The organism is Nonomuraea sp. MG754425, from assembly GCF_021699195.1.
GTDB lineage: Bacteria > Actinomycetota > Actinomycetes > Streptosporangiales > Streptosporangiaceae > Nonomuraea.
On the sequence record NZ_SSXE01000075.1, the window covers coordinates 1 to 41,938 of the forward strand.

Annotated in this window: 44 protein-coding genes, 1 tRNA gene and 1 pseudogene; 21 read left to right on the top strand and 25 right to left on the bottom strand. The window is 70.9% G+C overall.

What is annotated here, in order from left to right; all coding sequences use genetic code 11:
* Positions 1–7: 7 nt before the first annotated feature.
* A complete protein-coding gene (locus FAF44_RS25150; RefSeq protein WP_237105713.1) occupies positions 8–859 on the bottom strand; it encodes a serine/threonine-protein kinase in 852 nt (283 codons plus the stop codon).
* Between the two features lie 29 nt (positions 860–888).
* Positions 889–1,782, bottom strand: a complete 894-nt coding sequence (locus FAF44_RS25155) for a carbohydrate kinase family protein (RefSeq protein ID WP_237105714.1) — start codon at positions 1,780–1,782, stop codon at positions 889–891.
* 181 nt (positions 1,783–1,963) lie between these two features.
* On the opposite strand from FAF44_RS25155, the gene FAF44_RS25160 reads away from it, so the two are divergent.
* The 4 genes from FAF44_RS25160 to FAF44_RS25175 all read left to right on the top strand — a co-directional run bounded on the left by FAF44_RS25160 (position 1,964) and on the right by FAF44_RS25175 (position 7,357).
* Entirely contained in the window at positions 1,964–4,636 is a 2,673-nt protein-coding gene (locus FAF44_RS25160) for a bifunctional GNAT family N-acetyltransferase/acetate--CoA ligase family protein (RefSeq protein WP_237105715.1), read from the top strand.
* 122 nt (positions 4,637–4,758) lie between these two features.
* The gene (locus FAF44_RS25165) at positions 4,759–5,349 is read left to right on the top strand and encodes a DUF5998 family protein (protein ID WP_237105716.1); all 591 of its coding nucleotides are present in this window, start codon (positions 4,759–4,761) and stop codon (positions 5,347–5,349) included.
* A gap of 77 nt (positions 5,350–5,426) precedes the next feature.
* Complete coding sequence (locus tag FAF44_RS25170) at positions 5,427–6,539, top strand: alkaline phosphatase family protein (protein ID WP_237105717.1); 1,113 nt, start codon at positions 5,427–5,429, stop codon at positions 6,537–6,539.
* Entirely contained in the window at positions 6,536–7,357 is an 822-nt protein-coding gene (locus FAF44_RS25175; RefSeq protein WP_237105718.1) for a sulfurtransferase, read from the top strand. The genes FAF44_RS25170 and FAF44_RS25175 overlap by 4 nt, the downstream gene beginning before the upstream one ends.
* Positions 7,358–7,400: 43 nt before the next feature.
* Here the strand turns inward: FAF44_RS25175 and FAF44_RS55920 are convergent, their stop codons facing one another.
* The 4 genes from FAF44_RS55920 to FAF44_RS25195 all read right to left on the bottom strand — a co-directional run bounded on the left by FAF44_RS55920 (position 7,401) and on the right by FAF44_RS25195 (position 11,998).
* On the bottom strand, positions 7,401–9,869 hold the full coding sequence (locus FAF44_RS55920; RefSeq protein ID WP_237105719.1) for a CHAT domain-containing protein: 2,469 nt from the start codon (positions 9,867–9,869) through the stop codon (positions 7,401–7,403).
* A gap of 76 nt (positions 9,870–9,945) precedes the next feature.
* A complete protein-coding gene (locus tag FAF44_RS25185; protein ID WP_237105720.1) occupies positions 9,946–10,389 on the bottom strand; it encodes a hypothetical protein in 444 nt (147 codons plus the stop codon).
* Positions 10,386–10,913, bottom strand: a complete 528-nt coding sequence (locus FAF44_RS25190) for an RNA polymerase sigma factor (protein ID WP_237105721.1) — start codon at positions 10,911–10,913, stop codon at positions 10,386–10,388. The genes FAF44_RS25185 and FAF44_RS25190 overlap by 4 nt, the downstream gene beginning before the upstream one ends.
* Positions 10,914–10,984: 71 nt before the next feature.
* Positions 10,985–11,998, bottom strand: coding sequence for a S8/S53 family peptidase (locus tag FAF44_RS25195; RefSeq protein ID WP_237105722.1), 1,014 nt, complete (start codon positions 11,996–11,998; stop codon positions 10,985–10,987).
* Between the two features lie 175 nt (positions 11,999–12,173).
* On the opposite strand from FAF44_RS25195, the gene FAF44_RS25200 reads away from it, so the two are divergent.
* Entirely contained in the window at positions 12,174–12,668 is a 495-nt protein-coding gene (locus tag FAF44_RS25200; RefSeq protein ID WP_237105723.1) for a DUF3145 domain-containing protein, read from the top strand.
* Positions 12,669–12,981: 313 nt separating this feature from the next.
* Here FAF44_RS25200 and FAF44_RS25205 read toward each other — a convergent pair whose 3' ends face one another.
* The 9 genes from FAF44_RS25205 to FAF44_RS25245 form a co-directional block, all read right to left on the bottom strand.
* The gene (locus FAF44_RS25205; RefSeq protein ID WP_237105724.1) at positions 12,982–14,406 is read right to left on the bottom strand and encodes an acyl-CoA carboxylase subunit beta; all 1,425 of its coding nucleotides are present in this window, start codon (positions 14,404–14,406) and stop codon (positions 12,982–12,984) included.
* Positions 14,407–15,639, bottom strand: coding sequence for a beta-ketoacyl-ACP synthase II (gene fabF / locus FAF44_RS25210; RefSeq protein WP_237105725.1), 1,233 nt, complete (start codon positions 15,637–15,639; stop codon positions 14,407–14,409).
* A gap of 50 nt (positions 15,640–15,689) precedes the next feature.
* Positions 15,690–15,929, bottom strand: a complete 240-nt coding sequence (locus FAF44_RS25215) for an acyl carrier protein (RefSeq protein WP_237105726.1) — start codon at positions 15,927–15,929, stop codon at positions 15,690–15,692.
* 110 nt (positions 15,930–16,039) lie between these two features.
* The gene (locus FAF44_RS25220) at positions 16,040–16,996 is read right to left on the bottom strand and encodes a beta-ketoacyl-ACP synthase III (RefSeq protein ID WP_237105727.1); all 957 of its coding nucleotides are present in this window, start codon (positions 16,994–16,996) and stop codon (positions 16,040–16,042) included.
* Positions 16,993–17,889 (bottom strand): ACP S-malonyltransferase, encoded by an 897-nt coding sequence (locus tag FAF44_RS25225; protein ID WP_237105728.1) that lies wholly within the window; start codon positions 17,887–17,889, stop codon positions 16,993–16,995. The genes FAF44_RS25220 and FAF44_RS25225 overlap by 4 nt, the downstream gene beginning before the upstream one ends.
* A gap of 103 nt (positions 17,890–17,992) precedes the next feature.
* Positions 17,993–19,117 (bottom strand): CdaR family transcriptional regulator, encoded by a 1,125-nt coding sequence (locus tag FAF44_RS25230; protein ID WP_237105754.1) that lies wholly within the window; start codon positions 19,115–19,117, stop codon positions 17,993–17,995.
* Between the two features lie 128 nt (positions 19,118–19,245).
* Positions 19,246–19,677: a DUF350 domain-containing protein gene (locus FAF44_RS25235; protein WP_237105729.1), complete on the bottom strand. Its 432-nt coding sequence runs from the start codon at positions 19,675–19,677 to the stop codon at positions 19,246–19,248.
* Positions 19,678–19,707: 30 nt separating this feature from the next.
* On the bottom strand, positions 19,708–20,853 hold the full coding sequence (locus FAF44_RS25240; protein WP_237105730.1) for a glutathionylspermidine synthase family protein: 1,146 nt from the start codon (positions 20,851–20,853) through the stop codon (positions 19,708–19,710).
* Between the two features lie 2 nt (positions 20,854–20,855).
* A complete protein-coding gene (locus FAF44_RS25245; protein ID WP_237105731.1) occupies positions 20,856–21,335 on the bottom strand; it encodes a hypothetical protein in 480 nt (159 codons plus the stop codon).
* 185 nt (positions 21,336–21,520) lie between these two features.
* On the opposite strand from FAF44_RS25245, the gene FAF44_RS25250 reads away from it, so the two are divergent.
* From FAF44_RS25250 to FAF44_RS25260, 3 genes are all read left to right on the top strand, one after another.
* On the top strand, positions 21,521–22,555 hold the full coding sequence (locus FAF44_RS25250) for a PHP domain-containing protein (RefSeq protein WP_237105732.1): 1,035 nt from the start codon (positions 21,521–21,523) through the stop codon (positions 22,553–22,555).
* Between the two features lie 225 nt (positions 22,556–22,780).
* Positions 22,781–23,509: a YafY family protein gene (locus tag FAF44_RS25255; RefSeq protein WP_237105733.1), complete on the top strand. Its 729-nt coding sequence runs from the start codon at positions 22,781–22,783 to the stop codon at positions 23,507–23,509.
* A gap of 76 nt (positions 23,510–23,585) precedes the next feature.
* Complete coding sequence (locus tag FAF44_RS25260) at positions 23,586–23,789, top strand: VOC family protein (RefSeq protein ID WP_237105734.1); 204 nt, start codon at positions 23,586–23,588, stop codon at positions 23,787–23,789.
* A gap of 193 nt (positions 23,790–23,982) precedes the next feature.
* Here the strand turns inward: FAF44_RS25260 and FAF44_RS25265 are convergent, their stop codons facing one another.
* The 3 genes from FAF44_RS25265 to aceE form a co-directional block, all read right to left on the bottom strand.
* Positions 23,983–24,720: a maleylpyruvate isomerase family mycothiol-dependent enzyme gene (locus FAF44_RS25265; protein ID WP_237105735.1), complete on the bottom strand. Its 738-nt coding sequence runs from the start codon at positions 24,718–24,720 to the stop codon at positions 23,983–23,985.
* Positions 24,721–24,730: 10 nt separating this feature from the next.
* The gene (locus tag FAF44_RS25270) at positions 24,731–26,242 is read right to left on the bottom strand and encodes an alpha/beta hydrolase (protein ID WP_237105736.1); all 1,512 of its coding nucleotides are present in this window, start codon (positions 26,240–26,242) and stop codon (positions 24,731–24,733) included.
* Positions 26,243–26,409: 167 nt separating this feature from the next.
* The gene (aceE, locus tag FAF44_RS25275; protein WP_368857771.1) at positions 26,410–29,157 is read right to left on the bottom strand and encodes a pyruvate dehydrogenase (acetyl-transferring), homodimeric type; all 2,748 of its coding nucleotides are present in this window, start codon (positions 29,155–29,157) and stop codon (positions 26,410–26,412) included.
* Positions 29,158–29,938: 781 nt separating this feature from the next.
* On the opposite strand from aceE, the gene FAF44_RS25280 reads away from it, so the two are divergent.
* The 7 genes from FAF44_RS25280 to FAF44_RS25310 all read left to right on the top strand — a co-directional run bounded on the left by FAF44_RS25280 (position 29,939) and on the right by FAF44_RS25310 (position 33,161).
* Positions 29,939–30,121: a DUF1918 domain-containing protein gene (locus FAF44_RS25280; RefSeq protein WP_237105737.1), complete on the top strand. Its 183-nt coding sequence runs from the start codon at positions 29,939–29,941 to the stop codon at positions 30,119–30,121.
* A 9-nt stretch (positions 30,122–30,130) separates the two neighbouring features.
* On the top strand, positions 30,131–30,538 hold the full coding sequence (locus FAF44_RS25285; protein ID WP_237105738.1) for a secondary thiamine-phosphate synthase enzyme YjbQ: 408 nt from the start codon (positions 30,131–30,133) through the stop codon (positions 30,536–30,538).
* A gap of 117 nt (positions 30,539–30,655) precedes the next feature.
* The gene (locus FAF44_RS25290) at positions 30,656–31,084 is read left to right on the top strand and encodes a DUF3052 domain-containing protein (RefSeq protein WP_237105739.1); all 429 of its coding nucleotides are present in this window, start codon (positions 30,656–30,658) and stop codon (positions 31,082–31,084) included.
* Positions 31,085–31,122: 38 nt separating this feature from the next.
* Positions 31,123–31,578 (top strand): peroxiredoxin, encoded by a 456-nt coding sequence (locus FAF44_RS25295; RefSeq protein WP_237105740.1) that lies wholly within the window; start codon positions 31,123–31,125, stop codon positions 31,576–31,578.
* A gap of 32 nt (positions 31,579–31,610) precedes the next feature.
* Positions 31,611–31,928 (top strand): hypothetical protein, encoded by a 318-nt coding sequence (locus FAF44_RS25300; RefSeq protein ID WP_237105741.1) that lies wholly within the window; start codon positions 31,611–31,613, stop codon positions 31,926–31,928.
* 202 nt (positions 31,929–32,130) lie between these two features.
* Positions 32,131–33,072: an ROK family protein gene (locus FAF44_RS25305; RefSeq protein ID WP_237105742.1), complete on the top strand. Its 942-nt coding sequence runs from the start codon at positions 32,131–32,133 to the stop codon at positions 33,070–33,072.
* 17 nt (positions 33,073–33,089) lie between these two features.
* Positions 33,090–33,161, top strand: a tRNA-Val gene (locus FAF44_RS25310).
* 59 nt (positions 33,162–33,220) lie between these two features.
* On the opposite strand, the gene FAF44_RS54945 is transcribed toward FAF44_RS25310, so the two are convergent.
* From FAF44_RS54945 to FAF44_RS25320, 3 genes are all read right to left on the bottom strand, one after another.
* Entirely contained in the window at positions 33,221–33,469 is a 249-nt protein-coding gene (locus tag FAF44_RS54945; RefSeq protein WP_368857773.1) for a tyrosine-type recombinase/integrase, read from the bottom strand.
* A gap of 286 nt (positions 33,470–33,755) precedes the next feature.
* The gene (locus tag FAF44_RS56425) at positions 33,756–34,454 is read right to left on the bottom strand and encodes a tyrosine-type recombinase/integrase (RefSeq protein ID WP_368857772.1); all 699 of its coding nucleotides are present in this window, start codon (positions 34,452–34,454) and stop codon (positions 33,756–33,758) included.
* Between the two features lie 220 nt (positions 34,455–34,674).
* Positions 34,675–34,860 carry a hypothetical protein gene (locus FAF44_RS25320; protein ID WP_237105744.1) on the bottom strand — a complete coding sequence of 62 codons (186 nt, stop codon included), beginning with the start codon at positions 34,858–34,860 and terminating at the stop codon, positions 34,675–34,677.
* 269 nt (positions 34,861–35,129) lie between these two features.
* Here FAF44_RS25320 and FAF44_RS25325 point away from each other — a divergent pair, with 269 nt between their 5' ends.
* Together FAF44_RS25325 and FAF44_RS25330 are read left to right on the top strand one after the other, a co-directional pair.
* A complete protein-coding gene (locus FAF44_RS25325; RefSeq protein WP_237105745.1) occupies positions 35,130–36,353 on the top strand; it encodes a helix-turn-helix domain-containing protein in 1,224 nt (407 codons plus the stop codon).
* 30 nt (positions 36,354–36,383) lie between these two features.
* The gene (locus FAF44_RS25330; RefSeq protein WP_237105746.1) at positions 36,384–36,860 is read left to right on the top strand and encodes an NUDIX hydrolase; all 477 of its coding nucleotides are present in this window, start codon (positions 36,384–36,386) and stop codon (positions 36,858–36,860) included.
* A gap of 424 nt (positions 36,861–37,284) precedes the next feature.
* Here FAF44_RS25330 and FAF44_RS25335 read toward each other — a convergent pair whose 3' ends face one another.
* The 3 genes from FAF44_RS25335 to FAF44_RS25345 all read right to left on the bottom strand — a co-directional run bounded on the left by FAF44_RS25335 (position 37,285) and on the right by FAF44_RS25345 (position 38,778).
* Positions 37,285–37,746: a hypothetical protein gene (locus FAF44_RS25335; protein WP_237105747.1), complete on the bottom strand. Its 462-nt coding sequence runs from the start codon at positions 37,744–37,746 to the stop codon at positions 37,285–37,287.
* A 97-nt stretch (positions 37,747–37,843) separates the two neighbouring features.
* Positions 37,844–38,053 carry a hypothetical protein gene (locus tag FAF44_RS25340; protein ID WP_237105748.1) on the bottom strand — a complete coding sequence of 70 codons (210 nt, stop codon included), beginning with the start codon at positions 38,051–38,053 and terminating at the stop codon, positions 37,844–37,846.
* A gap of 236 nt (positions 38,054–38,289) precedes the next feature.
* Positions 38,290–38,778, bottom strand: a complete 489-nt coding sequence (locus FAF44_RS25345) for a DUF1579 family protein (protein WP_237105749.1) — start codon at positions 38,776–38,778, stop codon at positions 38,290–38,292.
* 87 nt (positions 38,779–38,865) lie between these two features.
* On the opposite strand from FAF44_RS25345, the gene FAF44_RS25350 reads away from it, so the two are divergent.
* The 3 genes from FAF44_RS25350 to FAF44_RS25360 all read left to right on the top strand — a co-directional run bounded on the left by FAF44_RS25350 (position 38,866) and on the right by FAF44_RS25360 (position 40,876).
* Complete coding sequence (locus FAF44_RS25350) at positions 38,866–39,204, top strand: helix-turn-helix transcriptional regulator (protein WP_237105750.1); 339 nt, start codon at positions 38,866–38,868, stop codon at positions 39,202–39,204.
* The gene (locus FAF44_RS25355; RefSeq protein WP_237105751.1) at positions 39,201–39,626 is read left to right on the top strand and encodes an SRPBCC domain-containing protein; all 426 of its coding nucleotides are present in this window, start codon (positions 39,201–39,203) and stop codon (positions 39,624–39,626) included. Before FAF44_RS25350 ends, FAF44_RS25355 begins: the two co-directional genes overlap by 4 nt.
* 446 nt (positions 39,627–40,072) lie before the next feature.
* Positions 40,073–40,876 (top strand): hypothetical protein, encoded by an 804-nt coding sequence (locus FAF44_RS25360; RefSeq protein WP_237105752.1) that lies wholly within the window; start codon positions 40,073–40,075, stop codon positions 40,874–40,876.
* Positions 40,877–40,986: 110 nt separating this feature from the next.
* On the opposite strand, the gene FAF44_RS25365 is transcribed toward FAF44_RS25360, so the two are convergent.
* The gene (locus tag FAF44_RS25365; RefSeq protein ID WP_237105753.1) at positions 40,987–41,586 is read right to left on the bottom strand and encodes a hypothetical protein; all 600 of its coding nucleotides are present in this window, start codon (positions 41,584–41,586) and stop codon (positions 40,987–40,989) included.
* Between the two features lie 112 nt (positions 41,587–41,698).
* Here FAF44_RS25365 and FAF44_RS25370 point away from each other — a divergent pair.
* Positions 41,699–41,938 (top strand): annotated as a pseudogene (locus FAF44_RS25370) (hypothetical protein); the annotation flags it as partial.

Here is a 41,938-nt window from a genome sequence, read left to right on the forward strand (position 1 = left end):
CCGCCGATCAGCTCCTGCACGACCTCATCCGCCCCTCCGGCCCGGGTGGCGGGCCGGAGGTGCGGATGAGGTCGTGCAGGAGCTGATCGGCGGTGGGCCGCCGGCGCGGGTCCTTGGCCAGGCAGGCGCGCAACAACGCGGCGATCCCCTCGGGGACCCCCGACAGGTCCGGCTCCCCGTTCATGATCCGGTGCATCACCACCGGCAGCGCCCCGAACCCGAACGCCCCCCGCCCCGTCGCCGCGAACACCATGGTCCCGGCCCAGGCGAACACGTCACTGGCCGGCTGCGGCTCCCCGAGGAACTGCTCCGGGGCCATGAACGCGGGCGTGCCCACCACGCTCGTGCTCACGCTCTGGCTGACGTCGAGCGCCCGCGCGATCCCGAAGTCGATCACCCGTGGCCCGTCGGGCCCGAGCAGCACGTTGCCGGGCTTGAGATCCCGGTGGATCACCCCGGCCTTGTGGATGGCGGCCAGCGCGGTGGCGGTGGCCACGGCCAGCCGCGTCAGCGCCGCCCCGCGCAGCGGCCCTTCCGCGGTGACCTGCCGTTGCAGCGAGGGACCGTCGACGTACTCGCCGACGATGTACGGCCGCCCGTCGGCCTCGCCCACGTCCAGCACCCGGGCCGTGCAGAACTCCGCCACCCGCCGCGCGGAGTCGGCCTCCCGCAGGAAGCGCCGCACGGCCCGCTCGTCCTCGGCGAACCTCGTGTGCAGCAGCTTGACCGCGACCTGCTCCCCGGACGGCGCGACCCCCAGGTAGACGCTGCCCTGCCCGCCTTCCCCCAGGAATCCGGTGAGCCGGTAGGAGCCGATGGAGGGCGGATCACCGGGCCGCGGCGGGCGCACGTCGGGCATCGGGCTCCTCAGCTAGGCGCCGGACGGACCTAGAACGGCGGCCGCGCACCCAGATGCATGATCGCCTTGGCCGCCAGCCGGCACCCGGACGACAGCGCCTCGGCCGGCGGCTTGCCCTCCAGCCAGTCGGGCAGGAACCCGGCGCAGAACGCGTCACCCGCGCCCGTGCCGTCGACGATCTTGTCGACGGGGTCGGCGGCCACGTGCACGCTGTCGGGACGGCCGTTGCTGAACCACAGCGCGCCCTCGGAGTTCATCTTGATCACGACCTGCGGGAACCACGCGGTCAGCACCTTGGCGGCGGCCTCGGCGTCGTCGCGGCCGGTCAGCACCTTCGCCTGGTCGATGTTGGCGAACAGCAGCTTGGCGCCGTTGGTCCACTCGAGGAACGGCTCGGCGCCGGTGCGGTCGAGCGGCGCGGACGACGCGCAGTCGACCGAGATCGACATCCCGGAGCGCCTGGCCATGTCGAGCGCGGCGAGCCCGGCGTCGCGCGAGCCCTCGTTGATCAGCGTGTAGCCCGACAGGTGGAGGTGGCTGCCCGAAGTGAACAGGTCGCGCGGCAGGTCTTCCGGCGACAGCGCGGCGTTGGCGCCGGGGTCGGAGAGCATCGTGCGCTCGCCCTTGTGGGTGACCAGCACCACGCAGGTGCCGGTCGGGCGCTCGGGATCCATGACGAGCCGCGCGTCGACGCCGTAGCCCATCAGCTCCATGTCGCGGTTGCGGCCCGTGATGTCGGCGCCCCGGCGGCCGATGAAGGCCACCTCCGCGCCCTCGACGGCCAGCCAGGAGGAGATGTTCGCCCCTGAACCACCGCCGTGCATGGTCACGATCGCCGGGGTGTCGCTCGCTCGGGCGAGCGCATAACGGGCGCGAGCGACCGCGTCGGTCATGAGATCGCCCACCACGACGACCCGCGTCATGATGTCACCACCTTGCTGCCTTCAGAACGAGCCTGGCCACGGCAAAACGCCACCGCAAACGTAACAGCTTCCGGGCTGCTCGTGGGGCGTACCCCTGACACCCGGTTGCAGTCGATGCACAAGCGTTGCCCAACAGGGCCCCTGGTCTTGGCATCTGGGATGCGGGTTTACAGTCGAGACTGTGGAGGCACAATATCCGGCCCACTGGGAGGCCGATGTCGTCCTGGCCGACGGTGGCACGGCGCACGTCCGCCCGATCAGGCCGGCCGACGCCGACCGCCTCCGCTCCTTCTACTCGCGGCTGTCCGACGAGTCGATCTACTTCCGGTTCTTCGGGCCCCGGCCCCGGCTGTCCGACCGGGAGGTCGAGCGCTTCACCAACGTCGACTACGTCGGCCGGGTCGCGCTGATCGCCACCATCGGCGCCGAGATGGTGGCGGTGATCCGCTACGACCGCACCGGCCCGGGCGAGGCCGAGGTGGCCTTCCTGGTCGAGGACGCCCACCAGGGCAGGGGTGTGGCCTCGGTGCTGCTGGAGCATCTGGCGGCCACGGCGCGCGAGCGCGGCATCGAGCGGTTCGTCGCCGACGTGCTGCCCGCCAACATGCGCATGACGGGGCTGCTGCGGCAGGCCGGCTACACGGCCCAGAGCCAGTTCGAGGACGGCGTCGTCCGCATGACGCTCGACCTCACCCCCACCGACACCTCCACCGAGGTGACGGCCGCGCGCGAGCACCGGGCCGAGTCCCGCTCGATCGCGCGGCTGCTCGCCCCCGGTTCCGTCGCGGTCATCGGCGCCTCGCGCGAGCCCGGCGGCGTGGGCCAGACCGTGCTGCGCAACCTGCTGGCCGCCGACTTCACCGGCCCCGTCTACCCCGTGCACCGCGAGGCGCGCGCGGTGGCGGGCGTGCGGGCCTACCCGAGCGTGGGCGAGATCGACGGCGAGGTCGATCTCGCCGTGGTCGCCGTGCCGGCCGAGGGCGTGCTCGACGTCGTCGAGGAATGCGCGCAGAAGGGCGTGCACGGGCTGGTCGTGGTCTCCTCCGGGTTCGGCGAGACCGGCGCCGAGGGCAGGGCCAGGCAGGACGAACTGGCCCGCATCGCCCGCTCCTACGGCCTGCGCGTCGTGGGCCCCAACTGCCTCGGCATCGCCAACACCGACCCGGCCGTCAAGCTCAACGCCACCCTCGCCGCCACCGTGCCCGGCAGGGGGAAGGTGGGCTTCTTCAGCCAGTCGGGCGCGCTCGGCACGGCGCTGCTGCAGCGGGTGGCGCAGCGCGGCATGGGCATCTCGTCGTTCGTCTCCGCGGGCAACCGGGCCGACGTCTCGGGCAACGACCTGCTGCAGTACTGGGAGGAGGACGACTCCACCGAGGTGGTCCTGCTCTACCTGGAGTCGCTGGGCAACCCGCGCAAGTTCACCCGGCTGGCCAGGCGCACCGCGCACAGCAAGCCGGTCGTGGTGGTCAAGAGCGGCGGCACCCCGTCCGGGCATTCGGCGGAGGCGCTCGGGCTGTCCGACCCGGCGATCAGCTCGCTGTTCGAGCAGGCCGGCCTGATCAGGGTCGACGACCTCATCCAGCTCTTCGACGTGGGGCAGTTGCTCGCCTACCAGCCGCTGCCCGCCGGCCCGCGGGTGGCGCTCGTGACCAACTCCGACGCGCTCGGCCTGCTGGCGGCGCACGCCTGCCGCGCCGTCGGCCTGGAGCCGCGCGCCCCGGTCAACCTCGGCCCGGCCGCCGGGCCCGCCGAGTACGGCACGGCGCTGGCGGGCGAGCTGGCCTCCGGCGACGTCGACGCGGCCGTGGTGATCTACATGCCGCCGATCCCCGGGCGTACCGAGGAGGTGGCGGCGGAACTGCTGCGGGCGTCGAAGGACTCGGGCAAGCCGGTCGTCACGACGTTCCGCGGGTACCTGGGCATGCATCCGGCGCTGCGCGTGCCCGGCCCCGACTCCGGGGGTCCGGCGCGCGGCTCCGTCCCGTCGTACGCGGCGCCGGAGGAGGCCGTGCGCGCGCTCGCGTACGTGGTCCGCTACGCCGCGTGGCGGGCCCGGCCGGCCGCGACGCCGCACGAGCTCGACGGCATCGACACCGCCCGCGCCAGGTCGCTGGTCAGGCGGGCGCTGTCCGCGGGCGCGCCGGCCGACGCCGAGACCTCCCCTGCCGCCTTCGCCCAGGCCGGGCCGCCGGTCGAGATCGACGCCGCCGAACTGCTGTCCTGCTACGGCCTGACCGTCTGGCCCGCCACGATCGTGCGCTCGGCGGGCGAGGCGGTGACCGCGGCCGGGCGGCTCGGCTGGCCCGTGGTGGTCAAGGTGGCCGATCCGGGGGCCTCGCGCCGCGCCGGCACCGTCCGTCTGGGGCTGACGGGGCCCGAGATGGTGCGCCACGCCTACACCGAGTTCGCCGACCTGTTCGGCGAGGGGGTCGAGCTGGCCGTGCAGCGGATGGCGCCGCAGCCGGCCGTGCCGACCGTCGTCGGCGTGGTGGAGGATCCCGCGTTCGGGCCGATCGTGTCGTTCGGGCTGGGCGAGGTGACCGCGCGCCTCCTCCAGGACCAGGGCTTCCGGCTCGCGCCGCTGACCCGCGAGGACGCCGCCGCCCTGGTGCGGTCCGTACGCGCGGCGCCGCTGCTGTTCGGCGAGTACGGCTACCCGCCCGTGGCGGTGGACGCCCTGGAGGACCTCCTCGTACGCGTCGGCCGCCTGGCCCACGACCTGCCCGAGGTGGCCCGGCTCGACCTCGACCAGGTGCTCGTGGGGGAGTCGCGGGTCATGGTGCTCGGCGCCCGCGCGATCCTGCGCACCCCGGCGGGGCCGCGCCTCGACGTCGGGCCCCCGAGGCTGTCCTGAGCAGGGTGTGCGCTCTGCGCGAATGACCCGGTTCAAGCGCCCACCCTTGCCTGGACAAAAGACGTTATAGAGCGTTATATCCGGCTGGTGAGTGCACTGCCCGGTCCTGGCAGGATGGAGCCATGAGGGAAACCCGAATCTCAGCCGCGGGCCTGCGTGAAGCGATCGAACGCAGCGGCTACTACCCCGACCTCGTCACCGATGCGGTCGAATCCGCGCTGGGCAAGGAGGCGGTGACCGCGTTCGTGGTCCACCACGAGGCGACCTTCGATCCCGCCATGGAGGTGCGCCGGCACGTCACCGTCCTGGTGCTCTCGGCGACCCGGCTGCTGGTCTGCCACACCGACGAGCACCCCGCCGTCGAGGGCGTCTCGGCCTCCCACGCCTCCACCACCACCGAGGCCGTCCGGCTGAGCCGCGTGCAGTCCGTGGCCGTCACCCGGGTCGTGCCCGACCCCGCCGCCTACGCGCCGGGCGTCCCGCCCACCGAGGTGACGCTCACCATCGGCTGGGGCGCCATCTCCCACGTCGACCTCGAACCGGCCACGTGCGGCGACGAGAACTGCGAGGCCGACCACGGCTACACGGGCGCCATCACGGCCGACGACCTGTCCCTGCGCGTCAGCGAGGCCGCCGACGGCCCCGAGGCGGTCACCCACGTCCTGGCCTTCGCCAAGGCCCTGTCCGAGGCCACGGCCCGCGCCGCCTCCTGACGCGCGCCGTCCCGGCGCCGGCCGGACACGGGCGCGGGTCACGAGGTCCGAGATCGCCGGAGGTTAGACTGAACGGCATGCTGGTGCCGGGATACGGCGGCGGGTCGCTGACTGATCTGCCCGGGTCGCTGCTGGCCGCCCTGGGCCTGCGCGAGCCCAACGCGCTGGGCCTCCACCCCGCCGAACGCGTCTGCCTGTTCCTGGTCGACGGCCTCGGCGCCGAATCGCTGCGCGCCCACCCCGAGGCCGCGCCGTTCCTGTCCGGCCTGGCCGCGCGCACCCTCACCGCCGGGTTCCCCGCCACCACCGTCACCAGCCTGTGCTCGCTGGGCACCGGCCTGACGCCGGGCGAGCACGGCATGGTGGGCCTGATGCTGGCCGTGCCGGGCACCGGCCACCTGTTCAACTGCCTGCGCTGGACCCTGCCGAAGGGGCAGAGCATCGACCCCGACGAGTGGCAGCCCGCCCAGACCGTCTACCAGCGCGCCGCCGAGGCCGGCGTCGAGCCCGTGTACGTCGCCCCCGCCGCGTTCGAGGGCACCGGCCTGACCAGGGCCGTCTACCGTGGGGTGCGCTACGCGCCCGCCGACTCCGTCGACGACCGCGTGGCCCGCGTGCACGAGGCGCTGCGCGCTGGCCGTCCCGCCCACGTCACCGTCTACTACGGCGACCTCGACGCGGTCGGCCACATGACCGGCTGGGGCAGCGAGGAGTGGCTGCGCCAGTTGGCGATCGTCGACGACATGGCGCGGCGGCTGGCCGAAGGACTGCCCCCCGGGTCCGCCCTGTACGTCACCGCCGACCACGGCATGGTCAACGCCACCGAGAAGATCGACGCCGAGAGCGTGCCCGAACTCGCCGAAGGGGTGGCCCTGCTCGGCGGCGAGGCCAGGGCCAGGCACGTGTACACCAGGCCGGGAGCCGCCAAGCAGGTGCTGGAGAGCTGGCGCGAGAGCCTGCACGGCAAGGCGTGGGTGGTCTCCAGGCAGGAGGCGGTCGAGTCGGGCTGGTTCGGCCCGCGTGTCCGCGACGCCTGGCTCGGGCGCATCGGCGACGTCGTGGCCGTGCCACACACCGACATCGCCATCACCGCCCCGGTGAAGAGCCCCTTCGAAGCGCTCTTCACCGGTTACCACGGCTCGCTCACGACGGCCGAACAGCTCGTCCCGCTCCTGGAGGTACGCACGTGACCAGCCCCTTGATCACCCCTGCCGAGCTGGCCGCGCTCGACGACGTCACCGTGCTCGACGTGCGCTGGCGGCTCGGCGGCCCGCCCGGGCTGGAGCTCTACCGCGAGGGCCACATCGACGGGGCCGCCTACTGCGACCTCGACGCCGACCTGGCCGCCCCGCCCGGCCGGGGCGGCCGGCACCCGCTGCCCGACCCCGCGGCGTTCCAGCGCGCCATGCGCCGGCTGGGCGTGCGCGACGGGCGGCCGGTGGTCGTCTACGACGACACGGGCGCGATGTCCGCCGCCAGGGCCTGGTGGGCGCTGCGCTACTTCGGCCACCACGACGTGCGCGTGCTCGACGGCGGCCTGCCCGCCTGGGCCGAGGCGGGCCTGCCGGTCACGAAGGAGATCCCCGAGCCCGCCGCGGGCGACTTCACCGCGCGGCCCGGCGGGATGCCGTCGCTGACCGCCGACGAGGCCGCCGCACTGGCCGCACGGGGAGTGCTGCTCGACGCGCGGGCGGGCGAGCGGTACCGGGGCGAGGTCGAGCCGGTGGACCCGGTGGCCGGGCACGTGCCCGGGGCCGTCAACGCCCCCACCACGGAGAACGTCGGACCCGACGGCAGGTTCCACGCCCCTGAGGCGCTCCGCGCCCGCTTCGCCGGGCTGGGGGTGCGTGAAGGAGCCGAGACGGGGGCCTACTGCGGCTCGGGGGTGACGGCCGCGCACGAGGTGCTGGCCCTGGCGGTGGCCGGCCTGCCCGCCGCCCTGTACGTCGGCTCCTGGTCCGACTGGATCACCGACCCCTCCCGCCCGATCGCCACCGGCGCACTTTAGCCGGCGGGCCCCGCCCCGCCCCGCCACGCCGGGCCGGGCCGGGTCAGTAGTAAGGTCGGTCGCCTGCGCCGAAGCAGACGAATCCCAGCTCACCCGTCTTGGCCGCCGCGCTCGCCAGCGCCGCGTCCGGCGGTTGCCCGGCCGCCAGCAGTTCGTGGAAGACGCTCATCAGCGCCCGCGCCGATTCGTCCCGCACCGGCACCATCCCCGCCACCACGGCCGCCGCCCCCTTGGCCAGGAACGTCCCGGGCAGCCCCAGCGGCGTGCCCTCCATCGGGGTGCGCGACATCCCGGAGTTGCAGGCCGACAACACCACGAGCCCGGCCGAACGCGGCGCCTCCAGCAGGTCGTAGGCCATCACCGGCCCGTCCTCCATCGTGATCCCCGACACCAGCGGGCTACGGGCGTGGAACACCCCGTGCGCGGCCAGGTGCACGATGTCGGCCGTGCCCAGCGCGTCGAGCACCGCCTGGACGCGTCCGGGCACCTCCCGCGCGCCGGGATGGCAGGCCAGCACGTGCGCCACCTCCGCGTGCGCGTGCACCAGGCCGGGCCCGGCCGCCGCCACCACGTTCGGCCGGACGCCGGAGCACGGGCCGGGGGTGGTGCGCGCCCGCAGCCAGGCCGCCGCCCCGGCCGCCACGCTGACCGGACGTTCGCGCAGGCACGGCAGCGCGCCCCACGGCAGCGTGTGCAGCGCCCCCACCGGCGCCGCCACCAGCGGACGGTCCGACAACTCGGCCGCCAAGGGGCGCAGCACCAGCCGTTCGAGCTCGGTGGCGGCGGCCTCGACGTCGTCGCCACGGCGGCGCAGCGCGTACCGCAGGCGCATGATGGCGTCCTTGACCTGGCGCAGGCCGCCCAGCCGGCGCACCAGCAGGCCGTCCTCGCGCAGCAGCACGGCCAGCAGCGTGTCCCGGTCGGCCACGTACTCGACCAGGACCTGCCGGCCCAGCTCGGCGCGTACGCGGTCGGGGTCCACCAGGGCGCACGCGTGCGCGGGGGCCGCCACGGCCCGCCACCGCTCCGCCCACTCGAACACCACTCCGGGGTCGCCGTCGCGCACCGCCAGCTCCAGCCCGAACGCCGCCAGCCGCTCCCCGGCCCTGGCCGCGTGGGCCCGCAGCGCCGGGTCCTCGAACGCCTCGACCCGCCCGCTCACCTCCGCCAGCCCGTCGCGCACGGCCCGGAAGGCCCCCGTGACGTCCTCCTGCAACGCCGCCTGCAGGGCCAGCGCGTGCTGACGCACCGGCACCGGGATCTGCGACGCCTGCGCGAGCTGCCTGACCTGCGGCTCGGAGGCCAGCGAGGTGAGCCGGATGCCGGCGGGCATCCACCGCTCGCGCCGCTCGGCGTGCCGGGTGAGCCTGGCCAGTTGCGCCGAGGCGGTCGGGTGGTCGTCCACGGCCAGCGCCGCCTCGGCCGCCGCCAGCCGCAGCGCCGCCGCCCCCGCCCGGTGGGCGGAGCCGTCCTCCAGCTTGTCAGCGCACGTGATCAGCTCGGCGACCAGCCCGGACGTGACGGGCTCCAGCGCCAGCCGCGAGCGCAGGACCACCTCCGTGGCCAGCGGCAGCCACGACGCCCGGTCCTGGGCGGCCAGCTCGGCCGCCGCCTGCTCGGCCACCTGCCTGGCCCGGTGCGGATCCCCGGTCAGCAGCTCCACCTGGGCCAGCTTCAGCCGCGCCTCGGCCAGCGCCGTGTGCGAGTCGGACGCCTCCAGGTCGGGCACGGCCAGCCGCAACATCGTCCCGGCCTCGCCGGGCAGGTGCGCGGCCAGCAGCGCGCCGGCGAAGTCGGCCCGCATCGCGGCCATCCGCTCGGGGAAGCCGAGCAGGGTGCCCTCGGCCTCGCGGTAGTGCCGGAACGCCCCGGCGACGTCCCCCCGGCGTACCGCGAGGAAGGGCAGGTTGGCGGCGGACAGGCGGGCCAGGTGCCACAGCCCGGTGTGCTGGGAGATCTGCAGGCACGCGGTGAGGTCGCGCATGGCCGCGTCCCAGTCGCCCCGGTAGGAGTGGACGAGACCGCGGTTGAGCAGCCCGCCGGCCAGGAAGCGGCGGTCGTCGATGCTGCCCGGCGCGCCCACGAGGGCGAGCACGGCGCGGTCGCAGGAGGCCACCGCCTCCTGGTGGCGGCCGAGGTGGGCCAGGGCGACCGCGCGCTGGGTGTCGAGCTTGGCGCGGTCGAGCGGGGCCAGGTACGCCCAGGCCAGCGCGGCCACGCGGAGCGCCTGTAGCGGGTGGCCGCGTTCGGTGCGTACGGTGACGAGGGAGAGCCGCACCTGCGCGACCCGTTCCGGAGGGGCGCCGGGCACGCAGAGCGCCTGGCGGAGGTGCTGCTCGGCGACTTCGAGGTCACCCAGCTCGCGGCAGGCCAGCGCCATCGTCCGCAGCGCGATGACCTCCGCCTCCACCCCGCCGGTACGCCGCGCCGACTCGATGATCATGCGGCCCGCGCGCATGGCCTGGGCCGGATCGACCAGGGCCCGGATCAGCGCGGCCTCGGCCGCCCGCACGAGCGGATCGAGGTCACCGGGCGGCGCAGGACGGCCGGGAGCGGGACACGGCTCTCCCGGCCGGATCATGGGCGGGTCAAGGGCGGATGCGCACCCAGGTCGTCTGGATGGGCGCGTGACCGGGCCGGTGGCACACCACGCTGAGCCAGCCGGGCGGCAGGCCGGTGGCCAGGAAGTGGCCGGTGTGGGTGATGCGCCTGGTCAGCGTCATGTGCGGGGATCGCACGTCGACGAGCGCGCCCTCTCCCGGATAGGGGGAGACGTGGCCCGCGACGTCGATGAGCCCGTCGCCCTCCGTCACCTCCAGGTCGAAGGTGAGCCCGGCCGTGATGAAGCGGACCAGATGGGAGCTGTCGTCGTCGCGCACGCTCCGGATCGTGGCGGCCTCGTGGGCGGCGGTCACCGCTTGGGGGATCCGCAGCCGGTAGGCGTCACGCGCGGCGGCGGACACCTGACCGGGGATCGGATCGTTCCCGGAGGCCAGCCGGAGGGCCGCCAGGAAGTACTCGTCGTTGATCATTGCGCTGTCTCCTGTAGCGAGATCAGAGTGCGCAGTTTCTCCAGGCAGCGGGCCTTGGTCGGCCCGACGCTGCCCGTGGGCATGCCCAGCCGCGACGCCACCTGCTGGTTGCCGAGGTCGATCGCGACCAGTTGGAGCAGTGAGCGGCACGGCTCGTGCAGGGTGGAGACGGTCTTCCAGAGCAGGTGCCGGTCGTCGGCCTCCAGGACGGCCGCCGCCGGGTCGGGCTCGTAGATCGGCTCGGCGGAGGAGATCACCGGCAGGTCCTTGCGGCGGAGCAGGAGCGCCTCGCGACGTACGGTCGTCACGAGCCAATTGCCGATCCCCGCGGGTTCCCTGATGTTCCGGAGGTTCTGCAGCAGGCGCAGCCAGGTGCCCTGGACCGCGTCGGACGCGTCCGCGGGGCTCAGGCCGCACGCGCGGGCCACCGCCCACATGCGCGGCCCGAAGCTCGATTCGAGCTCGTCCCAGGCGGACCGGTCGCCGTCGGCCGCGGCGGCGAGTAGCTGCGCCGGATCGCGCATACGGCCTCCTTTCGTCCGGCACGGGGGGAGATCATTCCTCCTCGTGATTGACCGGGGACTGAGCGTAAACTCTACAGACTCGCCGGGAAGAGAACTCCCAGATCCGTAATTTGCGGGGTCTCCTCGGAGTCGAGGAGATTCCTGATCCACTCCTTGACCGGCTCGTGCCTGGCCGCGTCGGCGATGGCACCGCTCACCAGCGCCGTGGCGAACGACGTGCCGCTCCACGCGGCGTACCCGCCGTACTCGCCGGTGTCGAGGTAACTGCTGGTCAGCCAGTCGCCGCGGGCGCAGGCGTCGACCCAGGTGCCGTAGCCGGAGTAGGGGGCCCTGAGCTGCTGGGTGGCGTCCACCGCCGCCACGCCCACCACGAACGGCAGCGCGGCCGGCCAGAACGGCCGGTCGGACCCGGTGTTGCCGGCGCAGGCCACCGTCACCGTGTCGGTCAGCGCGCCGATGGCGTCCGACAGCAGGGGCGGCGGCCGGTCGTCGAAGGTGTGGCCGCCGAAGGACAGGTTGAGCACCTGCGGGGGCCGCTCCCGCAGGCGGTGCAGGACACGCGCGACCGCGGCCTCGTCGGTGAGGCCGTCGCCGTCGAGCACTCGGTGCACGCGCAGCCGTACGCCGGGCGCCCGGCGGGTCAGCAGGCCCGCGATGAACGTGCCGTGCCCCGCCTGCTCGCCCTCGACGGCGTCGGCCTCCCCGGGGCCGACCTGGGCGTACCAGTCGCTGCCCGACCACCACGGATGCTTGGCGACGCCGGTGTCGAGCAGGCCCACCTCCACGTCCGAACGCGACCGGCCCGGCCGGTAGTGGACGGGCGGCGCGGGGAAGGGCCTGGACGCGGGACCGCCGAAGAACAGGGGCTGCCCGCGCAGCACGTGGTTGGGCGAGGCCCGCAGCCCCTGTTCGCGCAGGTCGACGGTGAGCTCGCAGGGGTCGACACCGGAGGCCAGATGGACGACGCAGACCCCGTCGGCCTCCGAGACCGCCTGTGTCCAGCGCGACGCGGCGGAGAGCGCGGCCCGGTCGGTCAGTAGCTGACCTGGCCGGATGAACGCCTCGCCGGCAGATTGCAGTTCCATGGGCGGGTATGTTTCCTGGGTGGGACGACTGTCACACGCCACTTGCGCACCAACTTGGTATGGCCCCCCACTGGTGCCGGATGGCGACCGACGGTAGTCTCTCCCTAGTCACTTGTGATCATCCCGGGACGAGGCCGTTGGGGAAGGCGCACCTCGTACCGAAACGGGAGGTCCGGTGTCTGCTCGTGGCGTCCTTTACGTCCACTCGGCTCAGCCCGCGCTGTGCCCTCATATTGAATGGGCAGTCGCGGGTGTCCTTGGCGTGCCCGTAGACCTGACGTGGACTCCGCAGCCTGCCGCGCCGAACGTCGTGCGCGCGCAGGCGGAGTGGGAGGGCCGCGCGGGCATCGCGGCGGCCATCGCCTCCTCCCTCATGGGCTGGCAGCGCCTCAGGTTCGAGATCACCGAGGACGCCTCGCCGGGTGTGGACGGCTCACGACATGCCTACACGCCGACACTCGGCGCCTACACGGCGGTCATCGGCGCCGCCGGCGACATCATGATCCCCGAGGACCGGCTGCGCGCGGCGATGATGACGGCCGCCCAGGGGCGATGCGTGCTTGAGGACGAACTGGACAAGCTGCTCGGCAGACCGTGGGACGAGGAACTGGAACCCTTCCGGTACGCCGGCGACGGCGCCCCGGTGAGGTGGCTGCACGCCGCCGTCTGACGAACGCCTCCCGGAACCGGAAAAGCGGCGTAAATCTTGAAGGCTGAGAGAGCGGACCCATCCGCGGCCATGACCGCCTGCGCGAACCGCTGACCGGCCACGACTCCCGGCCGACGGGTCCTGCACGGGCTCGGTGGCCGGGCAGGTGGCCGGGGGTGCGGTCGGCCCCCGTCGTGGCCGGGGCGCGCCGGGCAGTCCCGGCCCAGGGCGGACGCCCACCAGGCCCCTGGCGGTTGCGGGGAGATGACACGTGTGGGCGGGAACGCCGCAGGGCCCGGCCTCGGGGAGGCGCGGGCCCTGCGGTGAGAGATCGTTACAGCGGGATGTTGCCGTGGGCGCCCCTGGCCGGGGTGGCCTGGGCGAGGACCTTGGCGATGGCGCCGCGGGTCTCCTCGGGCTTGATCACCTCGTCGATGACCCCCAGCTCCTGTGCCCTGGTGAGCCCGCCGGCGAGCTTCTCGTGCTCCTCGGCCAGGCGCTGCTCCAGCTCGGCCCGCTCCTCCTCGGGGGCCGCGGCCAGTTCGCGCCGCTTGAGGATGCGCACCGCGGCGACCGGGCCCATGACCGCAATCTCGGTGGTCGGCCAGGCGAAGACCTTGGTCGCGCCGAGCGCGCGGGAGTTCATCGCGATGTACGCCCCGCCGTACGCCTTGCGCGTGACCAGCGTGACCCGCGGCACCGACGCCTCGGCGAAGGCGTGCAGCAGCTTGGCGCCGCGCCGGACCACGCCGTCGTGCTCCTGCCCGACGCCCGGCAGGTAACCGGGAACGTCCACGAGGACAACCAGCGGCACGCCGAAGGCGTCACACATACGTACGAAGCGGGCGGCTTTCTCGGCGGACGTGGCGTCGAGGCAGCCGCCGAGCCGCATCGGGTTGTTGGCGATCACACCGACCGTCCGGCCGCCGAGGCGGCCCAGCGACGTGACGACGTTGGGCGCCCACTTGGGGTGCAGCTCGATGCCGGGCTCGTCGAGCAGGCCGTTGACCAGCGGCTTGACGTCGTACGCCCGGCGGGCGGAGTCGGGCAGCAGGGTGGAGAAGTCCACCTCGCCGACCGCGCTCGTGCGCACCCGGCCCTGGTGGCCGAGGAGCGTGGCGAGCTGGCGCGCCTTGACGTACGCGTCGGTCTCGGACTTGGTCACGACGTGCACGACGCCGCTGCGCTTGCTGTGCGGCTCGGGGCCGCCCAGGGCCGCGCTGTCGACGTTCTCGCCGGTGACGCTGCGCACGACGTCGGGGCCGGTGACGAAGATGCGGCCGGAGTCGGCCAGGATGACGAGGTCGGTGAGCGCGGGACCGTAGGCGGCTCCGCCGGCGGCCGGGCCGACCACGACGGAGATCTGCGGCACGACACCGGACGCCTTGGTCATCGCGGCGAAGACCCGGCCGACGGCGTGCAGCGACTCGACGCCTTCGGCGAGTCGCGCACCACCGGAGTGCCAGATCCCGATGATCGGCACCCGCTCACGGACGGCCACGTCGTAGGCGTGCACGATGTGCTCGCAACCCTCGCTGCCCATGGCGCCGCCCTGGAAGCGGGCGTCGCTGCAGAAGGCGGCGACGGGCACACCCTCGACGCGACCCATGGCGGCCAGCACGCCGCTCTTGTCCTGCGGCGTGATCAGCCGCAGCGAGCCCTCGTCGAGCAGCGCCGTCAGGCGGACGATGGGGTCGCGGGGATCCGCGGGCTCCTGATCGGAACCCTCGCTCACCACCCGGTTGTCGAGCACGGTCATTTAAGCCCCCTTAAACACGACGGTCACGTTGTGACCGCCGAACCCGAACGAGTTGTTGACCGCGGCGATGTCGCCTTCCGGCAGCTCGCGGTTCGCCCCGTGGACGATATCCACGTCGATGCCGTCGTCGAGGTTGTCGAGGTTGATGGTGCGAGGGACGATCCGGTCCTGCAGCGCCTTGATCGTGAAGACGGACTCGATGCCGCCGGCGCCGCCGAGCAGGTGCCCGGTCATGGACTTGGTCGACGTCACCAGCGGGTGGCTGCCGATGGCCTTGGCCACGGCCTGCACCTCGCCGACGTCGCCCGCGGGGGTGGAGGTGGCGTGCGCGTTGACGTGCTTGATGTCGAGCCCGCTGACGTCGGCGTCGTTGAGCGCCTGCGTCATCGCCATGATGATGCCCCGGCCCTCGGGCTCGGGCTGGGTGATGTGGTGCGCGTCGGCGGAGTAGCCGACGCCCGCGCAGTAGGCGTAGATCCGCGCGCCGCGCGCCTTGGCGTGCTCCTCGGACTCCAGCACGATGATGCCGGCGCCCTCGCCGAGCACGAACCCGTCGCGGTCGCGGTCCCACGGGCGGGAGGCGGCCTGCGGGTCGTCGTTGCGCTGGGACATGGCCCGCGCGGCGGCGAAGGCGGCGATGTTGAGGCCGTGGATGGCGGCCTCGGTGCCGCCGGCGACCACCACGTCGGCGCGGCCGACCCTGATCATGTCCATCGCGTGGCCGATGGCCTCGGCGCCGGACGCGCACGCCGACACCGTGGCGTGCACGCCCGCCTGCGCCTTCAGATCGAGGCCGATCCAGGCGGCGGGCCCGTTGGGCATGAGCATGGGCACGGTGAAGGGCGACAGCCGGTTCCAGCCGCGCTCCTTCCACGTGTCGTACGCGCTGAGCGTGGTCGTGATGCCGCCGATGCCGCTGGAGACCACCACGCCGAGCCGCTCGGGCGCCATCTCGGGAGCGCCCGCGTCCTGCCAGGCCTCCCTGGCGGCGACCAGGGCGAACTGCTCACTGCGGTCGAGGCGGCGGGACTCGGGCCGCGGCAGCACCTCGGTGGGGTCTACCGCGGCCGTCCCCGCGAACCTCACGGGGACGGAGTCGATCCAGTCCGTGTTGAGACTCTCGACACCCGACTGACCGGCGAGGAGCGCCGTCCAGGTCGAGGTGACGTCTCCACCGACGGGCGTCGTCGCGCCAAGCCCGGTGACGACGACACGTACCCGGTTCGCACTCACTATTCGCGCTCCTTACTGATCAGCGGGGTCAGGATTCTCCGTCGACGGGACTAGCCCTGGATGAAGGTGAGGACGTCCTTGACCGTCTTCAGGTTCTTGAGCTGGTCGTCGGGGATCTCGACGCCGAACTCGTCCTGGGCGGCCACGGCGATCTCGACCATGGACAGGGAGTCGATGTCGAGGTCGTCGACGAAGCTCTTCTCGGCGGTGACCTCGGAGGCCGGAATACCGGTGATCTCGTTGATGATCTTGCCGAGGCCGTCGAGGATGTCCTGCTCGGTGGCAGCCATGTCGCTGGTTCTCCTTTGATTTTCTGGGTTCTGTGCGAACGGTGCCGCACAAGCTGATGCCTGCGGCGACTCCCCGTACGGGGCGCCGCCGCGGGCAGCGGTCTGGATGGTCAGGGAATCTCGATCACTTGGCCCGCGTACGTCAGGCCGGCGCCGAAGCCGAGCACCAGCGCCAGCCCGCCGGAGCCGACCTCGCCGCGCTCCAGCATGCGCGAGAGCGCCAGCGGGATGGAGGCGGCCGAGGTGTTGCCGGCGGTGACGATGTCGCGGGCGATGACGGCGTTGTCGGCACCGATCTTGCGCGCGATGGCCTCGATGATGCGCAGGTTGGCCTGGTGCGGCACGAACGCGGCCAGCTCCGACGGGTCGACGCCGGCGCGGGCGCAGGCTTCGAGCGCGACCGGGGCCAGGGCGGTGGTGGCCCACCGGAAGACCGTCTGGCCCTCCTGGCGCAGGTAGTCGTGGCGGTCCTTGATGGCGATGGCCTCGGACTTGTCGCCCGCGCTGCCCCACACCACGGGACCGATGCCGGGCGTCTCGGACGGGCCGACCACGGCCGCGCCCGCGCCGTCGGCGAAGATCACCGCGGTGGACCGGTCGGTCCAGTCGAGCCACTGCGACAGCTTCTCCGAGCCGATGACCAGCACGTTCCTGGCCGATCCGGCGCGTACGGCGGCGCTGGCGGTGCCGAGCGCGTAGCAGAACCCCGCGCAGGCGGCATTGACGTCGAACGCGCCGGGCGACTGGATGCCGAGGCGGTGCGCCACGACCGCGGAGGCGTTGGGGATCTGGCTCTCCAGGGTGCAGGTGGCCACGATGACCAGGTCGACCTCGTCGGGGGACAGGCCGCTGGCGGCCAGCGCCTTGCCCCCGGCGATGGTGGCCATGTCCTCGACCGACTCCTCGGCCGGGGCGACCCTGCGCTCCTTGATGCCGACGCGGGACTGGATCCACTCGTCGTTGGTGTCCATGGTCTTGGCCAGGTCGTCATTGGTGACGACGTTCGGCGGCTGGTAGTGGCCGAAGGCCAGCACCCGGCCGCCGCCGGCGATGTCGGGGATCCTCACTTGATCAGCTCCCTGGCCGCTTCGAGATCGTCGGGTGTCTTGAGCGCCACGGTCTGCACGCCCCGCAGGCCGCGCTTGGCCAGGCCGGTCAGCGTGCCACCGGGCAGCAGTTCGATCATCTTGGTGACGCCGAGGCCGGCCATGGTCTCCATGCAGGCATCCCACCTGACGGGGTTGCTGACCTGGTTGACCAGTCTCTGGAGGAACTCGGCGCCGGTGGCGACCGCCTGGCCGTCGGAGTTGGACAGCAGGGTGACCCTGGGGTCCGAAGGGACGACGTTTCCGGCGGCTTCGCGCAGGCTCTCGACGGCCGGGGCCATGTGACGGGTGTGGAAGGCCCCCGCGACCGAGAGCGGGATGAGGCGGGCACGGGCCGGCGCGTCTTCCTTGAAGGCGGCCAACTGCTCCAGCGTGCCGCCGGCCACGATCTGGCCGGCGCCGTTGATGTTGGCAGGGGTCAGTTCGTGCTTCTCGATGCCGGCCAGCACCTCTTCCTCGACACCGCCGAGCACGGCGGTCATGCCGGTCTTGGTGACGGCGGCGGCCTTGGCCATGGCCTGGGCGCGCTCGCGGACGAGGTGGAGGGCCTGCTCGGGGGTGAGCACCCCGGCGAGCGCGGCGGCGGCGAACTCGCCGACGCTGTGCCCGGCCAGCAGTTCCGGTGTCACGCCGAGGGCTTCCGCGGCGGCCAGCGCGGCGGCGACGAGCAGGGGTTGCGCGACGGCGGTGTCGCGGATCTCGTCGGCGCCGGCCGTGGTGCCGTAGGCGATCAGGTCGATCTCCGCCACCTCCGACCAGGCGCCGAGCCGGTCGGCGAGGCCGGGCAGCTCAAGCCATGGGGTCAGGAAGCCTGGCGTTTGGGCACCTTGGCCCGGAGCGACGAGTACAAGCACAAAATCCACCTTGCCCTGTAGAACTCCGACACGCGGCTGGAGATCCGTACGAACTTTGTCCTGGGTGATTTGTAGGAACCCTACAGTGGGGATTTCGGTGCGATTACGTTAGAGCCCGCCACGTTACGGCGCTTTCCGACAACCTGCCGAGGATCAGGCCCACCTGGAGCGTGAAGGCGGACCTGCCCTCCGTGGGCTGGTAGCCGGTCAGCTCCGTGATCTTCTTGAGGCGGTAGCGCACGGTGTTGGGGTGCACGAAAAGTAGCCGTGCCGTCGCCTCCAGTGAGGTCCCCTGCTCCAGGTAGGTCGCGAGGGTGTCGAGCAGCGGAGTGCCCGCGAGCGGCAGGTAGACGTTCTCGATGAGCTGCTCCCTGGCGTCGGAGTCGCCGTCGAGCGCCCGCTCGGCCAGCAGGTCCTCGGCGTGCACCGGCCGGGGCGCGTCGGGCCAGCCGCACGACGCCTTCAGCCCGGCCAGCGCCGCCCTGGCGGACCTGGCGGCGGCGTGCAGGTCGGGCACCTCGGGCCCGATGACGATGGGGCCCACGCCGAAACGGGCCACGACCTGCTTGGCGGCTTCGTTGACGCTGCCCGCGCCGCCGACGATCACGATCAGCCGGTCGGCCTGCACCCCCGCCAGCAGGTCCATGCCGATGCGGCGGCCCTTCTCGCGCAACCCGTCGATGACCGCCCGCGGGTCGCCCTCGGGGGCGTGGCCGGCGATGACGACCACGGGGGAGGAGGTCCAGCCGAGCGCGGCGGCCCAGGAGTGCAGGCCGTCGTCCACCTCGCCCCGGACGAGGGCGTCCACGATCAGGGCTTCGAGGCGGGCGTCCCATGAGCCCCTGGCCTCGGCCTCGCGGGCGTAGACATGGGCGGCGGCGAAGGCCACGTCGCGCGTGTAGCGCAGCATGGCCTGCTGGAGCTGGTCCTCGCCGCCGGGCGCGGCCAGCTCGTGGCTCTGGGCCTCGACCACCTCGACCACGACGCGGACGACGTCGACGGTCTGCTGCAGCGAGATGGAGCGCTTGAGCTCGCGCGGCGCGGTGCCGAAGAACTCGATGCTGGGCGTGGGCCGGTCTTCGCCCGCGTACTGGAACCACTCGACGAACGCGGCGATGCCGGCCTGGGCGACGAGGCCCACCCACGACCGGTCCTCGGCGCTGAGCGCGCGGAACCACGGCAGTTGCTCGTCCATGCGGGCCATGGCCGCGGTGCCGAGCGAGCCCATGGCCCGCTCGAGCCTGCGTGTGGTGTCCTCCCGGGTCCGGTCTGTCACGCCTCCTAGAGTGCCAGGTCCAGGTGGATGACCGGAACGGCGGTTCGCGTCAGTGCCGGTGTTCCCGCTGGTGGCCCGGCTTATATCACCGCCACGGCGGTGATGACGCCGATCGCCAGGTGGGTGACCGAGAGCAGCCGCGCGCCGGGCTGCAGCTCCGGTTCCTTGACCAGGTCGCGTACGGAGATCCCCACGACCCGGTCGAACAGCAGCATCGCCACGGTCTGCACCACGATGCCGACCAGCCCGAACACCGCGGTGCCCGCCAGCCCTTCGGCCAGCCGCCCGCCCGAGGCCCAGATGGAGGCGGCCACGATGAGGCCGACGGCGGCCAGGGCGGAGGTGGCCAGCAGGGTGGCGTTCGGGTTGCGCTCGGTGCGGATGATCTCGCTCAACTTGCCGGGAGTGGCCCAGTCGATCACGTAGAAGCCGACGATCATCAGGATCACGCCGACCGCGGCGTAGGCGGAGATGGCGCCCGCGCCGCGCGCGAGGGTTTCGAGAAGGGTCACGTCAGTTTCCAATCACGGGAACGGGTTACGTCAGTCGGCGATGCGGTGCGGGACGAAGGAGGAGGTGTCGTCGGTGATCAGGCCGGTGGTCTCCCTGAGACCCAGCCCGGCGGCCTCGTCGGCGACCACCCAGGCGCCGAGCACGGGCCGCTGTCCCTCGAACGCGGGCAGGGCCTCGAAGCCCTGGAAGACGTAGCCCTCCTCGCCGTACGAGCCGGACGTCTCCCGGGTGCCGTCCGGCGTGACGATGCGCATGGAGGCCCCCTCCCTGCCGAGCAGCGGCTTGGCGATGTAGGAGGTCAGCTCGCGCGGGCCGTCGAGGTAGGCCGGCAGCAGGTTGGGGTGGCCGGGGTTGAGCTCCCACAGCAGCGCCAGCAGCGCCTTGTTGGACAGCAGCGTCTTCCACAGAGGCTCGATCCAGGTGCCGTGGCGGACCGCGTGGCGGCCGAACTCGTCGGCGAGCATCCACTCCCACGGGTACAGCTTGAAGATCGAGCGGATCATCTCGCCGTCGAGGCCGGCGAAGCGGCGGTTGAGCGCGTCCCAGCCGATGTCCTCCATGGCGATGGCCATGGTCGGCAGGCCGGCCTGCTCGGCGGTCTCCTGGAGGTAGGCGACCGTCATCGCCTCCTCGCCCGTCTCGTCCATGCTGGTGAAGGCGAAGTGGGTGCGGCCGGGGGGCAGGCTCAGCTCGCGCCAGCGCTCGACCAGCCGCTCGTGCACGGAGTTCCACTGGTCGTCGCCGGGGAAGACGTCCTGCAGCCAGAACCACTGGATGACCGACGACTCCACCAGCGAGGTGGGCGTGTCGGCGTTGTACTCCAGCAGCCTGGCCGGGCCGGTGCCGTCGTAGCGCAGGTCGAAGCGGGCGTAGACGTGGGGGTCGCGGCGCTCCCAGGAGCGGGCCACGTCCTCCCAGGCCCATTCGGGCACGGCGAAGTCGGCGAAGCGGCCGGTGGAGATCACGTGCTCGACGGCGCTCAGGCACATCTCGTGGAGCTCCTCGACCTGGGCCTCCAGCGACTCGACCTCCTCCATCGAGAACACGTAGTGGACGGACTCGTCCCAGTAGGGCCTGCTCAGTCCCTCGGGGTGGGCGGCGCGGTGGTAGGCCAGGCCCTGGCTCTCGATCGTCTTGTCCCAGTCGTCCCTGGCCGGGTGGTGTTCACGGCGCAAGGTCAGCTCCCGCTGCTGAAGCGGTTGCCGAACCCGCCGCGCTGGATCTCCTTGCCGGCCCGGCTGGAGATGTTCACGTCGGACGGGCGCAGGGTGGTGCCGTTGTAGACGCGGTCGCCGTTCCTGGTGCCGCCGTAGTACCACGAGTACGCCCCGCGGGAGTGGCCGCTGTTGTAGCTGCTGTAGTAGTGGTTGGAGGAGCTGCTGTTGCCGGAGCTGCTGCTGTTGTAGCTGTCGTCGCAGTTGTAGTCGTCGACGACCTGGTAGGAGCCGTACGGCGCGGAGGAGGCGGAGGCGCTCGGCGTCGGCGAGGTGGTGTCGTCGGTGAATGGCGGGATCGTGTCGTCCGTGAGCGGCGTGGCAGTGGGGTCCGGCGGCGTCGAGAAGTTGCCGTACGGGTCGTCGTCATCCACCAGCAGGACGCAGTCGGCGGTGACCTCGTCGTCGTCGTCCGACACGGCGGCGCAGTAGCCGACGACCATGACGGAAAGTACCCCGAGAACGACTAACGTGACGACCGTCGAGGATTTGCGCGGCTCTTCGGGCCTCTGCGGCGGTATTGCCATCAACTCCTGCTTTCCTGGGCCGATCAGCCTAGCGGCGGCCCTTGTCCCCGTTCAATGTGTAATGCCCGGCGATTGCCGTTTGCTTGGGTATGAATGGACGCATGAATCCGGTCGAGGCCCTGCGCGAGATCGCCTTCCTCCTCGAGCGCGCGGGCGAGCCGACGTACCGCGTGCGTGCCTTCCGCCGCGCCGCCGCGGTCGTGGACGAGCTGTCCCCCGACGAACTCGCCCGCCTGGCTCACGGCGGCGGGCTCGGCGACCTGCCCGGCATCGGGAAGGTCACCGCCCTTGTGATCAACGAAAGCCTTGCTGGTCAGGTTCCAACCTATTTGCGACGGATGCGCGCCACCGAGGGAGTCGAGCTCGACGCGGAGACCGCGGCGTTGCGGGCCGCGCTCAAGGGCGACCTGCACAGCCACTCCGACTGGTCCGACGGGGGCTCGCCGATCGAGGAGATGGCCGAGGCGGCCCGGGGGCTCGGGCACGAGTACTGGGCGCTGACCGACCACTCGCCGCGGCTGAGCGTGGCCAAGGGCCTGTCGGCCGAGCGGCTGGAGCGCCAGCTCGACGTGGTGGCCGGGCTGAACGAGCGGCTGGCGCCGTTCCGGATCCTGACCGGGATCGAGGTGGACATCAACCCCGACGGCTCCCTCGACCAGGAGCCCGAACTGCTGGAGCGGCTCGACGTGGTGGTGGCCAGCGCGCACTCCAAACTCCGGATGGGTGCTGCGGAGATGACCCGCCGCATGGTCACCGCCATCGCCGACCCCCTCGTGGACGTGCTGGGGCACTGCACCGGGCGGGTGGTACGGGCCGGAGGCGCACGCGGGGCCAAACGGCCGGAGTCGGAGTTCGAGGCGGACCTGGTCTTCGAGGCGTGCCGGAGGTTCGGGGTGGCCGTCGAGATCAACTCCCGGCCCGACCGGCTGGACCCGCCGAAGCGGCTGATGCGGCTGGCGTACGAGATGGGGTGCGTGTTCTCGATCGACTCCGACGCGCACGCGCCGGGACAGCTCGACTGGCAGCGGTACGGGTGCGAGCGGGCCGCCCGCTGCGGCATCGAGGCCGGGCGGATCGTGAACACCTGGCCGCTGGAGCGGCTGCTCGCCTGGACCCGCGAGCACGGCGAGGGGTGAACCGGGCGGGGCCGGCGGGGTCGAAGGCGTTCGGGTGGGGTGAAAACGGCGGGTCGTTGCGAAGGTGGGAAATGTCCGGAATGGTGGGCCCGGCCCAGGGTTTCGCCGGAGGGCGCCGTGACGATGGCCCGGACGTGAGATCCCCCTTGCCCACGGGCCACGGGAGTGTGCCAGGGGCCGCCGAGCGCCCCTTGATTGTCGGTGGCGGCGCGTAGCGTCTCGGATGTGAACCGTACCGACCGGCTCTACGCGCTCGTCGAAGACCTGCGCGCCATCGCGCCCCGCCACCGCTCCGCCCGCGAGCTCGCCAGACGGTTCGAGGTGAGCGTGCGCACGATCGAGCGCGACATCGCGGCGTTGCAGGAGTCGGGCGTGCCCATCTACGCCGAGCCGGGCCGCAAGGGCGGTTACGCCATCGACAAGAAGATGTCGCTGCCGCCGCTCAACTTCACCCCCGCCGAGGCCGTGGCCATCGCGGTGGCGCTCAGCCAGGCCGGCGACCAGCCGTTCGGGCGGCAGGCGCGCAGCGCGTTACGCAAGGTCGTGGCCGCCATGCCGGGGCAGGAGGGCGAGCTGGCCCGCGAGCTGGCGCGGCGGGTGCAACTCGTCCACCAGCCGCCGGGCGACGACACCGAGATCCAGCCGCTCGGGGCCGAGGGCATCTCGCGGGCCATCGAGGAGGCGCTGCTGCGGCGGCGGGTGCTCAGGCTCGAGTACGCCGACGCCAAGGGCGCCCTGACCTCGCGTGACGTGGAGCCCGGGGTGTTCCTCGGCGGGCGGGGCGGGTTCTGGTACCTCGTGGCGTGGTGCCGGCTGCGCGACGACGTGCGGGTCTTCCGCCTCGACCGGATCGCCGCCGCCACCGTCACCGCCGAGCGCTCCCCCGACCGGCCGCTCGAAGGCTTCACCACCGACGTGCCCGAGATGGTCGTGCACGGCACGATGCTCGATTAATCATTCGAAAACACCGACATAGGGTTGTCGCCAAAAGGTTAGATCGTTGTCTTGTTCGAGAAACGAGGAGATGACGATGGACAACACGGTGGCCTGGTTCGAGGTCGCGACAGCCGATCCCGAGGGCGCCGAGCGCTTCTACGGCGGGCTGTTCGGCCGGACGTTCGCCGCCGCGGACGGGCAGGCGGGCTACCGGGTGATCAACCGTCCGGGCGTCGACTTCGCCTACCTGCGCGACCCGTCCGACAGCGTCTTCGGGATCTTCCACAGCAGGGGCTGACCCGCTCGCCGGCCGGGGGCAGCGCCTTCCCCGCACACACCTCCGGCCGGGAGCGCAGCCGCGTCCGAGGGCCCGCCGGGCCCCGAGCGGTTCACCCCGTCGCCCTGGACACGCCGCCGATCGCCGAACGGCGGCGCGTCCAGGGCCCTTGCCACGTCGCCGGGGTCCTGGGCCGGGGTCCTGGGCCGGGGTCCTAGAAGGCGGCGGCCGGCAGCCAGCGCTCCAGCAGCGCGCGGTCGCCGTATACGGTGAGCGCGTCGGGGGAGCGGCGGCCGTACAGCAGGAGCAGCAGGTCGCTGACCGGCCCCTGGACGGCGGCGTCGCCCTTGGCGTGGCCGCGCGCCCACTCGATCTTCCCGGCGGGGCCCTGCGTGATGGTCCACTCACCGTCGGCGTCGCTCGCGTGCAGGTGGATCGTGGCCCCCTCCACGCCGAGTTCGGCCAGGGATCTGGTGACCCACGTGGCGGACGGCAGGTTGTGGAGGAACTCCTCGACCCCGTCGACCGCGGTCCCCGCCGGGATCTCCGGGTCGGCGCCGAGCGCGAGCTCGGCGTCGGCCCGGTGCACGACCAGCTCGAAGAGCATCCGGCGCGGCCACCAGGACGCCCGCCCGTCCGGCCCCCACGTCCACACCCGCGTGGCCGGGTCGGTGTCACGCAGCACCTTCAGCAGCTCCTCCGCGCCCGCCGTCAGCCAGGCGGCGTCGCCGCTGCGCCCCTCGGCCAGCCCGCTGGGCACCTGCCGCGACCAGATGCGCTCCTGGACCCGGTCGCGCAGCACGTGCGCCGCCCAGCGATGGGTCTGGCCGACGTGCGTGATGAGTTCGGCGATCGTCCATCCCGGGCACGTGGGCACCGGGACGGACAGATCGCCGGCCAGGGCCGCCAGCCGGGCGGCCTCCGTCCTGATCTGGGAGTGGTAGTCCGTCACCCGGCCCAGCTTAGGCCGCCGGGCAGCTCGCGCCCTTCGCCGGCACCTTCCCGTCGATCAGGTACGAGTCCACGAGCCCCTGGATGCACTTGCTGCCCGACAGGTACGCCCCATGGCCCTCGCCCTCGTACGTGACCAGCGTCGCGGTCTTGAGCTGGGCCGTCAGCTTGGGCGCCCACTCGTACGGCGTGGCCGGGTCGCCCTTGCCGCCCACCACCACGATCGGCGCGGAGCCGGTGGCGTTCACGTGCCGGGCCTCGTCGCTGCCCTTGGCCGGCCACACGCGGCACAGCCCGCCCGAGCCCTCGCTGCCGAACATCGGCGAGATCTTCAGCGCGGCCTGCTCGGTGCGCCGCAGCGTCGCCTCGTCGGGCCGCTCGGCGGTGTCCACGCAGGTGATGGCCGGGAAGCTGGTCATCTGCGTGGAGTAGGTGCCGTCCGTGCTGCGGCCGGTGTAGGAGTCGGCCAGGTACAGCAGCGCCTCCCCGTTGCCCTTCAGCGCCCCCGACAGCGCCTCCTCCAGGAACGGCCAGGTCAGCTCCGAGTAGAGCGCGGCGGCCACGCCGGTGGAGGCCAGGCCCTGGGTCAGCTCGCGGCCCTTGACCTGCAGCGGATTGGCGGCGAGCTGGTTCATCAGGTTCTCGACGTTGGTGTTGGCGGTGGGCACGTCCTTGCCCAGGTCGCAGGTCTCCTTGACGCAGGCGCGCAGGAAACTCTCGTACGCCTGCTGGAAACCGCGCGTCTGCGCGATCGTGCGCTGCTCGAAGGTGACCGTCGGGTCGAGCGGCGCGTCGAGCACCATGCGGCCCACCTTCTTGGGGAACAGGGTGGCGTAGACGCCGCCGAGTTGCGTGCCGTACGACATGCCGACGTAGTTGAGCTTGGCGTCGCCGACGGCGGCGCGGATGCGGTCCATGTCGCGGGCGGCGTTCACGGTGCCGACATAGGGCAGGACCTTGCCGGAGTCCTGCTCGCAGAGCGAGGCGAAGCGCTTGTTGGCCGCCTCGATCGCCTTGTCGGTCTGGTCGTTCGGCGGCAGCGTGTCGAGGGCGGTGAAGCGGTCCATCTCGGCGCCGTCGCCGCAGCGCACGCCCGAGCTGCGCTCGACGCCGCGCGGGTCGAAGCTGATCAGGTCGTAGCGGGCGCGCAGCGTGGTGAGCGCCTTGGCGGCCTGGTCGAGGGTGTCCACGCCGGACGCGCCGGGGCCGCCGAAGTTGAACAGCATGGAGCCGAGCCGTTGCTCCTTGCCCGTGGCCGGCACCTTGATCAGCGCCAGGTTCAGCTTCTCGCCGTCGGGTTTGGCGTAGTCGAGGGGCACCGAGATCGTGCCGCAACGTACGGAGGCGTCCTGGCGGGCCGGCGGCTCCCCGTCAGGACGCTTGATGTCGGTGCACGGACCCCAGTTGACCTGGTCGGAGGCGACGGTGGGGTCCGGGGTGGGCCCGGCGGCCGGTTCCGCGGGCGCGGTGGAGCAACCGGCGGCGGCCGTCAGGAGCAGAGCGGCGGCTGTAACGCGACGCATGACAAATTTCCCCTCAACATCTCTCAGGGGGGAAGTAGTGCCCACAATACGTGACCGTGCACCTAACCCGGGTGAGGCGGCACGTACCCCTCCTGAACGTGCCGCCTCACCCGGACATGACGGCGCTCCCGCGAAGGACATTCGCGGGAGCGCCCAGGCTGGATGACTCAGACTCCCATGGACTGGGTGTCGTTGCTCTCCGCGCCGCCGGCCTCGGTGACGCCGTTCTTGAGGTGGTAGCGGGCGATGGCCTCGCGCAGCACCTCGCCGTCGAGCTCGCCCCGGTTGACCAGGCTGGTCAGCACGGCCAGCGTGATCGAGGCGGCGTCCACGTGGAAGTGGCGGCGCAGCGCCGAGCGGGTGTCGGACAGGCCGAACCCGTCGGTGCCCAGCGAGGACCAGTCACCCGGCACCCACTGCGCGATCTGGTCCTGGACGGCCTTCATGTAGTCGCTGACGCCCACGAACGGGCCCTGGGCCTGCGAGAGGACCCGGGTGACGTAGGGGACGCGCTTGTCCGCCTCAGGGTTGAGCAGGTTGTGCTCGTCGCACGCCAGCGCGTCGCGGCGCAGCTCCGACCACGACGTGGCCGACCACACGGTGGCCGACACGCCCCAGTCCTCGGCCAGCAGCCGCTGCGCCTCCATCGCCCACGGACCCGCCACGCCGGAGACCAGGACGTTGGCCTTCGGGCCCGGCGTCTGCGGGCCGTCGGCGAACTTGTACAGGCCCTTGAGCAGGCCCTGCACGTCGAGGTCGGCCGGCTGGGCCGGCTGCAGGTAGGGCTCGTTGTAGACGGTCAGGTAGTAGAAGACGTCCTCCGGCTGGTCGCCGTACATCCGGCGCAGGCCGTCCTTGACGATGTGCGCCACCTCGAACGCCCAGGACGGGTCGTAGGCGACGGAGGCCGGGTTCGTGGAGGCGATGAGCGGGGAGTGACCGTCCTCGTGCTGCAGGCCCTCGCCGTTGAGCGTGGTGCGGCCCGCGGTGGCGCCCAGCAGGAAGCCGCGGCCCATCTGGTCGCCCATCTGCCACATCTGGTCGCCGGTGCGCTGCCAGCCGAACATCGAGTAGAAGATGTAGATCGGGATCATGTGCTCGCCGTGCGTGGCGTACGCGGTGCCGGCCGCGATCGTCGAGGCCATCGAGCCCGACTCGCTGATGCCCTCGTGCAGGATCTGGCCCTGCGTGGCCTCCTTGTACGACAGCAGCAGCTCGCGGTCGACGGCCTCGTACGTCTGGCCGTGCGGCGAGTAGATCTTGGCCGTCGGGAACATGGCGTCGAGGCCGAACGTGCGGGCCTCGTCGGGGATGATCGGCACGAACCGGTGGCCGATCTCCTTGTCGCGCATGAGGTCCTTCAGCAGCCGGACGAAGGCCATGGTGGTGGCCACCTGCTGCTTGCCCGAGCCCTTCTGGAAGGTGCCGTAGACCTCGTCGCCGGGCAGCTTGACCGGCTTGGCGCGGATGACCCGCTTGGGCAGCACGCCGCCGAGCGCGGCGCGGCGCTCCTTCATGTACTGGATCTCGGGGTCGTTCTCGCCCGGGTGGAAGTAGGGCGGCAGGTCGCCTTCCAGGGCCGAGTCGGGGATCGGCAGGTAGAGCCGGTCCCGGAACTCCTTCAGCTCGGCCTTGGTGAGCTTCTTCATCTGGTGGGTGGCGTTGCGCGCCTCGAAGTCCTTGCCGAGCGTCCAGCCCTTGATGGTCTGGGCGAGGATCACGGTCGGCTGGCCGACGTGCTCGCGGGCCGCCTTGAACGCCGCGTAGACCTTGCGGTAGTCGTGGCCGCCGCGCGACAGCTTGCGGATGTCGTCGTCGGTCAGGTGCTCGACCATCTTGCGCAGGCGCGGGTCGGAGGCGAAGAAGTGCTCGCGGATGTAGGAGCCCGACTCGACCGAGTAGGTCTGGAACTGGCCGTCGGGCGTGGTGTTCATCTGGTTGACCAGCACGCCGTCGACGTCGGCCGCCAGCAGCGGGTCCCAGTCGCGGCCCCACACGACCTTGATCACGTTCCAGCCGGCGCCGCGGAAGTACGACTCCAGCTCCTGGATGATCTTCCCGTTGCCGCGCACCGGGCCGTCCAGCCGCTGCAGGTTGCAGTTGATCACGAACGTGAGGTTGTCGAGCTCCTCACGCGCGGCCAGGCCGATCGCGCCGAGCGACTCGGGCTCGTCCATCTCGCCGTCGCCCAGGAACGCCCATACGTGGCTGCGGCTGGTGTCCTTGATCTCGCGATTGAGCAGGTAGCGGTTGAACCGCGCCTGGTAGATCGCGCCGATCGGCCCCAGACCCATGGAGACCGTCGGGAACTCCCAGAAGTCGGGCATGAGCCGAGGGTGGGGGTAGGAGGGCAGGCCGTGGAAGCCGTGCGACAGCTCCTGACGGAAGGCGTCGAGCTGCGCCTCGTTGAGGCGGCCCTCGAGGAATGCGCGGGCGTAGATGCCCGGCGCCGCGTGCCCCTGGAAGAAGACCTGGTCGCCCGACTCGCCGTGGTCCTTGCCGCGGAAGAAGTGGTTGAAGCCCACCTCGTAGAGCGAGGCGGCCGAGGCGTAGGTGGCGATGTGGCCGCCCACGTTGGTGCGGGCGTTGGCCCTGGACACCATGACGGCCGCGTTCCAGCGGATGTAGGCGCGGATGCGCCGCTCGACGTGCTCGTCGCCCGGGAACCAGGGCTCGCGCTCCGGCGGGATCGTGTTGATGTAGTCGGTGCTGCGCAGGCCCGGCACGCCCACCTGGTGCTCGCGGGCCCGCTCGAGCATGCGGAGCATGAGGTAGCGGGCTCTGGTGCGGCCTTCGGTCTTGACGACGTTGTCGAGAGACTCGAGCCACTCGTTGGTCTCACTGGGGTCGACATCAGGCAGTTGGCTGGGTAGGCCGTCGCTGATGATCGAGAATCGCTGGCGTCCGGAAGCCACTGGGTCTCGCCTTCCGAGATGGACTGATGTCTGGTCTGGGTCGCCTTCCATCCTGGTCGCTAGCCGTAGAAAACGCATCTCTACTGGCTGGTAACCAGAGTGTCCCTGCTGGCAGGGCCATCTACGATGGCCTAGACCACCGATGGTAGGACGAATCGCCACCAAAGGTTACATCCCGGGAGCAATTTAACAAGACAGGAAAACGGACGAAATTTCGCTCGAATCCCTGACACGCCCGTGATGCCTCCTCTGTAGCTCGTAGCCTCCCCGTGAGGACGCTTCTCACTCGCGGCGGGCGAGTCTAGCCGCCTCACCTGGAGACCAGGCTGTGTGCCCCTGGAGCGGCAGGTCGGACGGTGGCCGACGGCCTCGTGCGACGGCCCGCGTGCGGGGTCCGTTCGCCCCGTGCCGGTGGGGATCGGCGTGGTGTGTGACACGTTCCATCCTCACTGTCTCTCCGCGCCGGCCATCACGCTGGTCGTTCCCGCGCCCGGGCGTGTCTCCGCCGACTGTGAGCGGGTGGAACAGGTGTGGTGCGATCGTCCCGGGATCCTCGCGGGATCGTGCCATCACCGATCCGGGACCGGTCCGGGATCTGTCCGGACGCTCCGCAGCCGTTCCGGGACAGCCTCGGACAGCTGGGGCGAAAACCCCATCGCCTCGCCCGCTCCGCGCCCGTGTCGGGTAACGATCTGGTCATCTTTCGGCGGCCCCCTCAGGTCGGGGCAAAACTTCTGAATCGCTCTTTTCGTCCGGCTATCCGCGTACCAATGTGGGAGGTATGAATGCGACGGTTGGCGACCGGCTCCTGATGCACGGGAATACCGTTGGCGAAAGGGACCGGAGCGGCGTAATCACGGAGGTGCAGGGCACGAACGGCGGCCCGCCGTACGTGGTGCGGTTCGACGACGGGCACACGGGGCTGGTGTTTCCGGGGCCCGATACCGTCATCGTGCCTAAGTAGGATTTCCATGTGAGATCTGAAATCATCTCTGTGGCCACGGGTTCACGGGAGACGGTGCACGACATCACGGCCGCGTGCGCCGATTTCGTACGGGCCCAGGGCGACGACGGGCTGCTGCACGTGTTCGTGCCGCATGCGACGGCGGGCATCGCCCTGCTGGAGTTGGGCTCCGGCAGCGACGACGACCTGCTGGCGGCGCTGCGTGACGTGCTGCCCGCCGACGACCGGTGGCGTCATGCCCATGGGTCCAGGGGGCACGGGAGATCACACGTGATGCCCGCGCTGATCCCGCCGTACGCGACCATCCCCGTGCTGGATGGGCGAATGGCGCTGGGCACATGGCAGTCCGTGGCGCTGATCGACCTCAACGTCGACAACCCGCAACGCCAGGTTCGCCTGTCGTTTTTGTCTGATTGATTCTGGCCGACTACGGCCGTACCCGTGGCGACCGTTGACGACTGAGGGTCACAGCGTGTGGACTGTGCCGAAGCGATAAACCGCATAAGCGGGGCCACTCAAGCAGGAGGGATAAACGTGAGCGCGACCGCGGGTCAGGCGCAGGGCGAGCGCGGCCTGGCCGAACGGCTCGGCCTCAAGCCGGGTCAGGTGGTGCAGGAGATCGGTTGGGACGAGGACAGCGACGAAGAGCTTCGTGAGTCCATCGAAAGCCTGACCGGTAACGAACTGCTGGACGAGGACAGCTACGACGTCGTGGACGTCGTGCTGCTGTGGTGGCGCGACGGCGACGGGGATCTCTTCGACGCCCTGACCAGCGCCATGCGAGCACTCGCCGATGGCGGCCAGATCTGGCTGCTGACTCCCAAAGCGGGGCGCGGGGGCCATGTGGAGCCCAGCGACATCGGGGAGGACGCCGCCACAGCGGGTCTCTCGCAGACGAGCAGCATCTCGGCCGCACCCGACTGGTCCGGGACCAGGCTCGTCCCGCCGAAGGGCAAGAGGTAGGGAGCCCGCGGCGCCTGCCGTACGGCAGGATGACGACTGTGAACGCACATCCTGCCGAGGTCGGCGCCCCGGCTCCGGATTTCGAGCTGCAGGACCAGCACGGCACCCCGGTGAGCCTGGCTCAGTTCCGGGGCGAGAAGGTCGTGCTGGTCTTCTACCCGCTGGCCTTCAGCGGGATCTGTCATGGCGAGCTGTCCGCCCTGCGCGATCGTCCGATCGAGGGCGCGCGGCTGCTGACCGTGTCCGTCGACTCCGTCTTCACGCAGCGTGCGTGGGCGGATCGTGAGGGTTATCCGTTCTCGATGCTCTCTGACTTCTGGCCACACGGACAGGTCGCGCGGGCGTACGGTGTGTTCGATGAGACGAAGGGGACTGCCCGGCGGGGGACCTTCATCATCGACGGCGAGGGCGTGATCCGGTGGTCGGTGGTCAATCCGATCTCCTCCGCACGTGACGTCGCCGACTACGTCAAGGCACTTGCCGATATTTCGTGACTTCGCGGACTTCGTGATTTTCGGAGGGAAGGATGCCCTGCTACCGGTGCGGGGCCAGGCAGACGGACCCGGTGCGTGGCGCCAGCCCGTGGCGGCGCGGCGTACGCAACGAGGCCCAGGTGCTGATCTGCCCGGACTGTCAACGGCTGCACGACCTCGACCTCGACACCTGCTCCACGTGCGGGTCCACGACGCTGATCTGCCGGCTGGGCGAGGTGGAGTGCCGGGCCTGCGGGGCGGTGTGGCTGGCCCGCTCGTCGGAGACGCTCGACCCGGCGCCCGTCACGCCTCCGCCGGGGCTGTCGGCCGAGGTGGAGGCGGCGCTCAACCGGGTGCTCGGACGGACCTGAGCCGGCGGGTCCGGGCGGCTCTGTGGGCCCATGAGGGAGCTTGCGGGCGTTTGTCGGGCCTCGCCGGTGGCCAGGTGACTCACGGAGGTCCACGGGGGCGTGTGAGCGCGCAGGGCGCCGACGTGCGGGAAGAGGGCGCCGGAGCGCCGCACTCTTTCCAGACATTTGCTGAGCTGCGCTATCGTCTCCTTCCGTGTCCGCAATGAGTTCGTTCGTCGTCGCGCTCGACGTCGGTGGCACGTCCATGAAGGGCGGCCTGGTCAGCGAGTCCGGCGCGGTGCTGCTGAGCGAGCGGCGCCCGACCCCCCGCGCGGAGGGGCCGGAGGCGGTCGTGACCGCCATCTCCGGCTTCATCAGCCACCTGGCCGCCTCGGGCGACGGCAACCCGGCCGGTGTCGGTCTCGCCGTGCCCGGCCTGGTGACGGACAGCGCGGCCGTGTACGCGGCGAACCTCGGCTGGCGTGACGTCCCCGCGTCGAGCTTCACCACCCTCGACATCCCGGTGCTGCTGGGCCACGACGTCCGCACGGGCGGCCTGGCCGAGAGCATCCTCGGCGCGGGCCGCGGCCTCACGGACTTCCTGTTCCTGCCCATCGGCACGGGCATCGCCGGCGCCTCCGTCATCCGCGGCGAACCGTACGGCGGCTCCTCCGGCTGGGCCGGCGAGATCGGCCACACCCCGGTCTTCCCGGACGGCGAGGAATGCGCCTGCGGGCAGTTCGGCTGCCTGGAGACGTACGCGTCGGCGGCCTCCGTCGGACGCCGCTACAGCCAGCGGGCCGGCGTGGAGGGCGTCAAGGCCGAGCAGGTCGTCTCCTCGGACGACCCCATCGCCGTCGAGGTCTGGGACGAGGCCGTGGAGGCGCTGTCGCTGGCGCTGGCCACGTACACGCTGCTGCTGGACCCCTCGGTCATCGTCCTGGGCGGCGGCCTGGCCCAAGCCGGCCCGGCCCTGTTCGACCCGGTGCGCACCCGCCTGGTCAAGCGCCTGGCCTTCCGCGACGCGCCCCCGCTGGTCCCGGCGGCCCTCGGGGTGGACGCCGGCATGCTCGGCGCGGCCCTGCTCGGCTGGCGCGCGGCGGGGCGGCCTGAGCTGGGGCCCGGGTGGGCGGTGGATGTGCGATCGGGGCCTGCGGTGTCGTAAGGTGTAGTGCCGATCAGGGGCGGTTAGCTCAGCGGTAGAGCACTCGCCTTACAAGCGAGGGGTCACTGGTTCGAACCCAGTACCGCCCACCTGCGAAAGAGCCCCGTCTCCGATCATGGAAACGGGGCTTCGTGCCATTAACGTGCCATTAGCTCAGGCGAGCGGGCACTCCGGAAGATCCATCGTCATCGTCCGGGTCGCTTTGGTTGATCTTGTCATCCATGGAATCGGCGATCTTCCGGTCGGCCTCTGCGGTGCTGTGCTGATAGATCAGTGCGGCGCGGACTGAGTCGTGGCCCATTCGCTGCATGAGATCTTTGAGGCTCGCGCCGGAGTTGGCAGCGATCGTGTTACCGGTGTGTCGGAGATCGTGGAAGTGCAGGCCGGGGAAGCCGATCTTCCTGGTGTTCTTGTCCCACTTGGCCGCGCGGCGGAAGTTGCTGCACCGAAAAGGTTCCGCCTCGTGAGCCGGTGAAGATCAGCGCGTCGGCTTCCGGGGTGGTGAACTGATCAAGCGGCGGCGCGCCGCGCCGCCGTACGCCCCGCGCCGACGTCCCCGCGCCGCGCTGCGGCCTGGGGGCCGGTCACGGCGCAGGCGTCGCGCGGGGCATCGCCGCACGACCGCCGCGCCGTACCCAACGAATGCGCCGACCACCGGCACACCGCCGCGCCGTACAGTGCCGTCATGGACGAGTCGCCTCACATGGCGGACGACGAACCTTCTGCCTGCCCCGCATGCGGAGCCGGACCCGAGCAGTCCAGTGACCCGGACCGCATGTGGACCAGCGTCTGCTACTGCGGGCATCCGAGGTACTACGACTACAAGAGATGTCCTTGATCGGGACGCCGGAGTCTGACAGCACGGACACAGAGCTGTGCCGCAGTTCGCGAGGCGACCACTCCCGTCCGGTGAGTCCTGCCGCCTCCACGACCTTCCGGAAGTCGCGCCGTACGTTGTGCGCTGTGACGGGAGTGCCCGTGCGTGTGCAGAACACGAGATCCGTGACCTTCCACCGCTCTCCTGCCTTCTCCTGCGCGATGTCTTGGGTGTCCTTGAGCAGCCGCAGGGCTGCCACGCAGCGCTGGGTGACCAGAGGAGCGCCCTCAGCTCCTCCGCGCGAACGCCGATCAGCAGGGAGAGGACGATGTGGGCTCGCATGCGCTCGCCGCCCTGTTCCGCCTGCGTCAGGACGGCGAGAGCTTGAGTCAGCGTCAGGGCCTTGGAGGGACGTCCGGCGCGTCCTTCCGGGACGTCGCAGAGATCGACGACGTTCCGCTTCACCTTGTCTCGGCGCATCGCGCTCTTGACCGACCGGTTGAGGACGCCGTGGATCAGCTTGAGCGATCGGGTGCCCAACTCGCTGGTCTTGCCAGCGAGCCACTTGTCAACGTCCTCCACGGAGAGGTCGCGTAGCTTGCGAGCCCCGAGAGCAGGGATCACGTGCTTGCTGGCGTGGGTGTTGTACATCTTCACCGTGGCGTCCGACCGTGGGCCGAGGCCGTGCTCCAGCCAGTGGCGCACCGCGTCGGCCACGGTGTAGTGGGTCGGCGCGATGGCGAGGCCATCCTCGTAGCGGTGGCTTCCGGGTGTAGTGCTGGGGGTCACTTCAGCCTGGTCTCCGCCTCCAGGTTCGCGGCCAGTTCGGTCAACGTCTCCCCGCAACGGACGTTGGACAGCCCGCTTGCGCGAGGAACCAGGTCCCTGCGCATGGCCACCCATCCTCCAGCCAGGTCCTGAATGCGCCACGCCGGGTAGGCTCTGATCAACTGCTCCAAGGTCACGCGCACGGTGGCGCTCCGGCGACCGGCGTAGAGAGCGTTTGAGTCTTCCTCAGTTGGGCGTAGCGCAGCGCGACTCGGTGGGCGGCCTGAGCGGTGAGGGCGTCGGCCAGAGCCACGGCGGCGCGTTCCTCGGCCGTGAGAGGTCGGGTCGGTGGTTGCATGAGTGGGCTCCCATCACGTGCGGAGATGACGTAGCGTGACGGTATGTGTGGGCTGAGCTGCTGCCCCGGAAAGAAATTCCGGGTCCGTCGTAGGCGCCCGCTGAGGATGAGGGCATGCGGGGAATGACGAGCAACTTGTCCATTGGCCAGCGAGTGGCCTGGTATCGGCGACGCCGAGGTATGTCCCAAGACGTTCTGGCGGGGTTGGTGGGACGGACCGCTGATTGGCTGAGCAAGGTCGAGAACGATCGCATCACCTTGGACCGGCTGTCGGTCATCAAGTCACTGGCGAACGCGTTGGACGTGTCTCTCGGTGACCTGCTATCTGAGCTGCACCTATTCGAGTGGACGGATGAGAGCGGTGACCGGACGATTCCCGCGCTGCGGGCAGCGATCACCGATTATCGGCAGCTTTCGCCGATGGCCGAGGTGATCGTGAACGCGGAGCCGCCGAGTCTGGCCTCGTTGAAGAGCGCCATTGACGAAGTGTGGCGGGCATACCAGGGGGCCAGGTACAGCTATGTCATTAGGGTTCTTCCGGCGTTGGTCGGCGAAGCTCACCATGCCGCACGTGTTGGCGACGGCGATGCGCGCCTGTCGTCACTGGGTGCGCTCGGCCAGGTCTATCACGCTGCCGCCAGCATGCTGACCAAGGTGGGCGAGGCCGATCTCGCATGGATTGCCGCCGAGCGGGGCCTGACCTTCGCCCGGGATTCCGGCGATCAGCTCATCACGGCCTCATTGCTTCGCTGCGTCACGCATGCATTGCTGGCCAACGGCCGATACAGGGCAGCCAAGCAGCTCACCGTGGACGCCGCTGAACTGCTGTCTCCTGGTCTTCCGCTCGCCACACCCGAACTGCTGTCGGTGTACGGGACGCTATACCTCGCTGGGTCGATGGCGGCGGCGCGAGACGATGACCGGGATGCGACGCGTGCGTTCCTTGCCGAAGCGAGGAAGTCGGCGGTGCGGCTGGGCAGGGATGCCAACTATGTGTGGACGGCCTTCGGGCCGACGAACGTTCGCATCCACGAAGTGGCGACGGCGATCGAACTGGGAGACATCCAAGTCGCCGTAGATGTTGGGCCAAGGCTGGATACCAGTGGGCTTCCGGTCGAACGTCGCGCTCGCCATGGTCTCGCCGTGGCGCATGCCTTCAGCCTGCGGAACCGTACCGAAGATGCTCTGACGGCACTGTTGGAGGCTGAGACCATCGCGCCCGAGCAGGTGCGCCATCACTACCTCAGCCGTCAGCTCACGATGTCCTGGATCGGGAGGCAGAGAGGCAAGCCCGGCTTCCAGCTCGCCGCGCTCGCCCGGCGTCTGAAGATCGTGTGAGAGCAGGCCCTGTGGCGTAAGGTCGAGGCCGTGAATGATCAGGAGGCCGTGCGTTTCGCTCAGGCCAGCGCTGCCGCTGGAGTGCTGTTCTTCGATGACAGCGGGCGGGTGCTGCTCGTCCGGCCCACGTACAAGCCGTATCTGGACATCCCCGGTGGGTACGTTGAGCCGGGGGAGACTCCCTACGAGGCTTGCGTCCGGGAGGTAAGCGAAGAGCTGGGCATCCAGCCAACCATTGGCCGTCTTCTCGTAGCCGATTGGGCACCTCTCCCGCAGGAGGGCGACAAGGTTCTCTTCGTGTTCGACGGCGGCACCCTGGACGACGAGGAGATCAAGCAGATCAGGTTCGCCGACAAAGAGCTGAGCGCCTATGAGTTCCGTCGTGTTGATGAGCTGGACGGCCTGATGATCGAGCGTCTTGCCCGTCGTCTCAAGGCGGCTGCCATCGCCCGTGAGCAGGGCGAGACCATCTACCTAGAGCACGGCCGGACCGTCCCCGCTGAGTGACTGTCTGAGCGACAACGGCCCGGGACGAGCATGGACGGCGGGGGACCCAGGTGGAACGTTCGCCGAGGTGAGACCTGGAATCACCCGAGGTCCCGCCTTGTCCTGGCGAGCCTTACAAGCGAGGGGCCACTGGTTCCCGTACCGCCCACCTGCAGGACACCCCTTATCCCGTGATCGCGGATACCCCAAAGAGGCGATCTTGACGGATCGTCTTCTCGTCTGGGCCAAAGCGCGTCCACGACGACCGCCCCTCGAGCATCACCTTGTGGGCGTGCCGCAGCCTGCGGACCTTCAACCCGCTTGGCGCGAGCTCCTGGTCCGGGATCGCCGCACCGTTTCACGAGCCCCGGCCATGGAGTCTCCGCAAGGTCGGCGAGGATGGGGTGGCCAGGTCGATCCTTCGCGTCCGCCAGGACGTTCACAGTTACGTGACGGCGCGGGGGGCGATTTGAGCGATGCGCTGGTGGGACAAGCCGAGAGCGCTGCCGATGTCGCGGACGGTCCAGCCCTGGCCGGCGAGCAGGTGGGCGGCATGAATGACCGCGGCCCGCTCGGCCTGCTCGGCGTGGAACCGGGCAGTGCGCGCCTCGACGACGGCGTGCAAGGCGTCAGCCGCGTCCGGATCTGCGGGAACGACGGCCACACCTACGTCGTCACTGTCGAGGAACTCGGCGACGCAGTGGAGGACGTTGCTTCCCAACTGGTTCCACGTGGCGCCCTGTGCCTCTACGACGTGGCCGCCGGGCAGGTCCTTGACGGTGGCCGTCCAGTACGTGCCCGTGCGCGTGGCTGTGGCGAGGTAGCCGGCGACCTCGATGGCCTCGACCTGGTCGAAGTCCTGCGGGATGTCGTCCCGAGCGAAGATCGCATCGCGGAATGAACTCACGACAGCGAATCTAGTGAGACGGCCGGATGGTGTCTGGCGCACCGGACGAAAGCTGTCTGCATCGCCAGCCATCCGGGGCTCCGCCGCTGTGCCCTTCTTACTTGCCGAGCGCCTCGGCCGCGGTCTGTAGCGCCGCCACCAGTTCGCGCATGCGGTCCGGGAGCGCTTCGAGGACGTCGGCGAGGTCTGCGGCCACGGCGGGGTCTACGTCGCGGAACCGCTGACGGCCGTCGCCGTTGGCGCGGGCGAGCCGGACAACCGGCTCGCACCCGGGCGCCTGACCGATGGGACAACCCGGCCTCGACACCTTGGATGCGCCACGGGGCGAACTGCCCGGCGGCCCACCCGTGCACCTCGGGATGCAGGCGCAGCGTGACGTCGTTGAGCGTGTGCAGCAGGGCGACCACGGCGTACGCGTCCACCTCGTCGGCGGGCCGCCAGGTCCTGCGCCCGCGTCGCCGGGGGCCGTCCATCAGCCACCGCCAGCCGTCGCGAGCTCGACGGTGAGGCTTCTGATCTGCGAGGGATTCAGCGGCGAGGGATTCAGCGGCGAGGGACGGCGCTGGGGCTGGAAGCCCTCGTGAAGCTCATGTCCATCCAGTGCCGCCAGTTTGAGCCGTTGTCCGTGCGCTGCCATTCAGCCGTCATGGAGTCGCCGTCTTCGGCGATCACCAGCGTCGCCCGCTCCGTCTCACCGGCGAACGTCCAGGCACCCTCGTCGTCGACGCTTGCCCGCATGGTGATGAAGTTGCCGTGATTGTCGAAGGAGCGCATGGGGTAGGTCCGGCTCGCTGGATCGTAGGGCCCGATCATCTCGATGACCTCGACGTGCTCCTCATTCATGTGCACGTCCACACGGTGAATGAGGAAGTGCTCGCCCGCCAGCCACTCGTAGGTGTCCGACCCGGCGATGTGGATCGCCGGGTCGATCGCGGTGGCCGCTATACGCCCCTGCGAACGCCAACGGCCAACCAGCGCATTCAGGCGCTGGTTCTCCCGTCGCGGGGCACGGGTGCTGTCGTCTCCTGACATGGTGAATCCTCGCCATCGATAGAGTGTAAGATGTTGCTTAAACACTTACATGCTCTCCCGGCAGTGCGCAAACGAAGGCGGTGGCCCATGGACGACGCGCTTCGCGCTGTGGCGGACCCGACCCGCCGCGCCATCCTCGTCCTGGTGCGGGATCGCGAGGTATCGGCAGGCGAGATCGCCGAGCGCTTTCCCGCAATCAGTCGCCCTGCGGTATCCCAGCATCTGCGAACGCTGGCAGCAGCCCGCCTCGTCGACGTCCGCCGCGCAGGCAATCGCCGCTTCTATCGGCTACGTCCGGAGGGGCTGGCCGAGGCGGTGACGTTCCTGGAGACGATGTGGTCCGCCTCGCTCAGCCGCCTCCAGCACGAAGCCGAGCGAGAAGAACGCGCGCACACTGGTGACCAGGACGTGAAGGGATCGTTGTGAGCAGGACGATTGAGCAGACCTTGCACATCCGTGCGCGTCCCGAGACGGTCTGGCGGTTCTTCACCGACCCGGCACGCCTGGCGCAATGGTGGGGAACGGCCGAGCTGGACGCCCGCCCCGGTGGCACCTTGCAGGTTGCGATGCACGAGGGCCCACGCCCGGTGATGCGCGGACGGTTCGTGGAGCTCGTGCCGTACGAACGTCTCGTCTTCACCTTCGGCTGGGAGGCCACACCGGGAGCGCCCGACATGGCACCAGAGGCATCCCGAGTCGAAGTCACCCTGACCCCGGACGGTGATGGCACCGAGCTCACCCTGCGCCACAGTGGTCTGCCGACCGTACTCGAAGAGGAGACCAGCGATGGCTGGGCGCACCTGCTCCATCGTCTGGGCGAAACGGCAGAACGCCAGGAACCCCGCTGAACCTGGTCGAACATAGCCGCCTGCTAATTGTTGCGCGTGGGAGTATTTGTCCCTGAACGCAAAAGTGGCCCTTCACCGCTTCCACAACTGCGAACCCGGGAGTCTCTATGCCGCAGAGCCCCGACCGGCCGCCGTCCTGACCTACTCGATTGAGCGCCAGGCGGGTCTGCCGCGTTCTTCTTCAGGCATCCAGCGCCGACCGAACGACCAGGCCGGGCTTGCCGGTGACTGGTCTTGAGCAAGGCCCATCGAACAGCCCAGCGCCATCCGCCTTGGAATCCCTTGGCCGACGCGATGAGAGAGGTGACGGCGGCGAGCAGGCCGAGGACTACGCCTCTCATTTCGTGATCGTGGAGATGCCGGAAGGGACGAGACGGAGGATTTTGAAGGCGGCGGCTCATTAGGGTGAGGCGTCCGGCTCACTGATCTTCTTCGGGAAGTGTCATATGTTCCGTCGTTATCGTTCAGGCGTTCCCGCTCTCCTGGTCGCAGGCGCCTACCTCGTCGCGCTGGCTGCGGCCGTCGTGGTCGCGCTCGCCGTCGGTGATCTCGGTGCGTTGTGGTGGATGGCGTTGTTCGCGGCGCCGGACGCGAGCATGCAGGTGACGTGGTTCAACGTGCTGCTGCCGACCCTGGCGGGGGTGGTGGTGGCCTGGGCGCTGTGGGAGTGTCTGCGCGGGCCGCTGGCCGGGCCGGCGGCGGAGCAAGGCCGGGGCATCCGGCGTTTACGCCTGGTGCTGTACGTGGCGGCGGCGTTCTCCCTGGTCAGTCCGTTCCTGGTGGCCTGGACCTGGTGGGGGGTGGTGATCGCGCTCGTGCCCACGTTCGCGGTCGCGCTGCTGCTCTCCCTGGCAGTGGGACGTACTCGAAGGCATGTCCTCATCCTGCTGATCTGCGGCGGCCTGGGATACGGGGGCGCTGCCGTCGACTTCGGGCTGAGGTTGTCCGGGTATGAGGTCGGAGGTCTTTCGCTCGTCGCCGCCTTCGCGTCCTTGATCTGGAACGTGCTGGTCCTGCGGGCGCAGTGGGACGACGACCGCTGGCAGCGGGCCACCGTCAAGTACGGCATCCTCGCTGTGGTGTTGCCCTTCATGCTCATGCTGGTGGGCGGGCTGAGCGGAGTGCCGGCGGAGGTCTACGGGGACGCCGCGACGGTCGTCGGTGTCCTGGTGGTGGTCTGGCTGGCCCGGTCGGCCCATGATCTTGACGCGCCCGTCGGCGTGCCGGAGCCCTCCGGGCAGGCGGCCTGAGGCGGCGGGAGGGCGGGAACGGGCCGCAGGCGGTGTCGTGGTGGGGCTTCGTCTGACTCGACAACGCCTGGGCCCGCGCCTCCGTGGGAGAACCGGGGCTGTCCGCCGTTCTAGCGCCGCACCATCGACCACGGGCCGTCCGCGGACACCACGGCGTACCGCGTGCCAGGTGGGAGCGGAATGCCGCCCTTGTAGGCGCCGACCTTGTTGGCGAGCAGGTCGCTGCGCCGGCCCCGCGAGTCCAGGCCCCACACGGAGAAGTGGCCGGCGCCTGAATGGCGGATGCGCAACGTGTGGAGGCCGTTGCTCGGCTTGGAGAGGCGTATCACGTCGTCGGTGTCGCCGGAGGTGGTGATCGACCAGGAGCGCGCCTTGCTCAGCGGGAGAAGCTGGATCCGCCACGGGCCGTCGGCGCTGATCTTGAGGGCGGCCAGCCGGTCGCCGGAGTCCGTGTTGTAGACGGTGGTCCCCTCGTAGGCGCCGACGTGGTTGGCAAGGAGTTGCCGCTCGTTGCCGGAACGGTCCAAGCCCCAGATCGAGAAGTAGCCGTCGCCGTCGTGGACGATTTTCGCGATGCCGGGTGTGGTGGTGGCGCGGATTCGCTGGACGTGGTCGCCGTCCCCACGGTAGGTGGTGGCCGCCTCGGCGGGAGAGGCGGAAAGGAACGTTCCGACGACCGCGGCCAGCACGGCGAGGATGCGTAAGCGCATGGCGTGACTCCAGAGACAGAAGACGTGGACGAGATTGGACGCCACGCCAGGCGGTTCGGTGTACACGCGCTTACGGAGGGTTTCGCCGGGAGCTCCCGCCGCATTTGCCTACATGGTGCATGGACGTATCACGCGGGCGATGCGGCAGGCGGCGTGGGGAGCGGCCGAGACCATGGCGTCGGCCGAGGTGGAGGAGCCCGCGCCGGTGTTCGGCGAGGCGCCGGCCAGGATGACGGCGGCCGGGGTCGATCCGGTGGACGTCCGCTCGGGGCCGCGCGCGCACGAGGCAGGGACGCGGACGCTGAGGGCGGCGCGATTCCCGCGGCAGAGCGGGGATCAGCGGGGGCGGGGG

Bases quoted from the DNA above. Each gene is read 5' to 3' on its own strand.
- FAF44_RS25150 (WP_237105713.1), bottom strand. From the start codon at position 859: ATGCCCGACGTGCGCCCGCCGCGGCCCGGTGATCCGCCCTCCATCGGC.
- FAF44_RS25155 (WP_237105714.1), bottom strand. From the start codon at position 1,782: ATGACGCGGGTCGTCGTGGTGGGCGATCTCATGACCGACGCGGTCGCT.
- FAF44_RS25165 (WP_237105716.1), top strand. From the start codon at position 4,759: ATGAGGGAAACCCGAATCTCAGCCGCGGGCCTGCGTGAAGCGATCGAA.
- FAF44_RS25170 (WP_237105717.1), top strand. From the start codon at position 5,427: ATGCTGGTGCCGGGATACGGCGGCGGGTCGCTGACTGATCTGCCCGGG.
- FAF44_RS25185 (WP_237105720.1), bottom strand. From the start codon at position 10,389: ATGATCAACGACGAGTACTTCCTGGCGGCCCTCCGGCTGGCCTCCGGG.
- FAF44_RS25190 (WP_237105721.1), bottom strand. From the start codon at position 10,913: ATGCGCGATCCGGCGCAGCTACTCGCCGCCGCGGCCGACGGCGACCGG.
- FAF44_RS25195 (WP_237105722.1), bottom strand. From the start codon at position 11,998: ATGGAACTGCAATCTGCCGGCGAGGCGTTCATCCGGCCAGGTCAGCTA.
- FAF44_RS25205 (WP_237105724.1), bottom strand. From the start codon at position 14,406: ATGACCGTGCTCGACAACCGGGTGGTGAGCGAGGGTTCCGATCAGGAG.
- FAF44_RS25215 (WP_237105726.1), bottom strand. From the start codon at position 15,929: ATGGCTGCCACCGAGCAGGACATCCTCGACGGCCTCGGCAAGATCATC.
- FAF44_RS25230 (WP_237105754.1), bottom strand. From the start codon at position 19,117: ATGGGCTCGCTCGGCACCGCGGCCATGGCCCGCATGGACGAGCAACTG.
- FAF44_RS25245 (WP_237105731.1), bottom strand. From the start codon at position 21,335: ATGGTCGTCGGCTACTGCGCCGCCGTGTCGGACGACGACGACGAGGTC.
- FAF44_RS25250 (WP_237105732.1), top strand. From the start codon at position 21,521: ATGAATCCGGTCGAGGCCCTGCGCGAGATCGCCTTCCTCCTCGAGCGC.
- FAF44_RS25260 (WP_237105734.1), top strand. From the start codon at position 23,586: ATGGACAACACGGTGGCCTGGTTCGAGGTCGCGACAGCCGATCCCGAG.
- FAF44_RS25270 (WP_237105736.1), bottom strand. From the start codon at position 26,242: ATGCGTCGCGTTACAGCCGCCGCTCTGCTCCTGACGGCCGCCGCCGGT.
- FAF44_RS25280 (WP_237105737.1), top strand. From the start codon at position 29,939: ATGAATGCGACGGTTGGCGACCGGCTCCTGATGCACGGGAATACCGTT.
- FAF44_RS25300 (WP_237105741.1), top strand. From the start codon at position 31,611: ATGCCCTGCTACCGGTGCGGGGCCAGGCAGACGGACCCGGTGCGTGGC.
- FAF44_RS25305 (WP_237105742.1), top strand. From the start codon at position 32,131: ATGAGTTCGTTCGTCGTCGCGCTCGACGTCGGTGGCACGTCCATGAAG.
- FAF44_RS25325 (WP_237105745.1), top strand. From the start codon at position 35,130: ATGCGGGGAATGACGAGCAACTTGTCCATTGGCCAGCGAGTGGCCTGG.
- FAF44_RS25345 (WP_237105749.1), bottom strand. From the start codon at position 38,778: ATGTCAGGAGACGACAGCACCCGTGCCCCGCGACGGGAGAACCAGCGC.
- FAF44_RS25350 (WP_237105750.1), top strand. From the start codon at position 38,866: ATGGACGACGCGCTTCGCGCTGTGGCGGACCCGACCCGCCGCGCCATC.
- FAF44_RS25360 (WP_237105752.1), top strand. From the start codon at position 40,073: ATGTTCCGTCGTTATCGTTCAGGCGTTCCCGCTCTCCTGGTCGCAGGC.
- FAF44_RS25365 (WP_237105753.1), bottom strand. From the start codon at position 41,586: ATGCGCTTACGCATCCTCGCCGTGCTGGCCGCGGTCGTCGGAACGTTC.